This window comes from Variovorax sp. WS11 (genome assembly GCF_010499245.1).
Classification (GTDB): Bacteria; Pseudomonadota; Gammaproteobacteria; order Burkholderiales; family Burkholderiaceae_C; genus Variovorax.
Map to the genome: position 1 here is coordinate 951,533 of NZ_JAAGOW010000002.1, position 56,517 is coordinate 1,008,049.

The 56,517-nt window shown below is 68.5% G+C and carries 52 protein-coding genes (2 of these 52 only partly in view); 19 read left to right on the plus strand and 33 right to left on the minus strand.

What is annotated here, in order from left to right:
* Positions 1–213: the end of a tripartite tricarboxylate transporter substrate binding protein gene (locus tag GXN78_RS25005; protein ID WP_106557261.1), read on the plus strand. Its footprint begins 771 nt before the window's first position; only the last 213 of its 984 coding nucleotides appear in the window; its start codon lies off the left edge, out of view; the stop codon is at positions 211–213.
* A gap of 14 nt (positions 214–227) precedes the next feature.
* The gene (locus GXN78_RS25010) at positions 228–1,169 is read left to right on the plus strand and encodes an SMP-30/gluconolactonase/LRE family protein (RefSeq protein WP_106557260.1); all 942 of its coding nucleotides are present in this window, start codon (positions 228–230) and stop codon (positions 1,167–1,169) included.
* Between the two features lie 16 nt (positions 1,170–1,185).
* Here the strand turns inward: GXN78_RS25010 and GXN78_RS25015 are convergent, their stop codons facing one another.
* Both GXN78_RS25015 and GXN78_RS25020 read right to left on the minus strand, forming a co-directional pair.
* Positions 1,186–2,070 carry a hypothetical protein gene (locus GXN78_RS25015; protein WP_239142898.1) on the minus strand — a complete coding sequence of 295 codons (885 nt, stop codon included), beginning with the start codon at positions 2,068–2,070 and terminating at the stop codon, positions 1,186–1,188.
* Between the two features lie 82 nt (positions 2,071–2,152).
* Complete coding sequence (locus GXN78_RS25020) at positions 2,153–2,848, minus strand: cyclic nucleotide-binding domain-containing protein (RefSeq protein WP_164255736.1); 696 nt, start codon at positions 2,846–2,848, stop codon at positions 2,153–2,155.
* A 219-nt stretch (positions 2,849–3,067) separates the two neighbouring features.
* On the opposite strand from GXN78_RS25020, the gene GXN78_RS25025 reads away from it, so the two are divergent.
* Entirely contained in the window at positions 3,068–5,305 is a 2,238-nt protein-coding gene (locus GXN78_RS25025) for an NADP-dependent isocitrate dehydrogenase (RefSeq protein ID WP_106557257.1), read from the plus strand.
* Positions 5,306–5,340: 35 nt separating this feature from the next.
* Here GXN78_RS25025 and GXN78_RS25030 read toward each other — a convergent pair whose 3' ends face one another.
* The 3 genes from GXN78_RS25030 to GXN78_RS25040 form a co-directional block, all read right to left on the minus strand.
* Entirely contained in the window at positions 5,341–7,071 is a 1,731-nt protein-coding gene (locus GXN78_RS25030; RefSeq protein WP_239142899.1) for an OPT/YSL family transporter, read from the minus strand.
* A 24-nt stretch (positions 7,072–7,095) separates the two neighbouring features.
* Complete coding sequence (locus tag GXN78_RS25035; RefSeq protein WP_164255738.1) at positions 7,096–8,193, minus strand: lipocalin family protein; 1,098 nt, start codon at positions 8,191–8,193, stop codon at positions 7,096–7,098.
* 168 nt (positions 8,194–8,361) lie between these two features.
* Complete coding sequence (locus GXN78_RS25040) at positions 8,362–9,276, minus strand: LysR family transcriptional regulator (RefSeq protein ID WP_106557255.1); 915 nt, start codon at positions 9,274–9,276, stop codon at positions 8,362–8,364.
* A gap of 129 nt (positions 9,277–9,405) precedes the next feature.
* Between GXN78_RS25040 and GXN78_RS25045 the strand changes: the two genes are divergently transcribed.
* Positions 9,406–10,437, plus strand: a complete 1,032-nt coding sequence (locus GXN78_RS25045; RefSeq protein ID WP_106557254.1) for an amidohydrolase family protein — start codon at positions 9,406–9,408, stop codon at positions 10,435–10,437.
* Between the two features lie 3 nt (positions 10,438–10,440).
* On the opposite strand, the gene GXN78_RS25050 is transcribed toward GXN78_RS25045, so the two are convergent.
* Genes GXN78_RS25050 through GXN78_RS25080 form a run of 7 tightly spaced genes read right to left on the minus strand, consistent with a single transcriptional unit; the run spans position 10,441 to position 16,814 of the window.
* A complete protein-coding gene (locus GXN78_RS25050; protein WP_106557253.1) occupies positions 10,441–11,313 on the minus strand; it encodes an alpha/beta hydrolase in 873 nt (290 codons plus the stop codon).
* Between the two features lie 3 nt (positions 11,314–11,316).
* The gene (locus tag GXN78_RS25055; protein ID WP_106557252.1) at positions 11,317–12,216 is read right to left on the minus strand and encodes a CoA ester lyase; all 900 of its coding nucleotides are present in this window, start codon (positions 12,214–12,216) and stop codon (positions 11,317–11,319) included.
* On the minus strand, positions 12,213–13,430 hold the full coding sequence (locus tag GXN78_RS25060; protein ID WP_204162276.1) for a CoA transferase: 1,218 nt from the start codon (positions 13,428–13,430) through the stop codon (positions 12,213–12,215). The genes GXN78_RS25055 and GXN78_RS25060 overlap by 4 nt, the downstream gene beginning before the upstream one ends.
* A gap of 8 nt (positions 13,431–13,438) precedes the next feature.
* On the minus strand, positions 13,439–14,404 hold the full coding sequence (locus GXN78_RS25065; RefSeq protein ID WP_106557250.1) for a tripartite tricarboxylate transporter substrate binding protein: 966 nt from the start codon (positions 14,402–14,404) through the stop codon (positions 13,439–13,441).
* Between the two features lie 22 nt (positions 14,405–14,426).
* On the minus strand, positions 14,427–15,182 hold the full coding sequence (locus GXN78_RS25070; RefSeq protein ID WP_106557249.1) for an SDR family NAD(P)-dependent oxidoreductase: 756 nt from the start codon (positions 15,180–15,182) through the stop codon (positions 14,427–14,429).
* Between the two features lie 27 nt (positions 15,183–15,209).
* Positions 15,210–15,809 (minus strand): hypothetical protein, encoded by a 600-nt coding sequence (locus GXN78_RS25075; RefSeq protein WP_106557248.1) that lies wholly within the window; start codon positions 15,807–15,809, stop codon positions 15,210–15,212.
* Positions 15,810–15,827: 18 nt separating this feature from the next.
* Positions 15,828–16,814 carry a tripartite tricarboxylate transporter substrate binding protein gene (locus GXN78_RS25080; protein WP_106557247.1) on the minus strand — a complete coding sequence of 329 codons (987 nt, stop codon included), beginning with the start codon at positions 16,812–16,814 and terminating at the stop codon, positions 15,828–15,830.
* 174 nt (positions 16,815–16,988) lie between these two features.
* Between GXN78_RS25080 and GXN78_RS25085 the strand changes: the two genes are divergently transcribed.
* A complete protein-coding gene (locus GXN78_RS25085; RefSeq protein ID WP_106557246.1) occupies positions 16,989–18,173 on the plus strand; it encodes a glycoside hydrolase 100 family protein in 1,185 nt (394 codons plus the stop codon).
* 22 nt (positions 18,174–18,195) lie between these two features.
* On the opposite strand, the gene GXN78_RS25090 is transcribed toward GXN78_RS25085, so the two are convergent.
* The 4 genes from GXN78_RS25090 to GXN78_RS25105 all read right to left on the minus strand — a co-directional run bounded on the left by GXN78_RS25090 (position 18,196) and on the right by GXN78_RS25105 (position 22,304).
* A complete protein-coding gene (locus GXN78_RS25090) occupies positions 18,196–19,296 on the minus strand; it encodes a TAXI family TRAP transporter solute-binding subunit (protein WP_106557245.1) in 1,101 nt (366 codons plus the stop codon).
* Between the two features lie 82 nt (positions 19,297–19,378).
* Positions 19,379–20,260, minus strand: coding sequence for a hypothetical protein (locus tag GXN78_RS25095; protein WP_146163062.1), 882 nt, complete (start codon positions 20,258–20,260; stop codon positions 19,379–19,381).
* 54 nt (positions 20,261–20,314) lie between these two features.
* Positions 20,315–21,820 (minus strand): hypothetical protein, encoded by a 1,506-nt coding sequence (locus GXN78_RS25100; protein ID WP_106557243.1) that lies wholly within the window; start codon positions 21,818–21,820, stop codon positions 20,315–20,317.
* 94 nt (positions 21,821–21,914) lie between these two features.
* A complete protein-coding gene (locus tag GXN78_RS25105) occupies positions 21,915–22,304 on the minus strand; it encodes an OsmC family protein (protein ID WP_106557242.1) in 390 nt (129 codons plus the stop codon).
* A 72-nt stretch (positions 22,305–22,376) separates the two neighbouring features.
* Between GXN78_RS25105 and GXN78_RS25110 the strand changes: the two genes are divergently transcribed.
* From GXN78_RS25110 to GXN78_RS25125, 4 genes are all read left to right on the plus strand, one after another.
* A complete protein-coding gene (locus tag GXN78_RS25110) occupies positions 22,377–23,207 on the plus strand; it encodes an urease accessory protein UreD (protein ID WP_106557241.1) in 831 nt (276 codons plus the stop codon).
* Between the two features lie 80 nt (positions 23,208–23,287).
* The gene (locus GXN78_RS25115) at positions 23,288–24,079 is read left to right on the plus strand and encodes a hydroxyacylglutathione hydrolase (protein WP_106557240.1); all 792 of its coding nucleotides are present in this window, start codon (positions 23,288–23,290) and stop codon (positions 24,077–24,079) included.
* Positions 24,080–24,364: 285 nt separating this feature from the next.
* Positions 24,365–25,714: a calcium-binding protein gene (locus GXN78_RS25120; RefSeq protein WP_164255740.1), complete on the plus strand. Its 1,350-nt coding sequence runs from the start codon at positions 24,365–24,367 to the stop codon at positions 25,712–25,714.
* A gap of 479 nt (positions 25,715–26,193) precedes the next feature.
* Positions 26,194–27,633 (plus strand): MFS transporter, encoded by a 1,440-nt coding sequence (locus GXN78_RS25125; protein WP_106557238.1) that lies wholly within the window; start codon positions 26,194–26,196, stop codon positions 27,631–27,633.
* On the opposite strand, the gene GXN78_RS25130 is transcribed toward GXN78_RS25125, so the two are convergent.
* From GXN78_RS25130 to GXN78_RS25150, 5 genes are all read right to left on the minus strand, one after another.
* Positions 27,623–28,309, minus strand: coding sequence for a GntR family transcriptional regulator (locus GXN78_RS25130; RefSeq protein WP_106557237.1), 687 nt, complete (start codon positions 28,307–28,309; stop codon positions 27,623–27,625). The two genes, GXN78_RS25125 and GXN78_RS25130, sit on opposite strands and share 11 nt — an antisense overlap.
* Before the next feature lie 72 nt (positions 28,310–28,381).
* Positions 28,382–29,836, minus strand: a complete 1,455-nt coding sequence (hydA, locus tag GXN78_RS25135) for a dihydropyrimidinase (protein ID WP_106557236.1) — start codon at positions 29,834–29,836, stop codon at positions 28,382–28,384.
* 11 nt (positions 29,837–29,847) lie between these two features.
* The gene (locus GXN78_RS25140) at positions 29,848–30,570 is read right to left on the minus strand and encodes an amino acid ABC transporter permease (RefSeq protein WP_106557235.1); all 723 of its coding nucleotides are present in this window, start codon (positions 30,568–30,570) and stop codon (positions 29,848–29,850) included.
* Positions 30,571–30,584: 14 nt separating this feature from the next.
* Positions 30,585–31,415 (minus strand): ABC transporter substrate-binding protein, encoded by an 831-nt coding sequence (locus tag GXN78_RS25145; RefSeq protein WP_106557234.1) that lies wholly within the window; start codon positions 31,413–31,415, stop codon positions 30,585–30,587.
* A gap of 66 nt (positions 31,416–31,481) precedes the next feature.
* Positions 31,482–32,378, minus strand: coding sequence for a dihydrodipicolinate synthase family protein (locus GXN78_RS25150; RefSeq protein WP_106557233.1), 897 nt, complete (start codon positions 32,376–32,378; stop codon positions 31,482–31,484).
* A gap of 129 nt (positions 32,379–32,507) precedes the next feature.
* Between GXN78_RS25150 and GXN78_RS25155 the strand changes: the two genes are divergently transcribed.
* Together GXN78_RS25155 and GXN78_RS25160 are read left to right on the plus strand one after the other, a co-directional pair.
* Positions 32,508–35,426 carry an FAD-dependent oxidoreductase gene (locus GXN78_RS25155; protein ID WP_275407603.1) on the plus strand — a complete coding sequence of 973 codons (2,919 nt, stop codon included), beginning with the start codon at positions 32,508–32,510 and terminating at the stop codon, positions 35,424–35,426.
* A gap of 35 nt (positions 35,427–35,461) precedes the next feature.
* Positions 35,462–36,709: a M20/M25/M40 family metallo-hydrolase gene (locus GXN78_RS25160; protein WP_106557317.1), complete on the plus strand. Its 1,248-nt coding sequence runs from the start codon at positions 35,462–35,464 to the stop codon at positions 36,707–36,709.
* Positions 36,710–36,713: 4 nt separating this feature from the next.
* Here GXN78_RS25160 and GXN78_RS25165 read toward each other — a convergent pair whose 3' ends face one another.
* From GXN78_RS25165 to ppk2, 9 genes are all read right to left on the minus strand, one after another.
* Positions 36,714–37,658: a VTT domain-containing protein gene (locus GXN78_RS25165; RefSeq protein WP_106557231.1), complete on the minus strand. Its 945-nt coding sequence runs from the start codon at positions 37,656–37,658 to the stop codon at positions 36,714–36,716.
* Between the two features lie 123 nt (positions 37,659–37,781).
* Positions 37,782–38,474, minus strand: coding sequence for an urea ABC transporter ATP-binding subunit UrtE (gene urtE / locus GXN78_RS25170; RefSeq protein ID WP_106557230.1), 693 nt, complete (start codon positions 38,472–38,474; stop codon positions 37,782–37,784).
* Positions 38,475–38,494: 20 nt separating this feature from the next.
* Entirely contained in the window at positions 38,495–39,373 is an 879-nt protein-coding gene (gene urtD / locus GXN78_RS25175) for an urea ABC transporter ATP-binding protein UrtD (protein WP_106557229.1), read from the minus strand.
* Positions 39,370–40,590, minus strand: a complete 1,221-nt coding sequence (gene urtC, locus GXN78_RS25180) for an urea ABC transporter permease subunit UrtC (RefSeq protein ID WP_106557228.1) — start codon at positions 40,588–40,590, stop codon at positions 39,370–39,372. The genes urtD and urtC overlap by 4 nt, the downstream gene beginning before the upstream one ends.
* 59 nt (positions 40,591–40,649) lie before the next feature.
* Complete coding sequence (gene urtB / locus GXN78_RS25185; RefSeq protein WP_106557227.1) at positions 40,650–42,236, minus strand: urea ABC transporter permease subunit UrtB; 1,587 nt, start codon at positions 42,234–42,236, stop codon at positions 40,650–40,652.
* 158 nt (positions 42,237–42,394) lie between these two features.
* Positions 42,395–43,666 (minus strand): urea ABC transporter substrate-binding protein, encoded by a 1,272-nt coding sequence (gene urtA, locus GXN78_RS25190; RefSeq protein ID WP_106557226.1) that lies wholly within the window; start codon positions 43,664–43,666, stop codon positions 42,395–42,397.
* 141 nt (positions 43,667–43,807) lie between these two features.
* Entirely contained in the window at positions 43,808–44,662 is an 855-nt protein-coding gene (locus tag GXN78_RS25195) for a lipase family protein (protein ID WP_106557225.1), read from the minus strand.
* A gap of 14 nt (positions 44,663–44,676) precedes the next feature.
* Positions 44,677–45,726 carry a PHB depolymerase family esterase gene (locus GXN78_RS25200; protein ID WP_106557224.1) on the minus strand — a complete coding sequence of 350 codons (1,050 nt, stop codon included), beginning with the start codon at positions 45,724–45,726 and terminating at the stop codon, positions 44,677–44,679.
* Positions 45,727–45,807: 81 nt separating this feature from the next.
* Entirely contained in the window at positions 45,808–46,728 is a 921-nt protein-coding gene (gene ppk2 / locus GXN78_RS25205; protein WP_106557223.1) for a polyphosphate kinase 2, read from the minus strand.
* A 175-nt stretch (positions 46,729–46,903) separates the two neighbouring features.
* On the opposite strand from ppk2, the gene GXN78_RS25210 reads away from it, so the two are divergent.
* The 7 genes from GXN78_RS25210 to GXN78_RS25240 all read left to right on the plus strand — a co-directional run bounded on the left by GXN78_RS25210 (position 46,904) and on the right by GXN78_RS25240 (position 53,265).
* Positions 46,904–47,932 carry a transporter gene (locus tag GXN78_RS25210; RefSeq protein WP_106557222.1) on the plus strand — a complete coding sequence of 343 codons (1,029 nt, stop codon included), beginning with the start codon at positions 46,904–46,906 and terminating at the stop codon, positions 47,930–47,932.
* 101 nt (positions 47,933–48,033) lie between these two features.
* Positions 48,034–48,888, plus strand: coding sequence for a 3',5'-nucleoside bisphosphate phosphatase (locus tag GXN78_RS25215; protein ID WP_106557221.1), 855 nt, complete (start codon positions 48,034–48,036; stop codon positions 48,886–48,888).
* Positions 48,885–49,832, plus strand: coding sequence for a DMT family transporter (locus tag GXN78_RS25220; RefSeq protein WP_239142900.1), 948 nt, complete (start codon positions 48,885–48,887; stop codon positions 49,830–49,832). The genes GXN78_RS25215 and GXN78_RS25220 overlap by 4 nt, the downstream gene beginning before the upstream one ends.
* Positions 49,833–49,905: 73 nt before the next feature.
* A complete protein-coding gene (locus GXN78_RS25225) occupies positions 49,906–50,541 on the plus strand; it encodes an L-threonylcarbamoyladenylate synthase (RefSeq protein WP_106557220.1) in 636 nt (211 codons plus the stop codon).
* A 47-nt stretch (positions 50,542–50,588) separates the two neighbouring features.
* A complete protein-coding gene (locus GXN78_RS25230) occupies positions 50,589–51,260 on the plus strand; it encodes a site-2 protease family protein (protein WP_106557219.1) in 672 nt (223 codons plus the stop codon).
* 7 nt (positions 51,261–51,267) lie between these two features.
* Positions 51,268–52,596 carry a tryptophan--tRNA ligase gene (locus GXN78_RS25235; RefSeq protein ID WP_106557218.1) on the plus strand — a complete coding sequence of 443 codons (1,329 nt, stop codon included), beginning with the start codon at positions 51,268–51,270 and terminating at the stop codon, positions 52,594–52,596.
* Positions 52,597–52,662: 66 nt separating this feature from the next.
* Positions 52,663–53,265, plus strand: coding sequence for a response regulator transcription factor (locus GXN78_RS25240; protein ID WP_106557217.1), 603 nt, complete (start codon positions 52,663–52,665; stop codon positions 53,263–53,265).
* Positions 53,266–53,329: 64 nt separating this feature from the next.
* On the opposite strand, the gene GXN78_RS25245 is transcribed toward GXN78_RS25240, so the two are convergent.
* Positions 53,330–54,766 (minus strand): HAMP domain-containing sensor histidine kinase, encoded by a 1,437-nt coding sequence (locus GXN78_RS25245; RefSeq protein WP_239142901.1) that lies wholly within the window; start codon positions 54,764–54,766, stop codon positions 53,330–53,332.
* 211 nt (positions 54,767–54,977) lie between these two features.
* Positions 54,978–55,301, minus strand: coding sequence for a hypothetical protein (locus GXN78_RS25250; protein ID WP_164255741.1), 324 nt, complete (start codon positions 55,299–55,301; stop codon positions 54,978–54,980).
* Positions 55,302–55,425: 124 nt separating this feature from the next.
* Between GXN78_RS25250 and GXN78_RS25255 the strand changes: the two genes are divergently transcribed.
* Complete coding sequence (locus GXN78_RS25255) at positions 55,426–55,764, plus strand: Mpo1-like protein (RefSeq protein ID WP_106557215.1); 339 nt, start codon at positions 55,426–55,428, stop codon at positions 55,762–55,764.
* A gap of 49 nt (positions 55,765–55,813) precedes the next feature.
* Here the strand turns inward: GXN78_RS25255 and GXN78_RS25260 are convergent, their stop codons facing one another.
* Positions 55,814–56,517 carry the 3' portion of an NAD-glutamate dehydrogenase gene (locus GXN78_RS25260; RefSeq protein ID WP_106557314.1) on the minus strand. It continues 4,135 nt past the right edge of the window, so the window shows 704 of its 4,839 coding nt (coding positions 4,136–4,839); its start codon lies off the right edge, out of view; the stop codon is at positions 55,814–55,816.

Sequence of the window (56,517 nt, forward strand, 5' to 3'; positions counted from 1 at the left end):
CTCTGGGCGCCGAAGGGAACGCCGGCGCCCGTGATGCAGCGCCTGCAGAAAGAGATCGCGACCGCCATGGCGAGTGCCGACGTGCAGAAGTTCTCTGCCGACCTCGGTGCAGTGCCCTCGGTCGTGTCCGGCGATGCCTTCACGAAGATGCTGCGCGACAACACGCAGCTGTGGAGCAAGGTGGCCGCGGCCGCCAAGGTCGAGAAACAGTAGCCGGAGCCCGAACCATGCTGCTGCTCCAGCCCCCCGAAGTCCGCGATCTGGACGTCTTCACGCGCATGGCCGAGCGCTGGCGCCGAAAGGGCCGGCGCAGCGCATGGGCCGATGCGAACCGGGGCGGAGCGCCGGTCGACTCTTTCCTGGAGGGCCCCGTCTTCGATGCGGCCGGCAACCTCTACGTGACCGATATTCCGTGGGGACGCGTTTTCCGCATCGACCCCGCGGGCGAGTGGGACCTGGTCTCGGAATTCGACGGCGAGCCCAACGGCATGAAGTTCGCCGATGAGCGCACGCTCATCATCACGGACTACAAGAACGGCCTGATGGCGCTGGATGTCGTCAGCGGGGCGCTCAAGCCCTACCTCGAGCGCCGCAACAGCGAGCGCTTTCGCGGCGTGAACGATCTCGTGTTCGATTCCCGCGGCAACCTGTACTTCACCGACCAGGGCCAGAGCGGGATGCACGAGCCCGCGGGCCGGGTCTACCGGCTGACGCCGGAGGGGCGCCTCGATCTGCTGCTGAACAACGTCCCGAGCCCGAACGGCGTCGTGCTCTCGCCGGACGAGCGCGTGCTCTTCGTCGCGGCGACGCGCGGCAACTGCGTGTGGCGGGCGCCGCTGATGCCCGACGGCAGCGTGACGAAGGTCGGCCAGTTCTTCACGTCCTATGGTCCGAGCGGGCCCGACGGGCTTGCGATGGATGAAGCGGGCCGGCTGCTGGTCGCGAACCCGGGCCTGGGGTACGTGTGGGTGCTGAACCATCGCGCGGAGCCGGTGGTCGTGCTGCGCAGCACGGAAGGCATGTCGCTCACGAATCTGGCCTTCGGCGGGCCCTTGCGCACGGTGCTCTACTGCACGGAATCCACGACCGGCACGATTTTGCGCACAACGCTCGATGTGCCCGGCATGAAGGCTCATGCAGGCCGAGTTGCCCAAGCTCCCGGCGCTTGATCAGCGATTGAAGCCGCTACTCCGGCAAGGGGCTGGCAAGCCGCTTGTACTCGTTGCGCTTCATCGTCAGATAGTCCTCGCGCTCCACTTCATGCAGCTGCCGCGCATAGCGCTCCGTACTGTCGAACCAGGCCGCGAGGCGCTGCGGCAGCTGCTTGGGGGCGTCCATGTAGGCGTCGATGGCCAGGTAGTAGCGCATGGTGTTGCGCTCCACCACGCCGCGCACGCCGCCCACGTAGGTCGGCTCGCCCGCCGAGTCCTTGCCCGTCGCGGTGAATCCCACCTTGTCCGAGCCGATGGTCGAGAGATAGCCCTGCATCGCGATGCGCGCCGCCACCCCGTAAGCGTAGGCATAGCCGAGATGGATGAAGGTCTTGCCGTTGCCCAGCGGCGTCGCCTCGAGCTCGATGCGGTAGTCCCGGGTCGACAGCGGCCCCTTGTCGGCGCTTAGCCGCACGCTCAGGTAGTCGTCGCCGATGTTCGGCGGCTGCCAGACGAAGTCGACGCGCGTCGCCTCCGACAGCGGCTGGTCGAACTTGCGGCCGACCGAGACGGCGAGCGACCTGGCATTGCCTGACCCGCGCGGCACGCAATACTTGGTGTTGAGGTGCAGCATCAGCACGTCGCACCAGACGCCGGGCTGGCTCAGGGAAGCGCTCACCTGGTCGAAGGGGTGGCTCAGCACCGCGAAGATGTCGCCGCTCAACTGGCCGGAGGCTTCCGTCGATTCGAGGACGAGCGGCCGCCCGAAGATGTTCTTGCCGATCTGTGTTTGGACGGCGTCGTATTTGGCACGCAAGGCCGCGGCACTCCCGAGTTGTGTCTGCGCCTGGACGGCGACCGGCACGATCAGGAACAAGACCCACAGCGCCAGCCGGCGAAGTGTTGTCGCGGGTTTCATGATGTTGCGCATTGTCACGCTGGCCCGGGCGTCTGGCTAGTCCTTTAGTTGCAAGAGGTTGTTTGCCCCGGGCGCCCCCGGATCAGGTCGCCGGGTTGGTTGCCGCGAGCCGGTCTTCCAGGCGCTGCCGGTCGGCGATGAGCCGGCCGGCAACGAGGGTCACCACCTCGAATCCGAACGTGGGGTTCTGGTAGTAGAGCGTCTTGAAGGTCGACTCGTCCATCTGCAGCACGATGCAGTTCGTGGCACAGCGGGCGGTCAGGGTGCGCCGCTTGTCAGGCGCGAAGAATGCGATCTCGCCGAACAGCCGGCCGGCCTCCATGGTCTGCCCGATCTCGACGAACTCGATCTGCCCTTCGGCGAGGAAATACAGGCGCTTGGCCTCGTCACCCTTGCGGAACAGGATGGAGTCCTTCCTCAACCGCCGCCGGCGCATGTAAGGGCGCAGCCAGACGCCGGAGAAGTCGTTCGTCGCTGCCGCGACGCGCACGCGGCGCGTGAGGCGGACCATCTGGGCCGCCCGGAAGATGTTGATGGGCAGCAGCGCGCCGTGCAGCAGCACCAGGATCAGCGACGGATGCAGCGCGCCGTAGATCAGGAAGCCCAGGTTGCCGCCGATCGCGAGGCAGCGCAGGGGAATCATGGTCTTGACGAAGGAACTCACGATCACCAGCATGCCGGCGACACCGGCCGAGCAGAGCGCAACGATCCCCATCGGCGTGGCCAAGGCCGTGGTCAGGGCGGTCATCGCGGTGTCGAACAGTGCAAGCGTTGGCATCAGCGTTCCTCCAAAGGGGCCACCCATCTTGTCTCGCGTACGCGCCGGTTGTCGAGCGAGGCCGCGATTCGGGATTTCCCGGCCATCGGGGCCGGGCCTTACCCGGGCATTCCCGGGCGCCTCGTGCGCGCCGCGCCTCATTTGTTAAAGTTTGCGCCCGTTCGTCACGCCGTCCGTTCCGTGACAACGCGTTGTTGTTCAGTCCACCCGAAAGCCGCCATGACCGCCGCAAGCTCCCAAATCATCTACACCCTCACCGACGAGGCACCGCGCCTGGCCACGGCCTCGCTGCTGCCGATCATCCAGGCTTTCGCCGCGCCGGCGGGCATCGACGTCGCCACCAGCGACATCTCAGTGGCCGGCCGCATCCTGGGGCAGTTTCCCGAAGCGCTGACCGAAGCGCAGCGCATGCCGGACAACTTGGCCGAGCTGGGCAAGCTGACGCTGCGGGCCGAAGCCAACATCATCAAGCTGCCCAACATCAGCGCCTCGGTGGCCCAGCTGAAGTCCGCCATCAAGGAACTGCAGGACAAGGGCTACAAGATTCCCGACTACCCCGAGAGCACGAAGACGGACGAGGAGAAGGACATCCGCGCGCGCTACAACAAGTGCATCGGCAGCGCGGTGAATCCGGTGCTGCGGGAAGGCAACTCCGACCGCCGTGCGCCCAAGGCGGTGAAGGAATTCGCACGCAAGAACCCGCACAGCATGGCCGACTGGAGCCAGGCCTCGCGCTCGCACGTCTCGCACATGCACCACGGCGACTTCTACCACGGCGAGAAGTCGATGACGCTGAACAAGGCGCGCGACGTGAAGATGGAACTGATCACCAAGAGCGGCAAGGCCATCGTGCTCAAGCCGAAGGTGTCGCTGCTCGAGCGCGAGGTGATCGACTCCATGTTCATGAGCAAGAAGGAACTGCTCGAGTTCTACGAGCGGCAGATCCAGGACGCGCACAAGACGGGCGTGATGTTCTCGCTGCACGTCAAGGCCACCATGATGAAGGTGTCGCACCCCATCGTGTTCGGCCACTGCGTCAAGATCTTCTACCGCGAGGCCTTCGAGAAGCACGCCAAGCTGTTCGAAGAGCTGGGCGTGAACGTCAACAACGGCATGGTCGACCTGTACAACAAGATCGGCACGCTGCCCCAGAGCACGCAGGACGAGATCCGGCGCGACCTGCACGCCTGCCATGAGCATCGCCCCGAACTGGCGATGGTGGACTCGGCCAAGGGCATCACCAACTTCCATTCGCCCAACGACGTGATCGTCGATGCCTCGATGCCCGCGATGATCCGCAACGGCGGCAAGATGTACGGTGCCGACGGCCGGCTGAAGGACGTGAAGGCCGTGATGCCCGAAAGCACCTTTGCCCGCATCTACCAGGAGATCATCAACTTCTGCAAGTGGCACGGCGCCTTCGACCCCAAGACCATGGGCACCGTGCCCAACGTCGGCCTGATGGCGCAGCAGGCTGAGGAATACGGCTCGCACGACAAGACCTTCGAGATCCCCGAGGACGGCGTGGCCAACATCACCGATCTCGACACGGGCGAGGTGCTGCTCAGCCAGAACGTGGAAACGGGCGACATCTGGCGCATGTGCCAGGTCAAGGACGCCGCCATCCGCGACTGGGTCAAGCTCGCCGTCACGCGCGCGCGCAACTCGGGCATGCCGGTGGTGTTCTGGCTCGATGCCTACCGCCCGCACGAGGCCCAGCTCATCACCAAGGTCAGGATGTACCTGCACGAGCACGACACCACCGGGCTCGACATCCAGATCATGAGCCAGGTGCGCGCCATGCGCTACACGCTGGAGCGCGTGGTCCGCGGGCTGGACACCATCAGCGCCACCGGCAACATCCTGCGCGACTACCTCACGGACCTGTTCCCCATCATGGAGCTGGGCACCTCGGCCAAGATGCTCTCCATCGTTCCCCTGATGGCCGGCGGCGGCATGTACGAAACGGGCGCCGGCGGCTCGGCCCCCAAGCACGTGCAACAGCTGGTCGAGGAAAACCACCTGCGCTGGGATTCGCTGGGCGAGTTCCTCGCGCTGGCCGTGAGCCTGGAGGACCTGGGCATGAAGACCCACAACGCCAAGGCCAAGGTGCTCGCCAGAACGCTCGACGCCGCCACCGGCAAGCTGCTGGACAACAACAAGGGCCCCTCGCCCAAGACCGGCCAGCTCGACAACCGCGGCAGCCACTTCTACCTGGCACTCTACTGGGCCCAGGCCCTGGCCGAGCAGACCGAGGACAAGGAACTGGCCGCCCACTTCAAGCCGCTCGCCGAGGCCCTGGGCGCCAACGAGCAGAAGATCGTGGACGAGCTCGCCGCCGTGCAGGGCCAGCCGGCCGACATCGGCGGCTACTACCTGCCGGACGTGGGCAAGACCGAGGCGGTGATGCGGCCGAGCGCCACGTTCAACGCGGCGCTGGCCGCCGCGGCGGGCTGAGGGCCCGATAGCGCCCAGGCTGCCCGGCCTGGGCTTCAGGTCAACACCGCCAGCAGCCCCGCGACGCCGATCCCCACGGCCGCCAGTGCATCGCCGGCGATCAGGCCGCCGCCGAACAGCGAAGCGCTGCTCATGTCCTCCGGCACGTCGCGCCGTGCGGGCTCGCGGGCCGCCAGCAGGCTGCCCGCGACGCCGCCCGCGCCGAGCCACAGCGAGGTCGGCAGGCTGACGAAGCCGCCGAAAGACAGCGCATAGGGCGAAGGCAGCACGATGGCGTCGAGCACGAAGCTGCGTGGGCGCAGCCACTTGCGCAGCAGCTCGATCGCCAGGCCGGCCGCGATGCCCACGCCGATGGCGGTGCGCTGGAAGGGCTGGTCCTCGGTCAGGCTGCGCAGCACGCCCACGAACTTGTAGGTCATGGCCGAGCTCCAGCCGGCCGGCTGCTGATCCGCCTTCAGCACGGTCTGGTCCTGCAGCAGCACCGGGTAGGCCGCCATGAACAGCCGCGCGAACACCACCGCCAGCATGGCGCCCATGGCGATGCCCAGCACCTGGTAGCGGAACTGCAGCACGCGCGGCGTGCCGAGCCGCCAGCCGGTGGAGCGGTCCTGCTGCATGTCGCAGGCCACGCTGGTCGCCACCAGCAGCACCGCGCCGGCCATCAGGCCCACGCCCGGGTCGCGCAGGCCGAGTGCGGCGAGGATGACGATCGTCACGACGAAGGCGGAGGAGATCGGGTTGGAGTCGCTGATGCCCACGGAGATGCCGTTGACCAGCGCAAAGAGAAAGACCAGCGCCACCGCCACCACCAGGAAGAAGACCGGCTGCCCCAGCAGCCAGTGGCCGCAGGCCACCGTGGCGGCCGCCCAGACGATCACCCACAGCACGAGGCGCGTGCTGTTGACGCGCCGCCAGTCGCCGGCCTCAGGCGGCGGCGCATCGCGCGCCGCCTGCTGCCGCGCACTCGGCAGGGCGTGCGCGAAGATCAGTGCCAGGTCCACCAGGGCGGCGCCCATGATCGTTCCCAGCGCGATGAGGAACATGATCTTGCGCGGCGGGTCGCCGGCCTGCAGCCAGCCGATCGAGACGAAGTACGGCTGCAGCGCGACGCCGATCAGCCCGCCCACCACCGCCGGGATGCCGATGCGCGCGCCGATCACGAGCCCCGCGCCGAAGGTGGAAGCCGACAGCTCGATGACGCCCAGCAGCGGCAGGCGGGCCGAGGCCAGCCCCGCGATCAACCCGGCGGCAACGCCGCTGCCCAGCTGCCGCACCGAGCGCCGCAGCAGCCGGGAGTCGGTCAGCGCCCGCAGGATGTTGGCGACCGCCAGCCCCGAAGGAAAGACCAGGCGCATGCGGTCCACCACCACCGGCGTGTAGAGCATGCCCACACCCACGCCGAACATGCCCACGCAGGTGAGGTACAGCACCATCTGCCAGGCCGGGGGCTGCGGCAGCCCCATCCATGCCATGGCCTGCAGCAGCACGCCCAGGCCGCTCATGCTGGCGACCGAGGCAGCCGCCGTCTGGATGTAGTTGGCGCCGTGCCGCCCGGCCGCGCCATAGCCCGCGGTGACCGCGGAGCCGAGCAGCCCTGCCAGCACCTGCCCGCCGACGAAGAAGCCCAGCGAGAAGTTCATGTAGGCCGCCGTCACGCCGGCCAGCGGGCCCAGCACGAGCATGCCCGTGAGCGCCAGCAGCAGGTGGTATTTCCAGCTGCCCTCGGTGGGCAGCCAAGGCCAGCGGGCGCCTGGGGGTGGATCCATGGATCTGCCTGCGCCGGCGCGATGTCACTTGCTCTTCGACTGCCGGGCGCTCAGGCGGTCGTAGCCGCTCAACTCCAGGAAGCCCTGCCCCTCCTGGCTGCCGCTCACCTTGACGGGCCCTTCCCAATAGACGTTGCCGGTGGTCCAGCCCGAGTCGAATTCGCTGTCGGGCACGAAGGGCTTGACGTTCAGCACGCCCGACGGAAGCTTGATGCGCCACTCGACGACGTAGGGGATGTTCGTCTTCGGGCTCGTCCATGTGGTGCCGGGCAGCAGCGCGACTTCGCCCGGCTGGAGCGGCCTGGACCCCTTGGCGTCCGACAGCGTGCCCGCGGTCATGATCTTGCGGCCGTCCACGTCGAAGAGCTCATAGAGCATCAGGTCGGATCCATCCGCCAGGTGCAGGGCGAACCAGTTCCAGCCCAGCGTCAGGACATCGAACTCGCCCCACTGGTGATCGAACCAGAGCTCGCCGCTCACCGGGAGCGACTTCCCCGCGATGGCGATGCTGCCGCGCGCGGGAAGCCGGGGGCGCGAGTAGTAGTAGCTGATTCCGCTCTTGCCGAAATCGAGCAGGCCCGGCGTCTCCGAGCCCGGCGCGCGGTGGGCGACGGCCGGGCCCGAGACGCCCAGGTCGAAGGCGATGGAGGCGCCGTCGAAGCCGGCCCGCAGTACGTGGGAGGAAGGCGATGCGGCCAGCTGCCAGCCCTGCTCCTTGAAGTCGAAGCCGTTGGGGACGTTCGTCGCCGGCGTGCCGCCGGTCCGGGTCTGGCTGGCGTAGCGCTTGCCGGTCTGAAGGTCGGTCAGCGCCGCGTGCATGACGGTGTGCTTGACCAGCCCGTTGGCCACGAATACGACCATGTGGAAGGCATAGCGCTGGCCCGCCTCCGCGTTGAGGATGCCGCTGTAGTACCACCATTCCATCGCGGAGCCATGGGGCGCATCGTCCGCCGGCAGGTTGAGCGGCGGGAGCGCGGCGGTTCGCTCGACCGGCTTGCGGCTGGCGTCGGGCCGTGATTCGGCCGCCGCGACGGCGGCCGGCTCACGCTCGGTGGTCCAGAGGTAGTCCAGGCCCGCGACGATGACCGCCGTGACGCCCACCAGCGCGGCGAAGAACACCATCCATCCCCTTCTTCTCGCCCGTGCCCGCGCCCGGGAGGAACGGGAGCGTCCGGAGCCGGAACGCCTGTGGCGCTTTGGAAGGGGGTCGTCGGCATTCATGTTCAGGGCATCCTTTCGCTGTCGCCTTGCAGGCCTGCACTCGATCGGCAGGACATCTTAGCGATGCGCTCAGTCCGTGCTGCCCGTCCGCCGCGCGTCCTCGATCAGCAAGTCGACCAGGTCCTGCGCGAAGAGCGGAAGAGCCTCCCGGCTGCGCACGCAGATCTTCAGCTTGCGAAGCGCCCAGTCGTCGCTCAAGGCGATCACGCGGATATCCATCCACTGCGCATAGCGCTGTGCGGCGACCCTCTGCATGATGCCGATGCCGACCCCCGCCTCGATCATCCGGCAGGCCGCCTCGAAGTTGCCGACCTGGATCCGCAGCTTGTACCGCCTGTCCACCGCGTGGCTCATCTCCAGCAGGTACTGGTGAAGGCTGCTGCCCTCCTGCATGCCGATATGGTCGTGCTCCAGCGTCTCGGCGAAAGAGACGGACTCGCGACTCGCAAATGCATGCGCGGCCGGCACGACGAGAACGAGATAGTCCTCGCGATAGGGCAGCAGCTCGAGACTCCCCGTCGGCACGTCGCCGCCGAAGACACCGATGTCGGTCTGCCCTTCCGCCACAGCCCGAACCACCTCCGGGCTCGCATGTTCCCGCAAGTCCACGCTGACATCGGGGCGCGCCAGCAGGTACTGGCGCAAGACCGCCGGCAGGAACTCCCCCATCGCCGTGGTGCTGGCGAAGATCCGTAGGTGGCCCTTGATGCCTTGCGTGTACTCCTGCAGGTCGCCGCGCAGGCGCTCGGTCTCGAAGAGGATCGCCTTCGCGTGCTGGACCAGCGTCCGGCCGGCCGCGGTGAGGGTCACCCCCTGGCTCGAGCGGTAGAGAAGCTGGAGTCCGCTGCCGCTCTCCAGGCTCTTCACGCGCATGCTGGCCGCGGGAACGGAGAGATGGGCGGCCTCGGCGCCGCGCGTCACGCTGTTGTGCTCGGCGACATGGACCATCAGGCGAAGGTCGACCAGGTCGAAATGAAAGGCCATTCGAGTTCACTCCATCACGCGGCGGTCTTCACTCCGACCGCCAGGGGGTATTCAGGAATCTCGAATGTCCATTCTTCGGGATTCCGGCCATGCTGACACGTCTCCTATCGTTGCATGCCTTCAGCCTCCATGACCGCACCTTCTCCTCATCTGCCGATCCGCGAAGACTGGCTCGCTGCCCGAGTCGAAGCGGCCATCGATCCGGCTTTTCCGATCGTGGACCCTCACCACCACCTCTGGGACCGCCCGAAGCCGCGCTACCTCATCGACGACGTACTCGCCGATTTCGAGTCGGGGCACCACATCGTCGCCAGCGTCTTTGTCGAATGCAGGGCGATGTACCGCGCTTCGGGCGACGAGGGCGTGCGGTCCATCGGCGAGACCGAGTTCGCCAACGGCGTGGCGGCGATGAGCGCCAGCGGCGCCTACGGCACCACGCGTCTCTGCGATGGCATCGTCGGCCACGTCGACCTGTCGCTCGGCGATGCGGCGGGCCAGCTTCTGGAGCGGCACCTCGCGGTGTCGGGCGGCCGGCTGCGCGGCATCCGCAACATCACGGCCTGGCACGCGCATCCCGAAGTGCGAACCACGCCGGTGCCGTATCGGCCCGACCTGTTCGAGGATCCGCGCTTCCACGCCGGCTTCCGCCACCTGGCCCGCCTCGGCCTGGTGTTCGACTCATGGCAGTACCACACGCAGCTGGCGGACCTGGCCAGGCTCGCCGAGGGCTACCCGGAAACGCGGATCGTGATCGGCCACACGGGCGGCCCGATCGGCGTGGGGCCCTGCGCTCACGATCGACGGGCCGTGTTCCTCGAATGGCGGCAGGGCCTGAAGGCGCTCGCGCGACTGCCGAACACCTTCCTCAAGATCGGCGGGCTGGGCATGCGGGTGAGCGGCTTCGACTTTCATGCGCGCGAGCTGCCGCCCTCGTCGGAAGATCTTGCGCAGGCCTGGCGTGCCTTCGTCGAGGAGGCGATCTCGATCTTCTCCGCCGGACGCTGCATGTTCGAAAGCAACTTCCCGGTGGACAAGGGCTCGTACAGCTACGCCGTCCTGTGGAACGCGTTCAAGCGTCTGGCCGCGAACGCCACGCCGGCGGAAAAGGCGGACCTCTTCCATGGAACCGCCGCGCGGGTCTATGGGTTGAGCCTGCCTTAGCACTTAGCGGAAGAACCCGGCGAGGAGGCCATAGGTCTCCTCCGGCGCCTGCTCCACGGGGTAGTGCCCGCAAGCCAGCGCATGCATGCCTTCGAGCCTGGCGCAGTAGCGGGGCCATTCGGCGCGCACATCGTGGTGATGGGCCGTGTGGCTCTTCTCCCCCCACAGCGCCAGCGTTGGACACTCGACCTTGCGCCCGGCCAGGAAATCCGCGGTGTCCATGGCCAGGTCGACGGTCGCGGCGGCGCGATAGTCTTCGCAAACCGCGTGGATGTTCTCCGGCGTGCAGGCGCGCACGTAGGCCTGGATTTCCGCTTCGGTGAAGCCGCCCTTGCCCGGCCCCTGCGACATGAGCTTCCTGCGGATGTAGAACTCCTCGTTGCCCTTCAGGAGCTGCTCGGGAAAGGGAAAGGGCTGCGCCATGAACCACCAGTGGTACAGGTCGATGGCCATCTGGAAACTGATGTCCTTGGCCACGCAATGCGTCGGCAGGATCTCGAGGAAGGCCGCCTTCAGCACCTTGCGGGGATGGTCGAGCGCCATGCGGAAGGCGGTGCGCGCGCCGCGATCGTGCCCGGCCACCATGAAGGCATCGAAGCCGAGATGGGCCATCACCTCCACCTGGTCCTGCGCCATGCGGCGAAAGGAGTACTCGTGGTGATCGCCCTTCCCCGCCGGCTTGCCGCTGGCGCCGTAGCCCCGCAGGTCCGTCGCGACCACGGTGAAGTGCTCGGCCAGTCGAGGCGCAATCCGGTCCCAGCTGCGGTGCGTGAGCGGATTGCCGTGCAGCAGGAGCAGCGGCGGACCGTCGCCGCCGACCTGGCCCGCGATGCGGACCTCCGCATCGGAGGTCTGGATCTCGAAGGGCGCGAACACGGCTCAGGCGGGTTGTGCTGCCGCACGCTGGCCGTGCAGGCCGGCCTCGGCGACCAGCTTCCGGGCGCGCTCGACGATGGGCGCGTCCAGCATCTTCCCCTCGTGCATCACGGCCCCCTTGCCGGCTTTCTGCGCCTCGGCGAATGCGACCAGGATGCCCTGGGCTTCGGCCACGTCCCGCGGATCGAGAGCGAAGTGCTCGCGCACCACGGCGACCTGTGCCGGATGAATGCAGACTGCGCCCGCCATGCCGATGCGGCGCGCGGCCGCCACCGCCTCGGCGAAGCGCTCCGGCGTCTTGATGGTGGCCAGCGAACCCGGCACGCCGAGCGGCACCTTGCCGGCCGCGCGCGCGGCCATCACGACGCGTTCGGCCGCGTAGCGCAGGGAGTCCGGGGTCGGTGGCACCGACAGCGCCAGCGCCAGGTCTTCGCTGCCGAGGATCAGGCCGGCGACGCGGGGATGGCAGGACGCGATTGCGCCTGCGTTGCACACCGCTTTCGGCGTCTCGATCAGGACCAGCAGAGCGGTATGCGCTGCGTGCAGGCCCAGCTTCGCTTCGCGCCGATCGAGCAGGTCGGCGATGCCCTGGACCTCCGCGGCGCTGTCGATCTTGGGCAGCACCAGCGCGGCCACGTCGGGCGACACCGCCGCTTCGACGTCTTCGCGCGAGCCGTGATTGATCCTGAGCAGCACCGTCATGCCCCGCGACCGCAGCGTGGCCGCCACCTCGCGCACAGCGCCGCGCGCCTGCGCCTTCATCTCCGGCGCGACCCCGTCCTCCAGGTCGAGGATGACCGCGCCGGCGCCGCGCTCGTGCGCCCTATCCACGAAGCGGGTTTCAGGCACCGGGACGAACAGCAGGGACCTGCAGAATTCCAGCTCTTGCGCACCGAAGCTCATATCGCGCCCTCCGACGCGAGTGCGCCGAGGTCGGACCCGGTCAGCCCCAGCCCCCCGTAGATCTCGCCGTTGTGCTCGCCGACGCGCGGCGCGGCAAAGCGGATGGCGCCGGGCGTGCCACTCAGGCGCGGCGTCACGGCATGCATGGGAATGCGGCCCAGGTCCTCGTCCGGCAGCTCCATGAGGATGCCGCGCTCGCGCACATGCCGGTCCTGCGTGACCTGCAAGGCGTCGTTGATCGGGCCGAAGGTGATCTGCGCCTGCTCGAAGAAGACGAGGTTGCCGGCCAGCGTCCTGCGTCGCACGAACTCGCCGAGGATCTCGTCCAGCGCATCGATGTTCCTGAGCCGGTCGGCGCTGGTGCGAAAGCGCGGGTCCTCCTTCATGTCCGGACGGCCGATCGCGTCGAACAGCCGCTCGGTCATCCGCTGCGTGGCGCCGGACATCACGATCCACTGGCCATCGCTGGTTTCGTAGGCATTCCTCGGGGCCGTGATCGAGGTGCGGTTGCCCGTGCGCTCGGCGAGCCGGCCCGTCACCTTGTAGAGCGCCGCGTCGGGGCCCAGGATGGCCATGAGCGGCTCGAGCAGCGAGACATCCACCATCTGTCCCTTGCCGCCCTTTTTCTCCGCCTCGCGCAGCGCGATCAGCGTGGCGGATGCCGCGGTCAGCCCCGCGACCATGTCTGCGAGGCCCAGGTTGGGCAGGGCCGGCGGCTTGTCGGGGAAGCCGTTCTTCGCCGCGAAGCCGGAGAAGCCTTCGATCAGCGTGCCGAAGCCGGGCCGCGCGCTGTACGGGCCCGTCTGGCCCCAGCCGGTCACGCGCACCAGCACCAGCTTGGGATTGATCGCGTGCAGCTGATCCAGGCCCAGGCCCATCGCCTCCAGCACGCCGGGGCGGAAGCTCTCGATCAGCACCTGCGCCTGCGGCAGCAGCCGCTTGAGCAGGCTCACGCCCTTGGGGCTGCGCGTGTTGAGGGTGATGCTCTTCTTGTTGCGCGCATACACCTTCCACCAGACCGAGAGATCGCCTTCCTTCCAGTGGCGCAGCGTGTCGCCGCCGTCCGGCGGCTCGACCTTGATCACCTCGGCGCCGAAGTCCGCCAGTTGCAGGCTCAGCATGTTGCCGGCCATGAGGCGCGACATGTCCAGCACGCGGACGCCGGCCAGGGGGCCCTGGCTGTCCGGCGCGAATTCCACGGGATTCAATTCCATTCGCCGCCTCATTCCGCCTTGATGCGGAGTTCCTGCACGAAGCGGCCCTCCTCGTCGAACATGCGGGCCGCGAAGGCCGTGTAGTCCGCGCTGTTCATGTACGCGAGCGGCTGGTCCTCGCGCTCCAGGACCTGCACGAAGGACGGATCGTTCATCGCCTTGCGGAACGCGCTGCCGAGCGCGGCGACCACCTTCGGGTCCATGCCCTTGGGGCCGCCGATGCCCCACGTCATCCTGGCCACGACATCGAGGCCCTGCTCGCGCACCGTCGGGATCATGGGCCGGCTCTTGAGGCGCGTGTCGGAGAAGATGCCCAGCGACCGGATCTTGCCGCCATCGGCAAGCGCGCCGAATCCGCCTTCGGCCGTGAAGTCGACGTGCCCGCCCAGCACGGCCGTGAAGGCTTCGGCCGCCCCCTTGTACGGGATCGCCGTCACCTCGATGCCGGCCGCCTTGGCGAGCCGCATGACGCTGATGTGGCCGCTGCCGCCCACGCCCGTGGTCGCGAAGGAGAGCTTGCCGGGATGGGCCTTCGCATGCGCGACCAGGTCGTCCAGGTTCCTGAAGCGGGCGTCCTGCGCGACGCTCAGGCTGTAGACGTAAGAGGTCACGTTGACGATGTAGCTGAAGTCCTTTCGCGGGTCGTAGCTCACCTTCATCATGTGCGGCACCCGAAACAGGGTGCCCGGCAGCACGCCCAGCGTGTAGCCGTCCGGCGCGGCCTGCTGGAAGGCCGTCACCGGCCCGAGCGTGCCGGACACGCCGGGACGGTTCTCGACCACGATGGGCTGGCCCAGTTCCTTCGAGGCCAGCTGTGCCAGGGCGCGCGCCTGGATGTCGGTCGCGCCGCCGGGCGCGAAGCCGACGACGAGGGTGATCGGCTTGGCCGGGAAGGCCTGGGCGAAGGCGCTGCCGCTGAGCAGGCAGGCGCATGCGCCGAACGCAACGGCGAGTGGGCGGAAATCCAGGAACATGCTTTGGCTCCAGTTGCGAAGATCAGCTCATCGACTGGCCGCCATTGACGTCCAGGCAGGTGCCGGTGATGAAGCCGGCGTCCTCCGACACCAGGAAGGCGATGGCGGCGCCCAGCTCGCGCGCCGATCCTCCCCGGCCGACGGGGGTGCGCGCCACGAGTGCCTCGAGCAGCTGCGGCGTCAGCTGGCCGGTCATGTCGGACATCACGAGTCCCGGCGCGACCGAGTTGCAGGTGATGCCGTGCTTCGAGAAATCGTTCGCGATGGAGCGCGACAGGCCGAGCACCGCGGCCTTGGTCGTGGCGTAGGACGGTCCCGCCTGGTGGGGGTTGTACCGGCCGGCGCGCGAGGAGATGTTGACGATGCGCCCCCACTTCTGTTCCACCATGCCGGGGAGGAACTGCCGCGCCATCAGCATGGGCGCCGTGACGTTGATCCGGTGTACCAGGCTCCACTCGTCAAGCGACATCTCGAGCACGTTGTGCGACCGGCCCTCGTGCTTCACCGTGATCGCGGCGTTGTTGACGACGATGGTGGCGGGCTGCCAGCCGTTCTCCTCGATGCTGCTCGCCACCAGGGCCGGCGCGCCCTCCTCCAGCAGGTCGACGACGACGGCCATCATTTCTCCCTGGCGCGCGAACCGGTCCTTCGCCTTCGCCAGCCGCGCTTCATCGCGGTCGACCAGGACGACCTTGCGCCCGTGCTCCAGCAGGTTCTCGACCACGCCTTGGCCGATGGTTCCGGCGGCACCCGTGACAACGGCGACACGTTCTGTCATTTCTCGCTTCCTTTCGATTGAATGGGCTCAGCGCGGCAGGCCCGTGAGGGGCGAATGCACCGGCGGCAGGGTGGGCAACAGCTTCTCGCGGCATTCCTCGACGGTGATCACCTCGGCCGGATCGCACTTGGCGATCCGGCGGTCGGTGCCGCGATAGACCCGTTCCTCGACGACGCGGGCCTGGTCGTCGTAGGGCCAGGACATCATCTGCGTGGTGGTCACCAGGTACATCGCACCGGGGTCGTCGATGTCGTCGCCCTGCTCGCGCAGCAGCGATCCGGGCCAGAAGCGGTGCTGCACGTACTCGGTCATGAAGCCATGGTCGTTCACCATGATCGAGCCCTCGCCGTGCACGATGACGTTGCAGTTCAGGCGGGCGTAGCTTTCGTACTCCTGCTGCACGGCCGCCATGCCGTCGACGACGCGCAGGCCCTTGCCCGGCGTGTGGAAGCGGTACACCGGATGCGCAACCATCATGTCCGGCGCGAGGATGCCTTCCCACAGCCCGCAGACTTCGAGGTTGGCGTGGCGGATGTAGTTCTTCAGGATCGCCCTGTGGCGTGGGTTGTCGGTACGGGCCAGGGCTGTGTCCACCTCGTGGAGGCGCCGGGTGATGTCGAGCTTCATGTGTTCGCGTGCCGTTCTTCAGTTGTCCATCGAGATGCCGAGGCGCTTGACGATGGCCCCGTAGCTGGCGGTCTCCTTCGCCGTTTCCGCCTTCGTTTCCGCGGGCGGCATGTAGGCGGGGATCAGCTCCATCTCGATCAGCCACTTGGAGATCTTCGGGGTCTGCACCGCGGCCTTCAGCGCGGCGCTCAGCTTGTCGACGATCTCCGGCGGCGTGCCGGGCGGCGCGTAGGCCGCATACCAGCCGATCGCGGAGAAGCCGGGGTAGCCCGATTCGGCGATCGTCGGAACGTCCGGGAAGTTGGGCAGGCGCTTGTCGCTGGCCACCGCCAGCAGCCTGATCTTGCCGGCCTTGATGTGCTGCAGCGGCGTCGCGGGGTCGAGCATGGCCACGCTGACCTGGCCGGACAGCATGTCCTGGATCGCGGGTGCGCTGCCCTTGTAGGGCACATGGACCATCTTCTCGAGTCCGGCGCGCTGGCGGAAGACTTCCATCATCAGGTGGATGGGCGTGCCCGCCCCGGGGCTGGCGAAGGCGGTGCTGTTGTCCGACTTGATGCGCTGGATGAACTCCTTCAGGTTGTTCGCCGGATAGTCGGCGCGCACGATGATCCCGAAGGGAATGTCGGCCAGCCGCGCCACCGCTTCCAGCTTCTCGGGGTTGTAGGGCGGCCGCTTGAACAGTTGGTGGTTGATGGTGACGCCTTCGGTCCCGAAGATCGCGAAGGTGTGCCCATCCGGCGCGGCCGCGGTCAGCGCCTGCATCGCGGGCACGCTCTGGCCGCCCGGGCGGTTGTCCACGATCACGGGCTGGCCGAGGGTCGCCGTCAGCTCCAGGCCCAGCTGGCGCGCAAAGCCGTCCCCCGCGCCGCCCGGGCTGTAGGGCAGGATGATCCTGATCGGCTTGCTGGGGTAGCCGGAAGCGGACTGCGCATGCGCAATCGCTGCGGCCGAGCACATGAGCGCGCCGGCGGCGGCCATGGAAAGAAGGTGCTTGAGCCTCATGGGAACTCCACGGAATGTTCGGGATGTCGTTGTGTCCGGGGAGTGTCGGCCGCGCCTCCTGCAGTTTCAATTTGCCATTTCGTAACGGGCACTTCAGCGCGCGCTAACGCGCGGGTTTACCCTTGCGCGAATGCCCCGGAAAAATCAGCACCCGCTGGCAACGACCTACGACCCATGACCCATCTCGACGTCCCCGCCCTCGCCATGATCGACCGCTGCGCCCAGGCCTCGCTCGATCTCCTGCAGCGCAACCTGACCCCGCACGGCATCCTGGCCGCCAGCCGCACCGAGGCGGCCGAGGCGCGGCGCTACACGCGCATCTTCGGGCGCGATGCCGCGATCTGCGTGATGGCGATGTGCGGCAGCGGCGTGCCCGCGCTGGAGCAGGGCGCGGTGGCGAGCCTCGACGCGCTGGCGGCGCAGCAGGCGGCCAACGGACAGATCCCCAAGTACGTGGACCCCGAGGGCCGCGATGCCGACTTCTGGTACCTGGGCTGCATCGACGCCACCTTGTGGTGGCTGATCGCGGTGGACCATGTGCGCCGCCATGGCAGCGTCGGCCCGTCGCACTGGAGCAGCGGCGTGGACCGAGCGATCGGCTGGCTGCTGGCGCAGGAGCACCAGCACTTCCGGCTGCTGCAGCAGAACGAGGCCAGCGACTGGGCCGACATCATGCCGCGCTCTGGCTATGTGCTGTACACCAACACGCTGTGGTACGAGGTCAAGCGCCGCTACGCGCTCGAGCACGCCGAGGAGACGCGGTACCACTTCAACCACCTGTTCAATCCCTTCCAGCGCGAGCTGCCCAAGTACCACCGGGCGCGGCTGCTGCGGCACTATGCGCGCCGCGGCCGGCGCGACCCCGGCCTGTACCTGAGCTTCGTCAATCTCTCGGTGGTCGGCCACGAAGGGGACGTGTTCGGCAACATCCTGGCGATCCAGAGCGGACTGGCGGATACCGCCATGGCCTACCGCATCGTCGAGACCCTCAGCGCGGCGAATGCCAGCGTGCCGTATCCGGTGCGCGTGGTGCTGCAACCGCTGACGCCCCAGCACCCGCTGTGGCGGCTCTACATGGGACGGCACCAGCAGAACCTCGTGCACCAGTACCACAACGGCGGCATCTGGCCCTTCGTCGGCGGATTCTGGGTGTTGATGCTGGCGCGGCTGGGGCTGCACGCGCCGGCCTGGTCCGAGCTCGCGCGGCTGGCGCAGGTGAATGCGCTCAACGACTGGCGCTTCACCGAGTGGTTCCACGGCCGGACACTGGCGCCGCGGGGGATGGCCGGCCAGAGCTGGAATGCGGCGACCTTCCTGCTGGCCAGGCGGGCGCTGCGGGGCGACGCGGCGGGCTGGTGAGGCCGCGCGCTCCCGCCTGCCATCACCGGTTGCAAATGCCCAAGACCAGCTCCTGCTCCGTGCAGGGACGCTGGGGTTGCGGGGCTTGTTGGGATTGCGGCTTGGCAAAGGCCCCGGTGCGCGACACCGCCATCTGGCCGGCGATGCAGGCACGCAGCCGCTTCTCCATCGGCGGGTAGTAGCGCCATCCCTGGCCCAGCGCCGGCAGTTCCAGGCGCACCTGCTTCCACTTGGGATGTCCGTTGGCCTGGAGCTTGTCGAAGTTGGTGCAGAGCGACTCGGCGAAGCGGCTCAGGTTGCCGACCGTGGACTGCAGGCCATAGTCGTAGGTGACCAGGTAGGCCTTGATGGTCAGCGTGGGAATGTCGGCCGTGAGCCAGTTGGCGTAGCTCGTCGCGCGGATGGTCGCGGGAAAGTAGGTCTTCGTCACCCGCGCGGTTTCCGGCGCCTTCTCGTCCAGCTTCAGGATCTTGATGAAGTTGCGCGCCTCGGGCTTCATGTCGGTGAACAGCTTGGCGGGCTGGCCGGCCACGATGATGGCGACGTCGATCGACTTGTCGACGGTGAGTCTGGCGAGCGCCTCCTCGTTGCTCAGGTACTGCGCGTTGGCGGCCGGTATGGGCTCGCCGAACATCAGCTGGTAGAGCGTTCTCGCGCTGAGCGCCGTGCCGCTGCCGAGCGGGCCGACGCCGAGCTTCTTGTCCCTGATCTCGTGGATGTTGTTCAGGGGCGAGTCGGCGCGGGCGACGAAGTAGATCTCTTCGTCATAGAGCGGCAGGATGAGGCGCAGCGGCCGGATGATGTTGCCCGCATCGGCGCTGCCGGCCTTCGCTTCGTCGAGGAAGGCTTGGTAGACGTCGGACTGCACCAGCGCAAGCTTGACGCCCGGCTCGAAGCGCATGCGATGCACGTTCTCGGCCGAGCCCTTCGACTCCAGCACTTCCAGATCGATGCCGGCGGGATCGGCCACCCACTTGGCGAGGTCGCGGCCGATCTGGATGTAGGTGCCGGTCTTCGACGCGGTGACGATCTTGTACTCGGTCCTGGTCGCCGGCGGCGCAGAGACAGCCGCAGGCAGGAAGGCCATCAACATCAGCCCCGTCAGCAGTGATCGGATCGTCATGCCGGCTCCTTCGAGGATGGTTCCTCATGGTTGTGACGAGGGCACCGGGCCATGGCCCTGCAGCCCGCACTGCCCGGGCCGTTCACCGCCCGCTCCCGGCAGCGCACAGGGCCAGGGCCGCGAGCGCCGCGTTGCACTCGCTCTTCTCGGGCTCCTGCACGGCGACCGGCGGCGCGGGCGCGACGGCGACCGGCGCTTGCGCTGCCGGCGGCGCCTTGGCCACGGACGGGGCGGGAGCGCCGAGGGCCAGCGATCGGGTCGCCTTCAGGGTGGCTTCGCGCAGTTCTTCCTGCCTGGCCAGTTGTTCCTGCATTCGGCGATCGAGCGCATCGCTCAACTCGCGCACACCGGGATGGCCGGGATAGGCGGCGGCCAGCACGGCCAGCTCGCGCTCCGTGGCGATGAAATCGCCTCGGGCCAGTGCGCTCTGCGCCTGGGCCAGCTGCGCCGTCAGTGCGCGCGACCTGGCCGTCTCGTTCTCCTGGCTGGAACGGACATAGCCGAGGACCAGGGCGAGCACGGTCGCGACCATCACCGCACCGATCGCCGCGTACTTCAGGATCGGGGCGCGCCGCGGCACCAGCGGTCGGGGCTGCACGGTCGTGATCGTGGCCGGCAGGTCGTCGGGCCATTCGAAGGCGGCAGGAACGATGTGGGCGATGTCGAGGGCCCCGTCTTCCTCGGCATCGCCACCCGCGTCGAGGATGGCGGGAAGCTCGGTCTTCTCCCCGGCGTCGCGCCGCGGCATGGCCGGCGCCTCTTGCGCCAATGGCCCCCCCGGCTCGGCGCGATCGGGTGCCGTGCGTCCGGGCCCGACGGCGGCGTTGGCCGCCTCGTGTCCCCACGGAGGGGCCTCGTTCTCGCTGCCGCAGTAGGGGCAGAACTTGACGCGCCCATGCAGCAGCTGAGCACAACGCCTGCACGGCTGCGAGAGCGCCAGATCCAGTTCAGCCAGATTCGCCATGGTCGAAGAACAAAGGTCAGTGCAAGAACGCCTCACATACGCGGCCGGTCGTCCTCAGGAGTCGATCCGCCAGCCCGGCAGCCGACGCTGGCCCGGGTGATAGAGATACAGGTGGCCCGCATAGACGAAGGGCCGGGTCGCCCACGGCCGCGGCAGCCTGGCCACCCAGAACTGCACATCGCGCTCGCCGTGCAGTTCGAATGTGGTGGTGCAGGCGTCGCTCGACGCGAAGAGGCTCTCGACCGATCCGGGACTCGACACGCGTGCGCACAGCACCGTGGACGACGAGGTCGACTCCAGCAGGGGGATGATCACTTCGCCGGAGGGTTCGGAATCCAGGCCGTCGTCGGCATCGAACCAGGGCGCGATCCGCAGGCGTGCATCGAGCTGGAAGCAGGCCGCCCCGGTGCTCAGGCGTGGCGAACTGGCCGGCCGGATTTCCGGCTCGCCGCGGCCCAGTTGAACGAAGACGAACCGCTGCCCCTCGTCGTCCTGCTGCGTGCACTGCTGCCAGAGGTGGCCGCTGCGGGACAGGTAGGGGCTGCCCAGCTCGAAGCTCGGCGTGATGCCCGCCGGCCATGGCAGGAGCGATGCCTCCAGCGCGTCGCCGTTGCCCGGCTTGACGATCAGCTGGCCCGCGGACGACATCCACACGATCTGCCGCCGATCGGCCAGCGGACGGACCCATTTCGCCGACGCGGCATCGAGCGCCGGCCCATCGACGCGGCGGAGTGCGGCGCCGGCCGGGTCGAAGACATGGACCCCCAGCTTGCCGTCATCGTCCAGCATGGGCACATGCACCCTGCCCTGCCACAGGATCGGCGCGCCCAGGCAGCGTGCGCCGAGGGTGCGCGATTCATAGGTCCGGGCGATCAGGTTGATGGAGACGATGGCCAGGCCGGCATCGGTCGGCATGAAGATCCGCGTGGCGCCTTGCGGGTCTTGCACCGCCATGCCCCAGGCCTCCTCGCCGAGGGAGCTTCCGACGAGCGCGTGCACCGCGCCGCAGCGAAGCTCCAGCCAGCGCTCCGAGTGCGGCAGCCATTGGTGGATGCGCCCCCGCGAATGCTCCACGGCGAGCAGCCGGGCATCGCAGGTCTGGCATGCGGCGACCAGGAATTGATAGTGTCCCGCCGGAGGCGCCGCCAACTGGCGGTCCGGAAGAGACTCGATGCCGAGCGTCGAGCGCAACGCCAGCGGCGCGGCGGTCAGGCGCAGCCCTTGCGGCGGATCCTCGATGGCACTGTCGCCACCGAAGGGCGGCAGCCACGCGTCCCGATGGGCGACGGACGGCGCGGGCAGCGCCTTGCCCGTCACGGGAGAGAACTTGAAGGCCCCCGGATAGAGCGCCACGGGCTTGCCCGCCCGATCCGCTCCCTCGACGCTCACGCGCGCACCGACGAGGGTCGCCAGGTCGAGCGCGTCGCACGCCGCCGGGGGCGCGCCCCATCCCTTGTAGTCGGCAAGCTCAAAGGCGCCCGTGGTCGGATTGCGCGACCAGGTTTGGTCGCCAACCGCCCAATGCTCGATCTGAAGCGCCGAGGCCAGCCATGTGGACATTCACCCAGTGTAATGACTTAGTTTTCTTATGGACATCATTCGTATTGAGGGGAATCACCAACTCCGCAACACCGCGCGCGGGTTTAGATCGAGCTCAAACCAGCCGCGTCTCGATCTCCGTTTTCACCTCGGACATCAGCCGATGCAGTGGGCATTTCCCCGCCACCCGCAGCAGGGCCGCCTTCTGCTCCTCGCTCAACGCGCCGGTAACGTGCAGCGTGGAGTCGAGCTTGTAGAGCCCTTGCCGCTCCTGGCTGTCGTCGCGGTTCACCACCACCTCGATCTCCTCCACCGGGATGCCCTTGTGCTGCGCATAGACCAGCACCGTGAGCGCCTTGCAGGCGGCCAGCGCGGAGTCGTAGAGGTCATGCGGCGTGGGGCCCGCGTCGTGCTCGCCGCCGGTGTCCACCGCGATCTCGTGGGCGCGGACCTTGAGGATGTGGCGGGTGCCGGTGATGCCGTCGCGTCGAACGGTGATGCTCATGAGGGTTCCTTGGTTGCGGATGAACGATGGACGATCGTATAGCGCGGGTGTGCTCACACCTACACTCGCCCCATGCCCTGGCACGCGCGACTCGAACTCGATTACAGCCTTGAAGAACACCGAAGCGTCGCGCGCTTCCGCCACGAAGGCCCGCTGCGCATCCTGCAGAGCCTCTACCCCGAAGGCGGCGCCGTCTGCCACAACGTGCTGGTGCATCCGCCGGGCGGGCTGGTGGGCGGCGACACGCTGGACATCCGGGTGCGCGCCTCGGCGGGCAGCCATGGCCTGGTCACCACCCCCGGCGCCAGCCGCTTCTACCGCTCGGACGGCGAGCTGGCACTGCAGCGCACCGAGCTCCTGCTCGAGCCCGGCGCGCGGCTCGAGTGGCTGCCGCTGGAGGCGATCTGCTTCAGCGGCTGCCGCGCGGAGAACCGGCTGGTCATGCGACCGGCCGAAGGGGCCGAGCTGATCGGCTGGGACCTCGCGGCGCTGGGCCTGCCCCACGCGGGCAAGCCCTTCGAGCGTGGCACGCTGCAGCAGCACATCGAGATGCCGGGCGCATGGCTGGAGCGCGGGCGCATCGACGCGGCAGACTACCGGCTGCTCGACGGTCCGCTGGGCCTCGCCGGGCATCGCTGCCTGGCCTCGATCTTCTTCGTCGCCGGGTCGCCGATCGCGCGGGCGCGGCGCGAGGCGGCGCTGGAGCGGGCGCGCTCGCTGATCGAGGCCCACCCGCTGCGCGACAGCGCGGGCGCGACCAGCCCCACGGGCGAGGTGATCGTGCTGCGCGTGCTGGCGCCGGTGGTCGAGCCCGCGATGCAGCTGCTGCGGCAGGTGTGGCTCGCCTGGCGCGCCGAGCTGTGGCAGATGCAGGGCGCGGCGCCGCGGATCTGGGCGGTGTAGGGCGCGATGCAGGGCGCGTTTGTGGCGGAGCGCGGTTCTCGTATGCTTGCCGCTCGCCCCATCGACACCAGGAGTACCCCATGATCGTCGAGCGCATCTGGACCGGCAACGCCTACCGCAACTACAACTACCTGATCGCCTGCCCCGAGAGCGGCGAGGCCCTCGCGATCGATCCCCTGGATCACCAGAAATGCCTGGCCGCGGCTCGGGAGAAGGGGTGGCAGATCACCCAGATTCTCAACACGCATGAGCACCACGACCATACCGGCGGCAACGCGGCGGTGGTCGCGGCGACCGGGGCCAAGGTGATCGCGCACCACCGCGCGGGCTCCCGCATCGCCGGGGTGGACCGCGGCGTCAAGGCCGGCGACGTGATCAAGGTCGGCAAGACCGTCGAGCTCGAATGCATGGACACGCCCGGCCACACGATGTGCCACATCTGCCTGCGCTCCCACACCGAGACGCCGGCGCTGTTCTCCGGCGACACGCTGTTCAACGCCGGTGCCGGCAACTGCCACAACGGCGGCAATCCGGAAGACCTGTACACCACCTTCGTCGAGCAGCTCGCCAAGCTGCCCGCCGAAACGCGCGTCTACCCGGGCCACGACTACATCGAGAACAACCTGCGCTTCACCCTCGCGCGCGAGCCCGACAACGCTGCCGCCGGCGCGCTGCTGCCCGAGGTAACGGGCCAAGACCCGGCGAAGGCCCAGGTCACGACGCTGCAGGAGGAACAGCAGATCAACACCTTCCTGCGCCTGTCCAGCCCGAGCGTGATCGCCGCGCTGCGCGAGGTCTTCCCCGATCTGCCCGAGAAGCCGGATCCGAAGACCGTGTTCATCAAGCTGCGGGAGCTGCGCAACCAGTGGTGAGCCGCGCCGGGCCAACGAGCGCCGACGGGTCCGACTTTTTGTAGACATTGTCTAAGCGGGTCTCCGGCTCGCGCTGCATCGCGCCGGGCCATTGGAAGCAATTCGGTGCGTTGCTCCGGTCGCCGCGCAACTTCACGAGAACTTCACACTGCGTCCGGTTCGGCATCGCCAACTCGGGACATGCACACCACTTTTCGCACCACTCTGAGGTTTGCCCTTATCGCGATCGCGATAAATGCATCTGTTCCAACTGTTTGCGCTGAGGTCTCACCCGGCGAATACGAGATGTCAGGAGGTTGGGGTTCGCTCATCGTCATCCTCGAGGGAGGTGCTGGCAATGACTACCTGAATGGTGGTGCCGGCAGCGACAGCTACCGCTTCGCCCGTGGCTGGGGCCAGGACACCATCATGGCCTACGACACCAGCCCGGGCCGGCTGGATGCGATCGAGTTCGATGCCGGCATTGCGGCCAGCGACATCGTGGTGTCTCGCTCGGACGTCGGCCATATGACGCTCGGGTTGAAAGGCAGTAGCGACAGGATCACGGTCAACTACCAGTTTGGATTTGGCGAAGTCATGCGCGGCTACCGGATCGACCAGATCCGCTTTGCCGACGGCACGGCCTGGAATACCGCCCAGATCGAGACCCTCGCCAAGGTCGCTTCGGGTCCGCTCATCCGCGGCACCCCCGGCAACGACACCTTGAACGGCACCCCCGGCAGCGACACACTGGAGGGCCTTGCCGGCAACGACACGCTCGACGCAGGCGCTGCAGAGGACGTGATGAGCGGCGGCGCCGGCAACGACATGTATGTCGTCGACACCGCGGGCGACGTCGTGATCGATCTGGCCAACGAAGGCATCGACACGATCGCATCCTCCGTCTCCTGGACCTTGGGCCAGAACCTCGAGCATCTGTGGCTGTCAGGCCGGGACAACATCAACGCCACGGGCAATGAACTCGCGAACGTGCTGACCGCCAACGCCGGCGACAACGTCCTCGACGGCGCGAGCGGCACCGACACCGCCTCCTACCACTACAGCGCCGCGGCCGTAACCGTCAGCCTGGCCGCCACCGGTGCCCAGGTCACGGGCGGCTCCGGCACCGACACGCTGCTGAACATCGAGCGCCTGCTCGGCAGCAGCCACAACGACACCCTGACGGGCAACGCCAGCAGCAACATGCTCACCGGCGGTGCGGGCAACGACACGCTCGACGGCGGCGCCGGCAACGACACCCTGATCGGCGGCGCCGGCAACGACACCTACCGCATGGCGCGTGGCCAGGGCCGTGACACGATCATCGAAGACGACGCCACCGCAGGGAACAAGGACGTGGTGCAGTTCGCCAGCGGGATCACGGCCGACCAGCTGTGGTTCAGGCAAGTGGGCAACAACCTCGAGGTGAGCATCATCGGCACCGAGGACAAGCTCACCCTCAACAGCTGGTATGCGGGGAGCGGTTACCAGGTCGAGGAGTTCCGGACCAGCGACGGCCATGTGCTGATCGACACCCAGGTGCAGAACCTGGTGCAGGCGATGGCCAGCTTCGTGCCGCCGGCGGCGGGGCAGACGACATTGCCGCAAGCCTACCAGAACAACCTGGCACCCCTCCTGGCCGCCGACTGGCGCTGAAGTGCAACGATCGCTCGGCAGACGCGTGGTGCAGGACAGCAGCACGGCAAATACCGAGACCACGGCGACTGCTGCTTCCATGGGCAATGCAGTGCAAACCTTTGCAGGACAAGGGTTCCGCGACTTGTTCGCAGAGTTTTCCACAAGCTTGTCCACGGCAGCGGGGGATGAAATCCGACATCCGCACGCTCCCTCCCCTACCCGGCTGCCCGGTTTTTTCCGTCGCGCCGGGCGCGGGACGCAGCTCAGGATTCGGCTTCGAACTCACAGGAGACCTCCATGAAAAGCATCATCCTCTGGCTCTGCGGCGTGCCGATCGGCGTCATCATCCTGCTGAAGGTGTTCGGCGTCTTCTAAAAACGCGTAGACGAACCGAAGCTGCGCGAGGCCGGGCCCCGCACATGGGGCATGCGACTACAGGCGCGCCTTGCGGCCGGGTTTAGGCTCGCGGGCATGCCCTGCCCCGCAAAGCCGACCCGATGACCGGTGTCCACAGCGACATCCCGGCCCGCCTCGACCGCCTGCCCTGGTCGCGCTGGCACTGGCGCGTGGTGCTGGCGCTGGGCATCGCCTGGGTGCTGGACGGGCTGGAGGTCACGCTGGTCGGCTCCATCGGCGGCGTGCTGGAGCGGCCCGACACGCTGGCGCTGAGCGCAGCGCAGATCGGCTGGTCGGGCTCGCTCTACATCGGCGGCGCGGTGATCGGCGCCCTGCTCTTCGGCCGGCTCACCGACCGGCTGGGACGCAAGAAGCTGTTCCTCATCACGCTCGCGGTCTACGCGCTGGCCACGCTGGCCACCGCCTTCGCTCCCGACTTCGCTTTCTTCGCGCTGTGCCGCTTCGCGACCGGGCTGGGCATCGGCGGCGAGTACGCGGCCATCAACTCGGCCATCGACGAGCTGATTCCGGCGCGGGTGCGCGGGCGCGTCAACCTCGCGATCAACGGCAGCTTCTGGATCGGCGCGGCGCTGGGCGCAGGGCTGAGCCTAGTGCTGCTCGACCCGCAGGTTCTGGGGCCGGTGTGGGGCTGGCGAGCGGGCTTCGGGCTGGGCGCGCTGCTGGCGGTGGCGATCCTGCTGGTGCGGCGCCACGTGCCCGAGAGTCCGCGCTGGCTGATCGCGCATGGCCGCGCCGAGGAGGCGGAGCGCATCGTCGCGGCCATCGAGGCCGAGGTCAGCGCGCAGCGCGGGACGCTGCTCGAGCCCCTGGGCCGCGTGCACTACGGCCGGCGCGCCACCGCGGGCTGGCGCGAGGTTGCGCAGGTGCTGGTGCGGCGCTACCCGCAGCGCAGCGCGGTGGCACTGGCGTTGATGATCTCGCAGGCCTTCTTCTACAACGCGATCTTCTTCACCTATGCCCTGGTGCTGACGCGCTTCCACGGCGTTGCGGAGGGCCGCGTGGCGCTCTACATCTTTCCCTTCGCGCTGGGCAATGTGCTGGGGCCGCTGATCCTGGGGCCGCTGTTCGACCACGTCGGGCGCCGGCGCATGATCGCGCTGACCTATGTGTGCTCGGGCCTGGGCCTGGCGCTGACGGGCTGGGCCTTCATGCAGGGCTGGCTCGATGCGCGCAGCCAGGCGCTGGCCTGGTCGGCGGTGTTCTTCCTGGCCTCGGCGGCGGCCAGCTCGGCCTACCTGACGGTGAGCGAGGTGTTCCCGCTGGAGATGCGCGCGATCGCGATCGCGATCTTCTACGCAGTGGGTACGGGCGCGGGCGGCTTCGTGGCGCCGGTGCTCTTCGGCGCGCTGATCGAGACCGGCAGCCGCGGCGCGGTGGCCATCGGCTATGCGATCGGGGCCGCTCTGGTAGTCATCGCCGGGCTGATGGCGCTGCGCTGGGCGGTGGACGCGGAGCGCAAGCCGCTGGAAGAGGTGGCGCCGCCGCTGGGCATGCAGGACGAAGACCCGCTCACTCGATGAGCGCGCGCTTCACATCTTCCTGCAGGCTGCGCAGGTGCGCGCGCATCGCGTCGCGCGCGCGCTCCGGGTCGCGGGCGCGCAGCGCCTCGACGATCGCGCCATGCTCGTCGTGGTTCTCGCGCTGGCGGTGCAGCGGGCTGTGCAGGCGGAACAGCCGCGCATTGACGCGCAGCTCCTCCACCAGGCGCGGGAACACCACGTTGCCGCTGGCGTTGGCGATCAGCAGGTGAAAGCGGTCGTCCAGATGGAAGTGCTCGATCTCGCTGTGCTCGCCTTCGTGCAGGGCGCGGATGTCGGCCTCCAGCGTCTGGATCTCGGCATCGGTGATCTTGCCGACGGCCAGCGCGATGGCCTCGCATTCGATCACCTCGCGCGCGCGCATGCAGTCGAAGTATTCCTTGGTGCCCAGCGCGCGCACGGCGTAGGAGCGGGCATCGCGCCGCACCAGCAGGCCCTCGCCCGCCAGCCGCACCAGCGCCTCGCGCATCGGCGTGCGGGAGATGCGCAGGTCCTCGGCCAGACGGGCTTCCTGCAGCGGGCTGCCGGCCGAGATCTGGCGGTCGAGGATGAGCTGGCGCAGCCGCTCGTAGGCCTGCTCGGCCAAGCTGGCGGAACGCACCTCCAGCGGCGCGATCGTGATGGTGGCGGGCTGCGCCGGACTGGGAAGGCTTGGCATGCGAGGGAAGGAAGCGAACTCCACGTGGAGCCGGAAAAGCTTATCAGGCCCGCGGCGCCGCACCGGCCGGCCTCACAGCCATTTCTGCAGCGGGTTGCCGGCGTTCGGCGCCCGCGGCCGCAGGCAGGGCAGGAACTGGCCGGAGCCGGGCTCGGCACGAAACTCGCCGTCTTGCCAGACCACGCGCCCGCGCGAGACGGTGATGCCGGGCCAGGCACGCAGCTTCATGCCCTCGTAGGGGGTGTAGTCGGCGGCGTGGTGGAGCATGTCGTTGGCGATGGTCTTTTCCTGGCCCTCGCCGAAGACGTCCCACACCACGAAGTCCGCGTCGCTGCCGACCGCGATGGTGCCCTTGCGCGGATAGAGGCCGTAGAGCCGCGCCGGGTTGGTGGAGGTGAGCTCGACGAAGCGGTGGACGTCGATGCGCCCGGCCAGCACGCCCTCGCTCATCAGGAGCGGCAGCCGCGTCTCCACGCCCGGAATGCCGTTGGGGATGCGGTCGAAGGAGGGGTTGTCGCCCGCCACCCGCTTGCCGTCGGGCCCGTTCATGTTGAAGGGCGCATGGTCGGAGGAGACGATGGTGAAGAGCCCGCTGGCCAGGCCGTTCCAGATGAAAGGCTGGTTCGCCTTGTCGCGCGGCGGCGGGCTGCAGATGCAGCGGGCGCCGTGCATCGGGTCGTTCTCGTCGATACCCAAATCTTCGGCGCTCAGGAACAAGTACTGCGGACAGGTCTCGGCATGGATCGGCAGGCCGCGCCCGCGCGCCCAGTGGATCTGCTCGACGGCCTCGCGCCCGGACACGTGCACGATCAGGATCGGCGTGTCCACCAGCTCGGCCAGCGCGATCGCGCGGTGCGTGGCCTCGCGCTCCACCGCCATCGGGCGCGAGCTCGCGTGGTAGCGCGGGGCCGTGAGGCCGGCATCGAGCAGTTGCTCGGTGAGCCAGGCGATGCAGTCGCTGTTCTCGGCGTGGATCATGGTCATCGCGCCGTGGCGGCGCGCGGCGGCGAGCACCTCGAGGACCTGCCGGTCGTCCAGCTTGAGGTCGTCGTAGGTCATATAGATCTTGAAGGAGGTGTAGCCCTTCTCGATCAGCGCCGGCAACTCGCGCTGCGTCACGTCGCGGGTGGCATCGGACACGATCAGGTGAAAGGCGTAGTCGATCACCGCCTTGCCCTCGGCGCGGCGGTGGTAGTCGTCGACCGCGGCCTGCAGGCCGTGGCCCTTCTGCTGGGCAGCGAAGGGCAGCACGGTGGTGGTGCCGCCGCATGCCGCGGAACGCGTGCCGGTGAAGAAGTCGTCGGCGAAGCGCGAGCCGTCGCTGGTGGGCTGGTCGAAGTGGCAGTGGCCGTCGACGCCGCCGGGCGTCACCAGCCGGCCCGCGGCGTCGATCTCGCGTGCGGCGCTGCCCTCGAGGTCTTGCGCGATGGCGGCGATGCGGCCCTCGCGCACACCGATGTCGGCGCGGTAGCGGTCGCCGACGGTGGCGATGTCGGCGTTGCGCAGGATCAGGTCGTAGCGGCTCATCTTTATGGGTCCTAACGTTGCTCGAGCAGGGCGTCGGGCGGCGGCGCGGCCGGTCCGGTCGCATTGCCGTAGGCGCGGCCGTAGTGGCGTTCGATGCGGCGCTGCACGAAGTCCCAGGCGGTGGTCATCAACAGGTAGTAGAGGGCCGCGACCAGGAACAGCTCGAGCACCATGAACTTCTCCTGAATCAGCACCTGGGTGCGGCGCAGCAGCTCCTCCATCGAGATCACCGAGGTGATCGAGGTGGTCTTGAGCAGGCCGTTGATGCTGTTGCCCAGCGTCGGCACGATCAGCCGCATGGCCTGCGGCAGGACGATGTAGCGCATGGTCTGCGCGTTGCTGAAGCCGACCGCGCGCGCCGCGTTGGTCTGCCCCACCGGGATCGACTGGATGCCGCCGCGCACGATCTCGGCCAGGTAGGCCGCCTCGTTGAGGATCAGCCCGAGGAGGGCGGACTCGATGACCGAGAGCTTCAGCCCCATCTGCGGCAGCCCGGTGTAGATGATGATCAGCTGCACCAGGAGCGGCGTGCCGCGGAACACCCAGATGTAGAAGTGCGCCGGCGCGTTGAGCCAGCGGCGGCTGGACAGGCGGGCCAGGGCCAGCGCGCAGCCCACCAGCAGCCCGCCGGCAATGGCGGCCAGCGTGAGCCACAGCGTGGTCACCGCGCCGCTCAGCAGGTAGGGGTTGAACAGGTAGTCGGTGAATCCCGGCCAGCTCCAGCCTTGTCCCATGGTGATTCCTTCGCTCAGCCCGCCGGGCCCTTGACGCTCACCGCGCCCTCGAAGGTCTTCACGCCGTACTGGTCGAAGAGCTTCTGGAAGCTGCCGTCGGCCTTCATGTCGTTGAGCACCTTGGCCATCGCAGCGGCGAGCTCGCGGTTACGGGTGGCCAGCGCGACCGGGGTCGGGAACAGGCCGTGCAGCACGCGGTCGAAGTCGCCGCGCTTCTGGTATTCGGCGCCGGTGGAGTCGATCGACAGCGCCACCTCGACTTGGCCCGCGCGCAGCGCCTGGAAGGCCATCGCGAAGTTCTCGAAGGTGCGGATGGTCATGCCCTTCATGCCCTTGTCGGTGAGCTGCTTGTCGAGCTCGCGCGCCTTGCGCTCCTCGAAGCCGCCGATCTCCACGCCGATGCTCTTGCCCGACAGGTCGTCGGGCTTGGCGATCTTCAGCGGGTTGCCCTTGGCGGTGCTGATGCTGATGGCCTGGTCCTCGTAGATCAGCATCTGCATCAGCTTGGCGCGCTCTTCCGTGTAGAAGATGCCGGTGTTGATGACATCCCAGCGGCCGGCCTGCAGGCCCGGGATCATGGCCGAGAACTCGATGCGCACGTACTCGGGCGTCAGGCACAGGCGCTTGGCGATCGCCTCGCCCAGCTCCACCCGCATGCCCTTGAGCGCGCCCGTCTGGTCGACGAACTGCAACGGCGGCAGCGTCGGGTTGACCGACATCACCAACGTGCCCTTCTTGACGAGCGCGGAGTCGGGCACCGGCGACTTGCAGGCCTGCGCCTGAGCGGCGCCCGTGGCCAGGAGGAAGAGAGCCGTTGCCGACGCGAGAGCGGGAAGCAGTTTCATGGTGATGTCCTTCGGGAAATGAACGAGACGACGAAAGGGGACGGGCCGAACGGGCACGCCTGGCGCTCAGGCGCGGATGGAGTCGAGGAGCTCGAGGCGCTCGAGCGCGCGGCGCAGGTCGGCCGCATCGGCCGCCGGCAGCGGCAGGCGTGGGGCGCGCGGCTTGCCGACCGGCAGGCCCATCATCGTGAGCCCGTCCTTGGAAGCCGCGACGTAGCGATGGCCGCCGACCCACCGCACGATCGGCAGCATCTTCTTGTAGAGCGCCAGCGCCGCGGGCATGTCACGCTCGTCGGCCACCAGCTCGAAGAGGCGTGCCGACATCTTCGGGATCAGGTTGGAGCACACGGCCACCCAGCCCTGAGCGCCGAGCCAGAAGGATTCGTAGCCGAGGATGCCGGCGAAGACCGTCATGCGGTCGCCGCACAGCTCGATGATGTCGCGCACGCGGGTGACCTCGAGCGTGGACTCCTTGATGTACCTGCAGTTGTCGATGCGCGAGAGGCGCGCGACCAGTTCGGGCTTGAGGTCCACGTTGGCGGTGGCGGGGTTGTTGTAGACCATGATCGGAATGCCGATCGCCTCGCCCACCTTGCGGTAGTGCTCGAACAGCTCGTCGTCGGTGGGCGTGCTGTAGTAGGGCGGGATGATCATCACGCCGTCGGCACCCATGCCCTCGGCCTCGCGGCTCAGGCGCACGCATTCGTCGGTCCACTCGGCGCCGGTGCCGATCAGCACGGGCACGCGTTTTGCAGCAGTGCCGACGCAGGTTTCGATCACCAGCTGGCGCTCTTCGGGCGTCAGCGACAGGAACTCCCCGGTGCTGCCCAGCGGGATCAGCCCGTGGATGCCCTCCTCGATTTGCCAGTCGACCAGCTTCTTCAGGGCCGGCACATCGACGTGCCGGCCGTCGGCGGTCATGGGGGTGATGAGCACTGTGTAGGTGCCTCGGAATGCTGTCATGGGCCGGTCCTGGGTGAAAAATCGGGTGGCGGATGTATTTGTATACGTTCAGTATACGTATACACTGAATGCCGTCAACCTCCTTTTTTCTTCTTTTTGCCCATGAGCGCCCGACTGAGCCACCCTTCGATGACCGCGACCGGGCGCCCTGTGCGCTTCTGGTACGACGGGAAGCCGGTGGAGGGCCTGGAGGGCGAAACACTCGCCGCCGCCCTGGCCGCCAGCGGCATCCGCGAGTTGCGCCACACCCGCGGCGGCGAGCGCCGCGGCCTGTACTGCGGCATGGGCGCCTGCTTCGACTGCCTGGTGACGGTGGATGGCCGCGCCAGCCAGCGCGCTTGCCTGACCAAGGTGGCCGAGGGGCAGCAGGTGCGCTCGGCCATGCCGGCGGGCACGCCCGAGGACCCGCTGCAGCCGCTGGGGCCCGAGGCGGCGATGGAGCCGGCACGGCGCGAGGTCGACCTGCTGGTGATCGGCGCCGGGCCGGCCGGCCTGTCGGCAGCGCTCGCCGCGCGCCGGGCCGGGGCTGGCGTGCTGGTGCTGGACGAACGCCTTCAATCGGGCGGCCAGTTCTACAAGCCGCTGGCGCCCTCGCACCAGGCCGCGACGCCTGCCGATCGCCAGTTCGCGGACGGCCTCGCGCTCGAACGCGAGGCGCTCGCGGCCGGCGTCGCGATCGAGCAGGACGCCCAGGCCTGGGCCGCCTTTTCGCCGAACGAGATCGGCGCGCTCGTCGGCGGCCAGGCCCAGGTGATCGACTGCCGCCAGCTGGTGATCGCCCCCGGCGCCTACGAGCGGCCGGTCCCCTTCCCCGGCTGGACGCTGCCCGGCGTGATGACCACCGGCGCCGGCCAGACGCTGGCGCGCGCCTACCGCGTGGCGCCGGGCCAGCGCGTGCTGATCGCCGGCAACGGGCCGCTGAACCTGCAGCTGGCCGCCGAGCTGCTGGCCGGCGGCGCCGAGGTGGTGGCGGTGCTCGAATCGGCTGCGCGGCCTTCACCACGCCAGTGGCGGCAGGTGTGGACCGCCGCGCGCACCGCCCCCGACCTGTTGCGCGACGGCTGGCGCTACCTGCGTCGGCTGCGTGCGCATGGCGTGCCGCTGATCTGGGGCACGGCGGTGCTTGCCGCGGAAGGCCCCGGCCGGTTGCAGGCCGTGCAGACCATGCGCCTCGATGCGCAGGGCCGCGCAGTTCCCGGCACCGCGCAACGCTTCGAAGCCGACACGCTGTGCCTCGGCTACGGCTTCATCCCCTCCACCGAGCTGGCCCGCATGCTGGGCTGCGAGCATCGGCTGGCGGACCGGCACCTGGGCTACCCCGCCACAGTCACGCGCGAGGAAGGCGCGACCAGCCTGCCCGGCGTGTTCGTGGCCGGCGACGGCGCGGACCTGGGCGGCTCGCGCGTGGCCCTGGCGCGCGGCGAGCTGGCCGGCGCCGCGGCCGCGCGCAACCTGGGCTTGCAGGCGCCCGAGCCTGCCGAGGCACTCGGCCGGCTGCAACAGGCCGAGCGCTTCCAGAGGGCCCTGTGGTCGCTCTACGCGGCGCCACGAGTGCGCCTGGCGGAGATTCCCGACGACACCCTGCTGTGCCGCTGCGAAGAAATCCGCTTCGGCGACGTACGCGAGCAGATCCGCGCCGGGCGCGACACGCTGGCCGCGCTCAAGCGCAACACGCGCCTCGGCATGGGGCGCTGCCAGGGTCGCTACTGCGCCGTGACCGCCGCCCGCCTGGTCGGCGAGCTGACGGGCAGGCCGCCCGAGGTCGAGCAGTACTTCGCACCCCGGCCACCCGCCAAGCCGGTGCCGGCCGGCGCGCTGGGCTTCGAGAAGCCCGAATGGGGCGGCCACAAGCCCGCGATCACGCCCAACCTCGCGCGGCCGGTGGTGGTCGCAACTTTCGCGCCGATGCGCACCGAGGTGCTGGTGATCGGCGCCGGCGTGCTGGGCTCCTGCCTCGCCTACTACCTCTCGCAAGCCGGTCAGGAGGTGACGGTGGTCGACCGCGACGACATCAACCTGCAGGCCTCGGGCGCCAACGCGGGCAGCCTGCATGTGCAGCTGCTGTCCTTCGACTTCGGCGCCCGGGCGCAGGCCGGCGGCGGCCCGGCCGCGGCCACGCTGCCCCTCGGCCCCATGTCCGTGAAGCTCTGGCAGCAGATCGAGGCCGATTGCGGCGAGGATCTGGAGATCAAGATCACCGGCGGCCTGATGGTGGCCGACAGCGAGGCCGGCATGCGCTTCCTCGAGGCCAAGGCCGCGCTGGAGCGCAGCCACGGCATCGAGGCCGAGGTGATCGACGGCGCCGCGCTGCGCCGGCTGTCGCCCGCCCTGTCCGGCGAGCTGCTGGGCGCGGAGCTCTGCCCGATGGAGGGCAAGATCAATCCGCTGCGCGCCACCTACGCGGTGGCGCGGCGCGCGCAGCAACAGGGGGCCAGCCTGCTGCGCGGCTGCGACGTCCAGGCCATCGAGCGGCTGCCCGGCGAGGGCGCGGGCTTCGAGGTCCGCACCTCGCGCGGCACGATCCGCGCCGGCCGCATCGTCAATGCGAGCGGCGCCTGGTCGAGCGCGGTGGGCGCGATGCTGGGCGTGAAGATCCCCGTGCAGGGCGCGCCGCTGCAGATGATCGTGACCGAGCCCGCGCCGCCGCTGGTCGATCACCTCATCGCGCATGCCGACCGGCACCTGAGCCTCAAGCAGGCGGCCAGCGGCGGCCTGCTGATCGGCGGCGGCTGGACCGCGGCCTTCCACCCGGACATGCGCCTCAACCGCGCCGAGCGCAGCAGCATCGAAGGCAACCTGTGGGTGGCGCGCCGCGTGCTGCCGGCCGTGAGCGGGCTGCACATGGTGCGCTGCTGGGCCGGCATGAACGTGAACATCGACGGCGCGCCGATCCTCGGCGAGGTGCCCGGCGTGCCGGGCTTCTACAACGCCGTGACCTCCAACGGCTACACGCTGGCGCCCATCACGGCGAAGCTTGTCGCCGACCTGATCGCGCACGGCCGCACCGACATCGACATCAACCCGTTTCGCATCGACCGCTTTCTCTGATGACCCTTTCTCTGATGACCCTTTCTCTGATGCCCATGACCGACCACGATCCCGCACGCGCGAGCCTGCGCCACTTCATCGACACGCATTTCGACGAGCAGGTGCGCACGCTCGCCCGGCTGGTGCAGTGTCCTTCCGACAATCCGCCCGGGGACTGCGCGCCGCATGCGGAGCTCAGCGCCGGCCTGCTCGAGGCCATGCGCTTCGAGGTCGAGCGGCATCCCGTGCCGGCCGAATTCGCGGCCGAGCACGGCATGCGCAGCGCGACCAACCTGATCGTGCGCGAACGCTTCGGCGAAGGCCCCGTGGTGGCGCTCAACGCGCACGGCGACGTGGTGCCGCCCGGCGAAGGCTGGAGCGTCGACCCCTATGGCGGCGAGGTGCGCGATGGCTGGCTCTACGGCCGCGGCGCCGCCGTCTCCAAGTCGGACTTCACGACCTACGCCTTCGCGCTGCGCGCGCTCAAGCAGCTCGCCGCCGATGGCGCGGCGCTGGGCGGCACGGTCGAGCTGCACCTGACCTATGACGAGGAAACGGGCGGCATGACCGGCCCGGGCTGGATTCTTTCGCAGGGCCTGAGCCGGCCCGACTACGTGCTCTCGGCCGCCTTCTCGCACCATGTGGTGGTCGCCCACAACGGCTGCCTGCATATGGAAGTGACGCTGCGCGGCAAGTCCGCCCATGCCGCGCGGCCCGACACCGGCCATGACGCGATCGAGGCCGCCGCCACGCTGCTCCCCGCGCTCTATCGGCATCGCGATGCCCTCGCCGGCCGCCCCTCGCAGACGCCCGGCATCACGCACCCGACCCTGGTGGTCGGGCTGATCGAGGGCGGCATCAACACCAACGTGGTGGCCGACCGGCTCAGCCTGCGCATCGACCGGCGCATCGTCCCCGAGGAATCGTCCGAGGCGGTGGAGGCCGAGCTGCGCGGCGTGATCGAGGAGGCCTGCCGCGCGCTGCCCGGCATCACGGTCCAGACCCGCCGCATCTTGCTGGCGCGCCCCTTTGCGCCCGCGCCCGGTGCGAAGGAACTCACCGAGCTGATGTGCCGCGAGGCCAGCGCCGTGATGGGCAAGCCGGTGACGCCCATCGGCGTGCCGCTCTACACCGATGCGCGCCTCTACAGCGAGGCCGGCATCCCCACCGTGATGTACGGCGCCGGCCCCGAGACGCTGCTCGAAGCCAACGGCCATCGCGCCGACGAGCGCGTGCCGCTGGACGAACTGCGCAAGGCGACGGTGGTCGTCGCCAACACGCTGCTGCAACTCCTGACCCGCTGAGGCCTCAATGGGCCGCGGTCGGATGCCCGGCCTCGACCCAGGCCTCCAGCCCGCCGGCCAGCGGCCGTGCGCGCTTGAACCCGCGCGCCACCAGGGCCTGCGCGGCCAGGGCGGCCGAGACTTCGTTGGGGCAGCTGCAATAGAGAATGATCTCTTGCTCGCCGCTCTCGAAGGGCAGCTCAGCACGCCGCTGCTGCAGCGCCTTGAGCGGGATCGGCAGCGCGCCGGGAATGCGCCGCGGGTCGACCTGGATGCCTGCCTCGCCGCGCACGTCGATCACGATGGGTGGCGGCTCGCGCGTCATCAGCGTGACCAGCTCCCCGATGGTGGCGCGCGGCATGCTGGTGGTCCTGAGGAAGGCGCGGCGGCGCCACCAGCGCCGTACCAGCATTGCGGCCACCACCACCACCAGCGCCGCAGTGGCGACGCCGCCGGCGTTGGCCAGCGCATCGAGCACGGCCTGGATCTGCTCGCGGAACAGCCAGCCCAGCGCGAGGAAGACGCCGGCCCACAGCAGCGCGGCCAGGATCTCGAAGGCCAGGAAGCGCCAGGAGGACATGCCCAGGGCCCCCGCCATCGGTGGCGCCACCACCGACACCCCCGGCACGAACTTGGCTGCCACCAGCGACAAGCCGCCCCAGCGCGTGATCAGCGACTCGCTGCGCCGCACGCAGGAGTCGGGCGAGATCGAGATCTTGCACAGCAGACGCATGAAGTGGTAGCCGTAGATGCGGCCCGTGTAGAACCAGATGGCGTCGCCCAGCACGTTGGCCACCAGCGCGGCGCCGACCATGGCGAAGAGCAGCACCGGCTCGGCGATGGCCGCGATGCCGCCGGCCACCACCAGTACCGGCGCGGCCGGCACGGGCAGGCCCACGCGGGCGGCGAAGGTCACGGCGAAGACCACCGCGATGGCGTGGTCGATCATCAGGGTGATCAGCGCCTCCACGGAAGGCTCCCCGAAGGCTCAATGGACGAAGTCCGCAGGCGGTGCATGGTGGTGGCGCGTTGGCCCGGGCTGTGGCAACAGCCCCGAGCGTAGCGCCTTGGCGGGCCTATGCCCGAAGGCGGTTCAAATCGCCACGAGCTGGCGCACGCCCTGCGCTTCCATGTCCTTGCCCAGGCCGCGTGCGATCACCTCGCCGCGCTCCATCACCAGGTAGTCGTCGGCCAGTTCCTGCGCGAAGTCGTAGTACTGCTCGCACAGCACGATCGCCATGTCGCCGCGGTCGGCAAGCATGCGGATCACGCGGCCGATGTCCTTGATGATGCTGGGCTGGATGCCTTCGGTGGGCTCGTCGAGGATCAGCAGCTTGGGCTTGGGCGCCAGCGCCCGCGCGATCGCGAGTTGCTGCTGCTGCCCGCCGGAGAGATCGCCCCCCCGGCGGTTGAGCATCTGCTTGAGCACCGGGAACAGCTCGAAGAGCTCAGTGGGGATGGGCGTGCCGGCCGGACGGTAGGCCAGGCCCATGCGCAGGTTTTCCTCGACCGTGAGGCGCGCAAAGATCTCCCGGCCTTGCGGTACGAAGCCCATGCCGGCACGGGCGCGCTCGTAGGGCGTCTTCTTCTGGATCGGGGCACCGTCGAACTCGATGCTGCCGCTTTTGATCGGCACCAGGCCCATCAGCGACTTGAGCAGCGTGGTCTTGCCCACGCCGTTGCGGCCGAGCAGCACCGTGACCTTGCCGGCGTGCGCTTCGAGGCTCACCTCGCGCAGGATGTGGGAGCCGCCGTAGTACTGGTGGATGTTCTTGACTTTGAGCATGGGTGTGTTCTCGAAGCGGATCAGCGCCCCAGGTAGACCTCGATCACGCGCTCGTCCGCCTGCACCTCGTCCAGCGTGCCCTGCGCCAGCACGGACCCGTCGCACAGCACCGTCACGATCTCCGAGATGGTGCGCACGAAGCTCATGTCGTGTTCCACCACCATCAGCGAATGCTTGCCCTTGAGTTTCAGGAAGAGCTCGGCCGTGCGCGCCGTTTCCTCGTCGGTCATGCCGGCCACGGGCTCGTCCAGCAGCAGCAGCTTCGGGTCCTGCATCAAGAGCATGCCAATCTCCAGCCATTGCTTCTGGCCATGGCTCAGTTTGCCGGCCAGACGCGAGACGCTGTCCTCGAGGTGGATGGTGTGCAACACCTCCGCCAGCCGGTCCGACTGCGCGGAGTCGAGCCGGAACAGCATCGAGGACTTCACGCCCTTGTCGGTCTTGAGCGCGAGCTCGAGGTTCTCGAACACCGTCAACTGCTCGAACACCGTCGGCTTCTGGAACTTGCGGCCGATGCCCAGCTGCGCGATGTCGGCCTCCTTGTGGCGCAGCAGGTCGATGGTGCTGCCGAAGAACACCGTGCCTTCGTCGGGCCGCGTCTTGCCGGTGATGATGTCCATCATCGTGGTCTTGCCGGCGCCGTTGGGGCCGATCACACAGCGCAGCTCGCCGGGCGCGATGTCCAGCGAGAGCTTGTTGATGGCCTTGAAGCCGTCGAAGCTCACGCTCACGTCCTCGAGGTAGAGGATGCGGCCGTGCGTGACGTCGACCTCGCCCGGCGTCGCATGCCGGCCGTAGCCCGCCTCGCGGCCCCCCGAAGCGGTGAGCTTGCCGAAGTCGCTGTGCTGGCTGTGCCGCGCGATGCGCTCCGCGCCAGCGTCCATCAAATCAGGCGTCATGCGCGAGCTCCTTCCGGCTGCACCGGCAGCGGCGCAAGGGCACTGGGCTCGGCGCCCTGCTCCACCGCGACGGCGCGCTGCGCGGGCGTTTGCTGCGCCTCGTCGGGCATCGCCTTGTGCTCTCTGGAGGCCCATTTCTTCACCAGGCCCACGATGCCGTTCGGCAGGAACAGCGTGACGGCGATGAACAGCGCGCCGAGAAAGTACAGCCAATACTCCGGGTAGGCCACCGTGAGCCAGCTCTTGGCGCCGTTGACGATGAAGGCGCCGAGGATCGGCCCCACCAGCGTGGCGCGCCCGCCGACCGCGGCCCAGATTGCGATTTCGATGGAGTTGGCCGGGCTCATCTCGCCCGGGTTGATGATGCCCACCTGCGGCACATAGAGCGCCCCGGCCACGCCGCACATCACGGCCGAGATGACCCAGATCGTGAGCTTGTACGGCAGCGGGTTGTAGCCCGAGAACATCACGCGCGACTCGGCATCGCGGATGGCCTGCAGCACGCGGCCGAACTTGCTGCCGATGAGCCATCGGGCGAACAGGAAGAAGCCGAGCAGCGTGAGGCCGGTGAGCGCGAAGATGGTCATGCGCATCTCCTGCGTCGCGATCGGCGTGCCCAGGATGCGCTTGAAGTCGGTGAAGCCGTTGTTGCCGCCGAAGCCGGTCTCGTTGCGAAAGAAGAGCAGCATCGCCGCGAAGGTCATGGCCTGCGTGATGATCGAGAAGTACACGCCCTTGATGCGCGAGCGGAAGGCGAAGAAGCCGAACACGAAGGCGATGAGGCCCGGCACCGCGACGATCAGCACCAGCGTGGCGACGAAGCTGTCGCTGAAGGTCCAGTGCCAGGGCAGCGTCTTCCAGTCGAGGAAGACCATGAAGTCCGGCAGCTCGCTCTTGTAGTTGCCGTCGCGGCCGATCTGGCGCATGAGGTACATGCCCATCATGTAGCCGCCCAGCGCGAAGAAGAGGCCGTGGCCCAGCGAGAGGATGCCGGTGTAGCCCCAGATCAGGTCCATGGCCAGGGCGCAGATGGCGTAGCACATGATCTTGCCGACCAGCGCGACGGCGTAGTCGCTCATGTGCAGCGCGCTGCCGGCGGGCACCAGCAGGTTGAGCACCGGCGCCAGCGCGCAAACGCAAATCAGCGCGACGAAGAAGGCGGTCCAGCCCTTGCCGCTCAGCAGCGGGCCCTTGGAAGGTAGTGCGACCCTGCTCATTCGGTAACCTCCGCGCTTCGCGCTGCGGTATTCGCCTTCGGAACGGCCGTGCGGCTCACTCATGCTTCCGCACTCCTGCCTTTGACCGCGAAGATGCCCTGCGGCCGCTTCTGGATGAAGATGATGATGAAGACCAGCACCGCGATCTTCGCGAGCACCGCGCCGGCCCAGCCCTCGATGAACTTGTTGAGCACGCCCAGGCCCAGCGCCGCGTAGACGGTGCCGGCGAGCTGGCCGACGCCGCCCATCACCACCACCATGAAAGAGTCGACGATGTAGCTCTGGCCAAGGTCGGGACCCACATTGCCGATCTGCGAGAGCGCGCAGCCCGCGAGCCCGGCGATGCCCGAGCCCAGCGCGAAGGCGTAGGTGTCGATGCGCGCCGTGTTCACGCCCATGCAGGAGGCGATGGGGCGGTTCTGCGTGACGCCGCGCACGAACAGGCCCAGCCGCGTGCGGCCGATCAGCCAGCCCATGGCCAGCAGCACCAGGCCCGCGAAGACGATGATGCAGATGCGGTTCCAGGGCAGCGTGACGTTGCTCAGCATGGTGAAGCCGCCGCTCATCCAGCCGGGGTTCTCGACGCCGACGTTCTGCGCGCCGAAGAGCGAGCGCACCAGCTGCTGCAGCATCAGGCTGATGCCCCAGGTGGCCAGCAGCGTCTCGAGCGGCCGGCCGTAGAGGAAGCGGATCACGCCGCGCTCCAGCACCGCGCCCACCAGCGCCGAGGCGAGGAAGGCGACGGGAATCGCGGCGACCAGGTACCAGCCGAAGAGCGACTCGGGCATGTAGCGCTGGAAGATCCCCTGCATCACATAGGTGGCGTAGGCGCCGATCATCATCAGCTCGCCGTGAGCCATGTTGATCACGCCCATCAGGCCGTAGGTGATGGCGAGGCCCAGCGCGGCGAGCAAGAGCACCGAGCCGAGGCTGATGCCGCTGAAGATCGCGTTGATGCGGTCGCCCCAGACCAGCGAACCATCGATGCTGCTGATCGAGGCCTCGATGGTCTTCCTGACGTCGGCCTCGGTCTCGTCGGCCAGCCGCTGGTTGAGCAGCAGCTTGGTGTCGGGGCTGCGGCTTTCGCCCAGCGCCTTCGCGGCCGCGAGGCGCTTGGCCTTGTCGGTGCTGCTGAGCATGCTGGCGGCGCGAACCCGTTCGAGCTGGGCCTTGATGTGCTCGTTGGTCTCGGCGGCCAGCGCCTTCTCGACCAGCGGCAGGCGGGATTCGTCGGGCTCCTTGAAGAGGGCCTGCGCCGCCTCGGCGCGCACCGCCTCGTCCTTGCTCGCGAGCTTGAGCGCGGCCTGCGCGGCATCGAGGGCGCCGCGCATCAGGTTGTTGTTGACCACGTCCTCGGCCGTGTCGGGCAGCTTGAGCTCGGCACCGGTGACGGGGTCGTAGGCCTTGTCGTTCTTGATGAGGAAGACCTTGTCCTCGGTGTACTTGACCGCGTCGTCCGCCATGGCCTGGATGAAGGCGGCGGTCTTGTCGTCGGCGGTGGCGACGGCCTTGTTGAGCGCGGCGATGCGGGCCTCGGAGTCGCCCGAGGCGATGGCGCGGGCCTCGTCGAGGGTGAGCGCGTGCGCGGCCAGCGCCATCAGCAGCGTCGAGGCGCAGAGCACGCGATGGAGTGTTCGTCGGAGCATCGTAGGTCGGGCTTTTGCTCCCTCTCCCCGCGGGGAGAGGGCGGGGGTGAGGGCAGCGGCGCTCAAAAAGGTGCGGCGGTCACTGCCGCCGCTGGCCCTCACCCCAACCCTCTCCCCAAGGGGAGAGGGAGCAAGAGAGGGGGCAGCGCTCGTTGCCCTTACAGCGACTTGCCAGCCGGATAGTCCGGCTTCTTGTCGTTCCCCTCGATATAGGGGCTCCACGGCTTGGCCTTGACCGGACCCGGCGTCTTCCACACCACGCTGAACTGCCCGTCGGCTTTGATCTCGCCGATGAACACGCTCTTGTGCAGGTGGTGGTTCTTCTCGTCCATCTTCGAGACGATGCCCGAGGGCGCGGTGAAGGTCTGGCCGGCCATGGCGGCGATCACCTTGTCGGTGTCGGTGCTCTTGGCCTTCTCGACCGCCTGCTTCCACATGTGGATGCCGATGTAGGTGGCTTCCATCGGGTCGTTGGTGAGCGGCTTGTCCTTGTGGCCGGCGATGTTCTTGGCCTTGGCGTAGTCGCTCCACTGCTTGATGAAGGCGGTGTTGGTCGGGTTCTTGATCGACATGAAGTAGTTCCATGCGGCCAGGTGGCCCACCAGCGGCTTGGTGTCGACGCCGCGCAGCTCTTCCTCACCCACCGAGAAGGCGACCACCGGCACGTCCTTGGCCTTCAGGCCTGCGTTGCCGAGTTCCTTGTAGAAGGGCACGTTGGAGTCGCCGTTGATGGTCGACACCACGGCCGTCTTGCCGCCGGAGGAGAACTTCTTGACGTCGGCCACGATGGTCTGGTAATCGCTGTGGCCGAAGGGGGTGTACTTCTCGTCGATGTCCGTGTCCTTCACGCCCTTGCTCTTGAGGTAGGCACGCAGGATCTTGTTGGTGGTGCGGGGGTAGACGTAGTCGGTGCCCAGCAGCACCCAGCGCTTGGCGCCGCCGCCTTCCTTGCTCATCAGGTAATCGACCGCGGGAATGGCCTGCTGGTTGGGCGCGGCGCCGGTGTAGAAGACGTTCTTGCTGAGTTCCTCGCCCTCGTACTGCACGGGGTAGAAGAGCAGGCCGTTCATTTCCTCGACCACGGGCAGCACCGACTTGCGCGACACCGAGGTCCAGCAGCCGAAGATCACCGAGACCTTGTCCTGGCCGAGCAGCTGCTTGGTCTTCTCGGCGAACAGGGGCCAGTTGGAGGCCGGGTCGACCACCACGGGCTCGAGCTTCTTGCCGAGCACGCCGCCCTTGGCGTTGATCTCGTCGATGGCCATCAGCACCGTGTCCTTGAGCACGGTCTCCGAGATGGCCATGGTGCCCGACAGCGAGTGCAGCACGCCGACCTTGATGGTGTCGGCCGCGAAGGCCGGCACGGCGGAAAGGCTGGCCAGCGCGACCGCGGCCGTGAGCGCCTTGAGGGTGAAGCGACGTTGTTGCATGGGACTCTTCTCCTGGGTGTGAATGACACGGAGGAGTCTGCGGAATCGGTCACGGGGCGGAAATACGCCGGGTGGCGTACAGGTCCACCTGTTCTCAAATTTGCTGCACGTGCAGCCGATTTCAGAACAAGGGCGAGGGTGTCACCCGAAATAGGCGCGCGCGTAGTTGATCGGCGCGTGGTCCGCCAGGTCGCGCAGCAGCACCGCGCCGCGCTTCAAGGCATGGTCGACCACGTAGCGCGCGCGTCCCTGGGCGCGGTCGCTCTCGATGAAGCCGACGTCGGGGTTGTGCATGCACTCGCCCTCGCAGCTGATGTAGCTGGTCGGCCCCGCATGCGCGTAGAGCGAGAAGGCCGGCGGCAACTGGGTGACGACGTCGCAGCCGTCGACCAGGCGCAGGATCTCGACCTCGGCCAGCGCGGCCACGAAGGCCGTGTTGCCGACGCGCGGCGAGCCGAGCGTGACCAGCAGGGTGGGCGGCAGCACGGTGGCGATCAGCGTCGCGAGCGCCGCGCCGAGGCTGTGGCCGGTGAGGATGAGCGCCTTGCGGCCGGCGCCCTCGCCCTCTTCCAGCCATTCGCGCAGCACCGGCAGCAGCGCCCGCGCCGAGCGCGCGAAGCCGGCATGCACGCGGCCGCCGCTTTCGGGCCAGTCGACCTGATTCGCCTGCAGGTTGGTCGCCAGGTCACGGATCTCGTCGGGCTGCGTGCCGCGGAAGGACACCAGCGCCGTGCCGTCGGCATGCAGCGCGGCGAAGGCGAAGCTGTGGGAATCGGTGTGCGTGATGAGCGTGGGCGGGCCGAAGCCGGCGCGTGCCAGCGCATCGGCCAGGCGCTGGCGCTCGCCGTCCGAGACCTCGGCACGGTAGTAGGCTAGGCGCGATGCTTCGATGGCCCACTGGGTCGGCGTGTAGTGCTGCCCGGCTTCGAACAGCGTCTCGTGACGCTCCGGCGAATGGAGCGCCGTGCGGCTGGGGTCGTAGGCGATGGCGGGCATGGCGTTGACAAGTCCTAAGACGCGGCAAGCGCCTTGAACTGCTTCGACGCGAAGGCCCAGATCAGCCGCGAGGCATTGGGCCCGGCCGCGTCGCTGAAGGGCAGGCGCGGCGCGCCGCCGCTCCACGCATGGCCCAGTCCCGTCACCTCGCACAGCATGACGAAGGTGCGGCCCTTGCGCTTGAACTCGGTCACCCGCATCGCGTGACGCTTGCCGCGCTGCACCGTGCGCTCGATGCCGGGGCGTGCGCCGGTGGCCGTGGCCCAGACCTCCGCGGCGCTGAGCGCGTTGCGGGCCGAGACCACGAGATCGGCATCGCCGTGCAGGACCAGCAGCGGCGGCAGCGTGGTGAAGACCGCGGCGGCCCCCATGGCCTTGCCGACCGCGGTCGCCGGCATGGGCGGCACATGGCGCCCGCGCATCGCGCCCAGGGCGGTGGCGGGCGAGCGGGCGGCGCCGGGCGCCACCCCCGAATGCATGGCCACGGCCTTGAAGCGCACCGGGTAGCGCGTGGCCATCAACACCGCCATGCCGGCGCCCGCCGAGAGCCCGGCCACGGCGATGCGGTCGCGGTCGACCGGGTACAGGGTGCAGGCCTGGTCGACCGCGGCCATCAGCGTCGCGGCCTCGGCATCGGCCTTGCCGAAACGGCGGTCGTACCAGTTCCAGCAGCCCTGCGGATGGGCCATGCGGTCCTGCTCCGGGTAGAGCACGAAGAAGCGTTCGCGCGCCGCCAGCAGGTTCATGCGCGTACTGGCGGCGAAATCGCGCCCGGTCTGGGCGCAGCCATGCAGCATGACCAGCAGCGGCAGGCGCTCGCCGGGCTGCACCTCGGGCGGCCGATACAGGTGATAGCGCCGCGCGCCGCCAGGGCCGAGCGCCGCCCCGGCCAGCCAGTCGCCGGGGCCGCGCGGCGGCTTGAGCTGCTCGGCGGCCGCGCGCTGCACCTGGCCCGCGATGCGCCGTCCGCTGCGCAGCGTGGCGTTGGTGAGCGCCTTCATGCTGCGCTGGTAGGCGCGGGTGATCGCCGAGGCGGCAGAGGTCGAGGAAGGGCGACGAGCCATGGTGCTTGCGTGGGCCGGAATCCGGCCCCGCACCTTAGCAGCTTCCGCGCCGCGGGCGTCAGCTGGCGAGAGTGTTCGTACTCAGTAAACCTCAGGCACGTACATCGAAGCCGGCACCGGCTGGCGCAGGTAGTCCGCATGGCGCTCGCGCGCGGGCAGCTCGATCGGCGCATGCGGCACTTCCTGGTAGGGCAGCTGGCCGAGCAGGTGCGTGATGCAGTTCAGCCGCGCCTTCTTCTTGTCGACCGCCTGGACCACCCACCAGGGCGCTTCCTCGATGTGGGTGCGCTCCAGCATGGTTTCCTTGGCCTTGGTGTATTCCTCCCAGCGGCGGCGGGATTCCAGGTCCATGGGGCTGAGCTTCCACTGCTTGAGCGGGTCGTGGATGCGGCCCAGGAAGCGCATGTGCTGCTCGTCGTCGGTGATCGAGAACCAGTACTTGATGAGCTTGATGCCCGAGCGCACCAGCATGCGCTCGAAGTCGGGCACGGTGCGGAAGAACTCCTCGTATTCGTCGTCGGTGCAGAAGCCCATCACGCGCTCGACGCCGGCGCGGTTGTACCAGCTGCGGTCGAACAGCACCATCTCGCCGGCGGCCGGCAGATGGGCCACGTAACGCTGGAAGTACCACTGGGTGCGCTCGCGGTCGTTGGGCGCGGGTAGCGCCGCGACGCGCGCGACGCGCGGATTGAGCCGCTGGGTGATGCGCTTGATCACCCCGCCCTTGCCGGCCGCGTCGCGGCCCTCGAACAGAATCACGACCTTCTGCCGGCTGTGCTGAACCCAGTCCTGCAGCTTCACCAGCTCGCCCTGCAGGCGGAAGAGCTCCTTGAAATAGGCCCGGCGCGCTGCCTTGTCGGGCACCTGGCCCGACTCGAGCTCTTCCAGGTTGCGGTCCTCGATCTCGAGTTCCAGTTCTTCGTCGTAGCCGTCGATCAGATCGCGCGCGATGCGCTGCATGAGTTCGTCCTGGTCGCGAAGGGTGCTGGGCAACGTCGTCATGGGAGGGCTCGATCAGGGGGAAAACGCCCATGCTGCCCCTTCGGAATGACGAATTTGTGACAGACGGAATGCAGCGCCCGCGTCGTCACAACACTGACACACGCGGCGCCCAGCATGCTGCGACGCCCATTTCACGCACTTCCGTTCCGAGTTCCAGCTCCTGAACCGCCCCGTCTTGTCTTCTCCCCGGGATATTGCAGCCGCCTCGTACGGCGGCGACGAAGCCGGCCTGATCTGCGGCTACCTGTTCGACCCGGCGGCCGAGGAGTCGTCGCGCCCGATCGATTCGAACGCGGCGGTGGCCTGGCTCGCGCAGGAGACCCCGCCCGAGGGCGCCTACCTGTGGCTGCACTTCAATCTGAGCCACGCGCAGGCGGAACGCTGGCTGCACCGGCACGCGCAGCTCTCCGACACCTTCTTCGAGACGCTCAAGGACGGGATGCATTCGACCCGCATCGAACGCGCCGACGACTCGCTGATCGCCGTCATCAACGACGTGCACTTCGAGTTCAGCTTCGAGCCCTCGGACATCTCCACCCTGTGGATCAGCGTCGGGCCGCGCCTGGTGGTGACGGCGCGCGCCAAGCCGCTGCGCTCGGTCGACGCCCTGCGCACGGCAGTGAAGTCGGGCGACGCGCCGCGCTCGAGCGCCGAGCTGCTGGAGCACCTGCTGCGGGTGCAGGCCGACGTGCTGGTGAACGTGGTGCGCGGCGTGACCACCCGCGTCGATGCGATCGAGGACGAGCTGCTGACCGGCCGCCTCGACCACAAGCGCGCCCGGCTCGGCGAGATGCGCCGGCTGCTGGTGCGGCTGCAGCGCCTTCTGGCACCGGAGCCGGGGGCGCTCTTCCGCCTGCTGCAGAAGCCGCCGGAATGGCTGGCCGAGGACGACGCCCAGAAGCTGCGCGGCGCGACCGAGGAGTTCTCGGTGGTGCTGCGCGACATGAGCGCGCTGCAGGAGCGCATCAAGCTGCTGCAGGAAGAGATCGCCGCCAACGTCAATGAGGACACCAGCCGCAGCCTGTTCGTGCTGACGGTGGTGACGGTGCTGGCGCTGCCGATCAACATCCTGGCCGGCCTGTTCGGCATGAACGTGGGCGGCATTCCGCTGGCCGAGGACAAGCACGGCTTCTGGGTGCTGGTGGCGATCGTGATCACCTTCACCGTGGTCGCGGCCTGGCTCGCCTTTCGCAAGAAGCGCTGAAAGCGCCCGCGGGCGCGTCCTTTATGCTATTGATTCGATAGCGGCTGCGATAGTCGCCATGCGCCCTGCAAGCCCATGCAAGAAAGAATAAGATTCGGGACGTGTCTTCCATCCTGAACGCCGACCTGCACTGTCACTCCGTCGTGTCCGACGGCACCCTGACCCCCGAAGAACTGGCTGTCCGCGCCGCCGCCAATGGCGTCGAGCTCTGGGCGCTGACCGACCACGACGAGATCGGCGGCCAGCACCGCGCAGCAGCCGCAGCGCGAGCCCAGGGCATCAAGTACCTCACCGGCACCGAGATCTCGGTCACCTTCGCGAACGAGACGGTGCACATCGTCGGCCTGGGCTTCGACCCGGACGACGCGGCCATCAGCGAGGGCCTCTACGACACCCGCGGCGGCCGCGGCCGGCGCGCGGAGGAAATGTCCGAGGGCCTGGCCAAGGTGGGCATCCTGGGCGCCTACGAGGGCGCGCTCAAGTTCGTCGGCAACCCCGAGCTGATCTCGCGCACCCACTTCGCCCGCTTCCTGGTCGAGCAGGGCCACTGCCGCGACACCAACGAGGTGTTCCGCAAGTTCCTCACCGAGGGCAAGCCCGGCTACGTGCCGCACCGCTGGGCCACGCTGAAGGACGCGGTGCGCTGGATCACCGGGGCCAAGGGCCAGGCCGTGATCGCGCATCCGGGGCGCTACAAGTTCACCGCCAACGAGGAATACGCGCTCTTCCTCGAATTCAAGGAACACGGCGGCCGGGCGATCGAGGTGGTGACCGGCAGCCACTCGCCGGCCGAGTACGTCGAGTACGCCGACAAGGCGCTGGAGTTCGGCTTCGCCGCCTCGCGCGGCAGCGACTTCCACAGCCCTGACGAAAGCCATTGCGATCTGGGCAAGCTGCCCCCTCTTCCGGGCCAGCTCACGCCGGTGTGGGAATTGCTCGAAGACCGCATTCAGTGACCGGGCCGACCACGACCGCAGGCCTGGCGGCCGACCGTAAGCGCACCCGCGACCTCGAATCCGAGCGCATCCTGGCCGGCATCGGCCTGGTGATCCTGGCCGTCGCCTGCTTCGCCACCCTGGACACCGCCACCAAGCTCTCCACCGCCGGCGTGCCGATCCTCATGGGCGTGTGGTTTCGCTACGCCTTCCAGGCCGTCGCGACCACCGCCGTGCTGCTGCCACTGCAGGGTACGGCACTGCTGCGCACCCGGCATCCCAGGTACCAGTTGCTGCGCGGCGCGCTGCTGCTGGCCTCGAGCACGCTGGCCTTCCTCAGCCTGCGCTACATGCCGCTGGCCGAGTTCACCTCGGTCGTGCTGATCGCGCCCCTGGTCATCACCCTGCTGGCCGCCACGACGCTCAAGGAACAGGTCTCGCCGCTGCGCTGGGTGCTGGTGGCGGGCGGCTTCCTCGGCACCCTGGTCATCCTGCGGCCGGGCGGCGAAGCCTTCAGCTGGGCGGTGCTGCTGCCCATCGGCCTGGTGCTGACGAACGCCTGGTTCCAGGTGCTCACCAGCAAGCTGGCCCGCACCGAGAACCCGCTGACGATGCACTTCTACACCGGCTGGGTGGGCACCCTGATCGCCTCGCTGGCCCTGCCCTTCGCCTGGATGACGCTGCCGGGCTGGGAGTGGTGGGCGCTGCTGTGCCTGATGGGCTTCATGGGCACGGTGGGGCACTTCATCTTGATCCTGGCCTACCAGCGCGCGCCGGCCTCCACGCTCACGCCCTACCTCTACGCTCAGATCGCCTTCGCCATGCTGGGCGGCTGGCTGATCTTCTCGCAGGTGCCGGACCGGCTGTCGCTGATCGGCATCTCCATGATCGCGGTCTGCGGCGCCGCCGGGGCCTGGCTCACGGTGCGCGAGCGGCGGGTGCCGATCGAGCCGGCGGAGTCCTGAACGAGCTGCCAAGCGAATCCGTCTTCATTTGTCGGCAGAATGCACGGCTGCCGTTTCGCCTTCTCCCCAATCCATGGCCCAGTTCTTCGAGCTCCACCCCGACAACCCACAACAGCGCCTGCTCAAGCAGGCCGCTGCCCTGCTGGCGCGCGGCGAGATCGTGGCGGTGCCCACCGATTCGAGCTACGCGCTGGCTTGCCACCTGGACGACAAGGACGCGGTGGACCAACTGCGCCGCATCCGCCAGGTCGACGAGAAGCATCACCTGACCCTGCTGTGCCGCGATCTGAGCGAGCTCTCGAGCTACGCGAAGGTGGACAACAAGCAGTACCGACTGCTGAAGGCCGCGACGCCCGGGCCCTACACCTTTCTGCTGGAAGCCACCAAGGAGGTGCCGCGGCGGGTGAGCCATCCGCAGCGCAAGACCATCGGCCTGCGCGTGCCCGACCACAAGGTGCTGGACGAGCTGCTCATGCTGCACGGCGAGCCGCTGCTGGCCACCACGCTGATCCCGCCCGGCGAGACCGAGGCGCTCAACGACGCGCAGGCGATCCGCGAGCGCTTCGAGAAGCAGATCGGCGCGGTGATCGCCTGCGGCGCCTGCCCGTCGGAACCCACCACGGTGGTCGACCTCACGCCCATGGGCACCGGCGGCGAACCGGTGCTGGTGCGACAGGGCCGCGGCCCTGTGGCGGTGCTGGGCTTGTGAACCCCTTCGCGTCCGGTTCGTCCGGACCGGTCTGAGACAATCACCCTGTGGATATTTCCAACATGATTCAGACAGTGCTGATCTACGCACTGCCCGTGATCTTCGCGATCACGGTACACGAAGCGGCCCATGGCTACGTGGCACGCTACCTGGGCGACCAGACGGCCTGGATGATGGGCCGCGTGACGCTCAACCCGATCAAGCACATCGACCCCGTCGGCACCATCCTGATGCCGCTTGTGCTCTATTTCGCGACCTCGGGCGCCTTCCTGTTCGGCTATGCCAAGCCGGTGCCGGTCAACTTCGGGCGGCTGCGCAACCCCAAGCGCGACATGATCTGGGTCGCGCTGGCCGGGCCGGCGGCGAACTTCATCCAGGCAATCCTGTGGGCGCTCTTCTTCGTCGCCTTGCTGGCGGCCGGCGTCACCGAACCCTTCTTCGTCAAGATGGCCCAGGGCGGCGTGCTGGTCAACCTCGTGATGTGGGCCTTCAACCTGTTCCCGTTGCCTCCGCTGGACGGCGGCCGGGTGTTGGCCGGGCTGCTCCCGCGCGGCGGCGCGCAGGACTTCCTGGCGCGCATCGAGCCCTACGGCTTCTTCATCGTGATGGGCTTGGTCATCGCGGGCATCGTCAGCACCTGGTGGCTGCGCCCGCTGATGAGCTTCGGCTACCAGGCCATCGATCTGCTGATCTCGCCCCTCACGGCACTGCTGCGCTGAGTTTTCCATGGCAACGTCCTCTCCCATCCGATTCCTCACCGGCATCACCACCAGCGGCACGCCGCACCTGGGCAACTACGTCGGCTCGGTGCGCCCCTCGGTGCGCTTCAGCCGCCAGGCCGATGTGCAGAGCTTCTACTTCCTGGCCGACTACCACGCGCTGATCAAGGTCGACGACCCGGCGCGCATCCAGCGCTCCACGCTGGAGATCGCCGCGACCTGGCTGGCCTGCGGCCTCGACCCGGAGCGCGTGACCTTCTACCGCCAGTCCGACGTTCCCGAGATCCCCGAGCTCACGTGGCTGCTGACCTGCGTCACCGGCAAGGGCCTGCTGAACCGCGCCCATGCCTACAAGGCGCAGATGGACAAGAACGCCGCGCGCGGCGAGGACCCGGACGCCGACGTCAGCGCCGGCCTGTTCATGTACCCGGTGCTGATGGGCGCCGACATCCTGATGTTCAACGCCCACAAGGTGCCGGTGGGCCGCGACCAGGTGCAGCACATCGAGATGGCGCGCGACATGGGGCAAAGCTTCAATCACCTCTACGGCGAGCACTTCACCCAGCCCGAGGCCGAAATCGACGACGCCGTGGCCACCCTGCCCGGCCTCGACGGCCGCAAGATGAGCAAGAGCTACGACAACACCATCCCGCTCTTCGCTCCGCGCGCCCGGCTGCAGAAGCTGATCGCCGGCATCGTGACCGACTCGCGCGCGCCCGGCGAGCCCAAGGACACCGAAGGCTCGGCGCTGTTCCAGATCTACCAGGCCTTCGCCGACGCCGAGGAGACCGAAACCCTGCGGCGCGCCTTCGCCGAAGGCATCGCCTGGGGCGAGGCCAAGGAGGTCCTCTTCGAGCGCATCGACCGCGAGATCGCGCCGATGCGGGCGAGCTACGAGGCCCTGATCAGCGACCCGGCCCGCATCGAGAAGATCCTGCTGGCCGGTGCCGAGAAGGCCCGGGCCATCTCCCGGCCCTTCATGGCCGAGCTGCGCCATGCGGTCGGCCTGCGCAACCTGGCGGCCGGCGGGAGCCGGGGTGCGGCGCGCCCCAAGGCGGCCAAGGCCGCCAAGCCGGCTTTCAAGCAATACCGAGAGAAAGACGGGCTTTTTTACTTCAAGCTGCTCGACGAAAGCGGTGTACAACTGTTACAAAGCTTGGGGTTCGCATCGCCGCAGGAAGCGGGCCGGGCGATCGGCCTGCTTCGGGAACAGCGCGGCGCGGCATTGACATTGCTCGCCGCGCAGCTCGAACCCATCGACAATGCGAACATGCGTGCGGCAACAGACGCACTGGAGGCGCTGGCGGCCGAGACCTCGGCCGAAAAGAGCGACTAAGGGAAGAGTTTCCGCGCGACCAACAAGGGCCGGCCGAGCCGGCGCGCACACAGTGAGAAAAATGCTATGAGTATCTATGTCATCGACGACCACCCCTTGATGCGCGACGCCATCGTGATGGTGCTGCGGCGCCTGCGGCCCGCCGAGACCATCGTGGAGCTGGAACGGCTCGACAAGCTGGCCAGCGCCGTCAAGCAGCATGGAGAGCCCGGCCTGTTCTGCCTCGACCTGAAGCTGCCCGACGTGACGGGTGTTTCGGGCGTGATCGCGGTAAAGAAGATCTATCCCGACGTCCCGGTGGCGGTCTATTCGGCCTCACCGGCCGGCGACATGGAAGAAGCCTGCATCGAGGCCGGGGCCGATACCTACATCGAGAAGTCGGCCAGTTCGGCCGAGCTCACCGCCGCCCTGCGCGGCCTGCTGATGGCCGACACCGAGGCCGAGGAGCCGGTCACCACGGCCAACAGCAAGCTCTCGAAGCGCCAGACCCAGCTGATCGCCATGCTGGACCAGGGCATGAGCAACCGCGACATCGCGACCGAACTCGACATCAGCGAGCACACGGTGAAGGTGCACCTCTGGCGCCTGTTCCGCCGTCTCGGCGTGAAGAGCCGCACCCAGGCGCTGCACCACGCACGCACCAACGGGTTGCTCTCCAGCAACCCTTAAACAGGCGATAACCGGGCCGCAAGGCCCACACAAGGACCGGGCCGCAGGCTCGGTTTTTCCTTGTTTACCCGACGGCGCCCGAGATGCGGGTCTGCGCCTGCGACTCGTCCGCGTCGTGCAGCGCGACCCGGAACACGCTGCCCCGGCCCAGCCTGGAGCGCACGCTGACAGGATGGCCCAGCGCGTGCGACAAGCGCGCAACGATCGCCAGGCCGAGGCCGAAGCCGTCCGAGGTGCCGGCATGGTCGGCCACCTTGTAGAACTCCAGGAACACGTCGCGCAGATGCTCGCGCGCGATGCCGATGCCGGTGTCCCACACCTCCACCCTCAGGCCATCGCGCGTATGACGCGAGGACAGCAGCACCCCACCCTCGGCCGTGTACTTGATGGCGTTGGCCAGCAGGTTGCCGATCATGCGGCGCACGCGGATCGGGTCGGTCAGCACGGTGCCCGAGCTCACGTGCATGCGGAAGCTCAGGCCCTTGGCCTCGGCCACCGGGCGGTACTGCAGCTCGAGGTCGTGCAGCAGCTGGGCCACGTCCACCCGCTCGATATGCAGCCGCACCTGGCCCGAGTCGATGCGCGCCAGGTCGAACAGCGAGTCGAACAAGGCATTGACCGCGTGAGTCGCACGCACGATCTTCGGCGCGATCTCGGCCACCAGCTCCGGCTCGTTGCGCAGCCAGTCGGCGTAGAGCGAGAGCGCCAGCACCGGCTGGCGCATATCGTGCGCCGCGCTGGCGAGGAAGCGGTTCTTCATCGCCACCGCCGACACCGCCGCTTGGCGCTGCTGGGTCAGCGAGTTGATCAGGATGTGGTTGTGGAACAGCAGCTCAAAGCTGTTGCGCGCCGTCTCGTGGATGCGCCGGCCGGCGCGCAGCAGCAGCCACCAGTGCAGGCCCGGCAACAGCAGGAAGCCGTAATGGAAATGCGGGCGCTCGAACTTGAGCTCGATCACGCGAAACACGATCGCCGCCAGCATGGTGACGAACAGCGTGTTGACGTAGCGCTTGAGCAGCGGCGGATGCAGCGCCAGGCCGTTGAGCGGGAAGGTGGCGACGCCGGCGACGATCAGCCAGCTCATGAACTGGTTCACCAGCGGCGTGCGCTCGAAGAAGATCAGGATCGACAGGCCCCAGGCGAAGGCGCTGGCGCTCCAGAGGAAGCGGTAGCGCTCGACGAAGTACTGCTGGGCGGCGGAGTCGCGGTCGGCATAGTGCCGGCCGTAGACCTGCTCGCCCCAGATGCGGCAGCTGGTGGCGCCGATGCCGATGGCCAGCCAGACGAAGAGCTGCCAGGGCGGCACGTGGCCCCAGCTCAGGCCCACCATGGCCGGCATCAGCGCCGCGGCCAGCAGGTAGGAGCCGCGCGAGGCCCGCATCAGGCTGCGGATCAGCTCGCCGCGCACCCACGGTTCGGCCTCGTCGGCCGAGGCTGGCGCAGGCGTCAGGCTGGCGAAGGACGAATTGCCCAGCCCCGCGAAGGACGAATTACCCATCATGGCTCACGGTCTCTCTCCCCGGGTCAGCCCGGCCATAAAAAAAGCCCCTGTCGAGGGGCCCCTGTGTGCGGCTCTCGGGCGCGCTGTGAAAAGCTCCGGCAGCCGGCGGGGGCATGGAACCCCGCGCGCGGCGGCGGCCGTGCTGCAATCTTAACTGCGCAGGCGTCCAAAGCGCCGCGGGCCGCGTCGTGCAGGCACAACGGCGGCCGGTCTATCCGCCGCCGAAGTAGCGCATGGCCGTGCGGCCCAGCGGCGTCAGCGCGATGACGACCGCGGAAGCCGAAGGCGCGCCCTCCGGCGGAAGGTCCGCCTTCACATAACCCGCATCGCGAAGGATGCGCAGACGCTCGATGTCCGCCTGTGAGCTCAGCGTCATCGGCAACGAAGCGCCGGCAATTTTTCTCAGCAACTCGTAGGCCATCCAGTCCTCCACTGGCTTTTTTCTTGCGGCGATTGTGGGGCATGGCATCGGGGAAGCGGGCCGCTGCCGGATCAGGCCTTTCCCTGAGCGCCGGCCCGTCGAGAAGCCGCGCATGCCGTTGACAGTCCGCCCCCTGGGGTCGACGATCGAACCCGCGGCCGACCGACCTGCCGTGGCGGCGCGCGGCGCGGCCGTTGCATTCGATGCGCCTGCCCCTGGGCGCGAAGGAGCGAGAAAAATGACGACCGCAACGACCCCTGCCCCTTCGACGAATCCGAAGTCGTTCAAGACCTTCGCCGAGTTCTATCCCTACTACCTCGGCGAGCACGGCAACCGGACCTGCCGCCGCCTGCACTTCGTCGGCTCGACGCTGGCCCTGGTCTGCCTGGCGATGCTGGTCGCCACGGGCCGGCCGCAGTACATCCTGTATGCGCTGCTGTGCGGCTACGGCTTCGCCTGGGTCGGCCACTTCGTGTTCGAGAAGAACCGGCCGGCCAGCTTCAAGCGCCCGCTCTACAGCCTGATGGGCGACTGGGTGATGTACCGGGACATCTGGGCCCGCAAGATCCCGTGGTGACGCGCGCGGGCACCCGCGCCGCAGCGCCGGCGCGCCCAGCGCTCGCCCGCTAGGCGAGAGCGCGCAGTTCCCGCAGCGCCACTGCCAGCATCGCCGCGTCGGGCGCCGCCACCGCGCGCAGCTCGCCCATCAGCTGCGCCGCGCGCTCCAGCGTGCGGCCGTTGCTGGCCTGCCAGGCCTCGACCCGCGCGGCCGGCGATTCGCCCTCCCCGCCTCCCGTCAGGACCGCATGGGTGATGGCGCGCTGCAGGCCCGAAAGATCGTCCTGCATCGCGCCCTTGGCCAGGGCCTGCCAGTGCTGGTCGCCCGGCAGCGCGGAGATGCGGTCGCGCAGCCAGGGCATGCCGAGCCGGTTGGCGAGGTCGAAGTAGATCGCCGCCACCAGCTCCACCGGCCAGCGCGCGCTGCCGGCAATCTCGGCGATGTCGAGGGAGGCATAGAGCGTTCCGAAGTTGAGCACCCGCTCCGCCAGCTCGCGGGGCACGCCGCGGGCCGTGTAGCGCGCCACCGCGGCATCGACGCGGGCGCGCTCATCGGCATCGAGCAGCTGCGGCAGGCGCGCCGACAGCGTCTCAACGTTGGACTTGAAGTGCTCGATGGTCGAAGCCATGTCCTCGGCCAGGCGGCGCGAGCGCAGGAACCACATGGTGCCGCGCTCCAGCTGGCGGCTGGTGTCGATCAGCATGCCGGACTGCACCTCGTCGTCGACCCGGTTGTCCAGCGCCTCGAGCGACTGCCACAGCGGCACCATGC

Excerpts from the sequence above, each read along its gene's own strand:
- urtB (WP_106557227.1), bottom strand. The coding sequence starts at position 42,236 with ATGCTCCGACGAACACTCCATCGCGTGCTCTGCGCCTCGACGCTGCTG.
- GXN78_RS25150 (WP_106557233.1), bottom strand. The coding sequence starts at position 32,378 with ATGACAGCATTCCGAGGCACCTACACAGTGCTCATCACCCCCATGACC.
- GXN78_RS25045 (WP_106557254.1), top strand. The coding sequence starts at position 9,406 with ATGACCGCACCTTCTCCTCATCTGCCGATCCGCGAAGACTGGCTCGCT.
- GXN78_RS25100 (WP_106557243.1), bottom strand. The coding sequence starts at position 21,820 with ATGTCCACATGGCTGGCCTCGGCGCTTCAGATCGAGCATTGGGCGGTT.
- GXN78_RS25095 (WP_146163062.1), bottom strand. The coding sequence starts at position 20,260 with ATGGCGAATCTGGCTGAACTGGATCTGGCGCTCTCGCAGCCGTGCAGG.
- urtD (WP_106557229.1), bottom strand. The coding sequence starts at position 39,373 with ATGACGCCTGATTTGATGGACGCTGGCGCGGAGCGCATCGCGCGGCAC.
- GXN78_RS25070 (WP_106557249.1), bottom strand. The coding sequence starts at position 15,182 with ATGACAGAACGTGTCGCCGTTGTCACGGGTGCCGCCGGAACCATCGGC.
- GXN78_RS25085 (WP_106557246.1), top strand. The coding sequence starts at position 16,989 with ATGACCCATCTCGACGTCCCCGCCCTCGCCATGATCGACCGCTGCGCC.
- urtE (WP_106557230.1), bottom strand. The coding sequence starts at position 38,474 with ATGCTCAAAGTCAAGAACATCCACCAGTACTACGGCGGCTCCCACATC.
- GXN78_RS25120 (WP_164255740.1), top strand. The coding sequence starts at position 24,365 with ATGTCAGGAGGTTGGGGTTCGCTCATCGTCATCCTCGAGGGAGGTGCT.
- GXN78_RS25225 (WP_106557220.1), top strand. The coding sequence starts at position 49,906 with ATGGCCCAGTTCTTCGAGCTCCACCCCGACAACCCACAACAGCGCCTG.
- GXN78_RS25195 (WP_106557225.1), bottom strand. The coding sequence starts at position 44,662 with ATGCCCGCCATCGCCTACGACCCCAGCCGCACGGCGCTCCATTCGCCG.
- GXN78_RS25110 (WP_106557241.1), top strand. The coding sequence starts at position 22,377 with ATGCCCTGGCACGCGCGACTCGAACTCGATTACAGCCTTGAAGAACAC.
- GXN78_RS25250 (WP_164255741.1), bottom strand. The coding sequence starts at position 55,301 with ATGCGCGGCTTCTCGACGGGCCGGCGCTCAGGGAAAGGCCTGATCCGG.
- GXN78_RS25090 (WP_106557245.1), bottom strand. The coding sequence starts at position 19,296 with ATGACGATCCGATCACTGCTGACGGGGCTGATGTTGATGGCCTTCCTG.
- GXN78_RS25245 (WP_239142901.1), bottom strand. The coding sequence starts at position 54,766 with ATGATGGGTAATTCGTCCTTCGCGGGGCTGGGCAATTCGTCCTTCGCC.
- GXN78_RS25235 (WP_106557218.1), top strand. The coding sequence starts at position 51,268 with ATGGCAACGTCCTCTCCCATCCGATTCCTCACCGGCATCACCACCAGC.
- GXN78_RS25160 (WP_106557317.1), top strand. The coding sequence starts at position 35,462 with ATGACCGACCACGATCCCGCACGCGCGAGCCTGCGCCACTTCATCGAC.
- GXN78_RS25105 (WP_106557242.1), bottom strand. The coding sequence starts at position 22,304 with ATGAGCATCACCGTTCGACGCGACGGCATCACCGGCACCCGCCACATC.
- GXN78_RS25010 (WP_106557260.1), top strand. The coding sequence starts at position 228 with ATGCTGCTGCTCCAGCCCCCCGAAGTCCGCGATCTGGACGTCTTCACG.
- GXN78_RS25125 (WP_106557238.1), top strand. The coding sequence starts at position 26,194 with ATGACCGGTGTCCACAGCGACATCCCGGCCCGCCTCGACCGCCTGCCC.
- GXN78_RS25035 (WP_164255738.1), bottom strand. The coding sequence starts at position 8,193 with ATGGTGTTCTTCGCCGCGCTGGTGGGCGTCACGGCGGTCATCGTCGCG.
- GXN78_RS25075 (WP_106557248.1), bottom strand. The coding sequence starts at position 15,809 with ATGAAGCTCGACATCACCCGGCGCCTCCACGAGGTGGACACAGCCCTG.
- GXN78_RS25025 (WP_106557257.1), top strand. The coding sequence starts at position 3,068 with ATGACCGCCGCAAGCTCCCAAATCATCTACACCCTCACCGACGAGGCA.
- urtC (WP_106557228.1), bottom strand. The coding sequence starts at position 40,590 with ATGAGCAGGGTCGCACTACCTTCCAAGGGCCCGCTGCTGAGCGGCAAG.
- GXN78_RS25115 (WP_106557240.1), top strand. The coding sequence starts at position 23,288 with ATGATCGTCGAGCGCATCTGGACCGGCAACGCCTACCGCAACTACAAC.
- GXN78_RS25080 (WP_106557247.1), bottom strand. The coding sequence starts at position 16,814 with ATGAGGCTCAAGCACCTTCTTTCCATGGCCGCCGCCGGCGCGCTCATG.
- GXN78_RS25060 (WP_204162276.1), bottom strand. The coding sequence starts at position 13,430 with ATGGAATTGAATCCCGTGGAATTCGCGCCGGACAGCCAGGGCCCCCTG.
- GXN78_RS25055 (WP_106557252.1), bottom strand. The coding sequence starts at position 12,216 with ATGAGCTTCGGTGCGCAAGAGCTGGAATTCTGCAGGTCCCTGCTGTTC.
- GXN78_RS25155 (WP_275407603.1), top strand. The coding sequence starts at position 32,508 with ATGACCGCGACCGGGCGCCCTGTGCGCTTCTGGTACGACGGGAAGCCG.
- GXN78_RS25130 (WP_106557237.1), bottom strand. The coding sequence starts at position 28,309 with ATGCCAAGCCTTCCCAGTCCGGCGCAGCCCGCCACCATCACGATCGCG.
- GXN78_RS25015 (WP_239142898.1), bottom strand. The coding sequence starts at position 2,070 with ATGAAACCCGCGACAACACTTCGCCGGCTGGCGCTGTGGGTCTTGTTC.
- GXN78_RS25240 (WP_106557217.1), top strand. The coding sequence starts at position 52,663 with ATGAGTATCTATGTCATCGACGACCACCCCTTGATGCGCGACGCCATC.
- urtA (WP_106557226.1), bottom strand. The coding sequence starts at position 43,666 with ATGCAACAACGTCGCTTCACCCTCAAGGCGCTCACGGCCGCGGTCGCG.
- hydA (WP_106557236.1), bottom strand. The coding sequence starts at position 29,836 with ATGAGCCGCTACGACCTGATCCTGCGCAACGCCGACATCGCCACCGTC.
- GXN78_RS25200 (WP_106557224.1), bottom strand. The coding sequence starts at position 45,726 with ATGGCTCGTCGCCCTTCCTCGACCTCTGCCGCCTCGGCGATCACCCGC.
- ppk2 (WP_106557223.1), bottom strand. The coding sequence starts at position 46,728 with ATGACGACGTTGCCCAGCACCCTTCGCGACCAGGACGAACTCATGCAG.
- GXN78_RS25145 (WP_106557234.1), bottom strand. The coding sequence starts at position 31,415 with ATGAAACTGCTTCCCGCTCTCGCGTCGGCAACGGCTCTCTTCCTCCTG.
- GXN78_RS25140 (WP_106557235.1), bottom strand. The coding sequence starts at position 30,570 with ATGGGACAAGGCTGGAGCTGGCCGGGATTCACCGACTACCTGTTCAAC.
- GXN78_RS25020 (WP_164255736.1), bottom strand. The coding sequence starts at position 2,848 with ATGCCAACGCTTGCACTGTTCGACACCGCGATGACCGCCCTGACCACG.
- GXN78_RS25255 (WP_106557215.1), top strand. The coding sequence starts at position 55,426 with ATGACGACCGCAACGACCCCTGCCCCTTCGACGAATCCGAAGTCGTTC.
- GXN78_RS25040 (WP_106557255.1), bottom strand. The coding sequence starts at position 9,276 with ATGGCCTTTCATTTCGACCTGGTCGACCTTCGCCTGATGGTCCATGTC.
- GXN78_RS25030 (WP_239142899.1), bottom strand. The coding sequence starts at position 7,071 with ATGGATCCACCCCCAGGCGCCCGCTGGCCTTGGCTGCCCACCGAGGGC.
- GXN78_RS25065 (WP_106557250.1), bottom strand. The coding sequence starts at position 14,404 with ATGTTCCTGGATTTCCGCCCACTCGCCGTTGCGTTCGGCGCATGCGCC.